This window comes from Plantibacter flavus (assembly GCF_900177615.1).
In the GTDB taxonomy this organism is placed as follows: Bacteria; Actinomycetota; Actinomycetes; order Actinomycetales; family Microbacteriaceae; genus Plantibacter; species Plantibacter flavus.
Genome location: NZ_FXAP01000002.1, coordinates 503,109 through 559,999, shown reverse-complemented (window position 1 = coordinate 559,999; position 56,891 = coordinate 503,109). Strand labels below are relative to the sequence as shown.

The following is a 56,891-nucleotide window of genomic DNA, read 5'->3' as shown; positions in this document are numbered from 1 at the left end:
TCCGCGCGCGGCTGTCCTCGGTCCCGGAGCTGGAGTACTTCGCCGTCACGACGGGCGAGCACGACGCGATGATGCTGATCCGGGCCCCCGACGTGGCGGCGATCCACGAACTGGTCGCCACCCGACTCGCACAGTGGCCGTCCATCAAGGCGACGACGACCGTCTTCCTCATGGACGAGGAGCGGTCGAACGTGTCGCTCCGCATGACGAGGTCCGAACGCACGAGCGTCGAGGACTCCGGCGAGCGCTTCGGCATGACGCGGTTCGTCCGCACGAGCGACGAGCGCGCCCAGCGGGTGCCGGAGCGACGCGGACGCTGACCCGGCGACGGTGGCGCGCCGGCCCTGAACGACTCAGGCGGCGGCGATCTCCCGACAGACGCTGACGTGGGCCTGTCCGTCCGGGCCGACGAAGTCCTCGGTGAGGATGAACGAGCCGTCCTCGGCGCGGGAGATGATCGAGCTCGCTTCGCCGCGCGTCGTCAGGTCGCCGGCACGGTTGCGGTGCACGAACGAGATGTCGATGCGTTCGCCGGTGCGCACCCCGCAGAACCGTCCGACGGAGACGGTGTCACCGACGTATTCGCCCCACAGCACGCCGTGCGTCTCGTGGTAGACGAATCGCGTGGGCGCGTCGGCGTCGACGACGCTCGCGGACGACGACACCATGTCGAACACCTTCGCATCGAGGTTGAAGTCGAGCGTGGCGCTGGTGCCGGTGTCGGCGGTTCCTGTCATGCCGTCATTCTGCGGAGGCGTCCGAACAGGTGTCAACCTGCCGACGATCCGTCCATCCCCTCCGCCGTGAGTGCCGGTCGTACAGGACGAAACGACGGTTCAGACCACATCGACGAGATGTTCCGCTGACTCCGGGCCTCGCAGCTTGACGGCGTCCACAGCGGGTGGCTTACTGATCTCCATGTGTCCAGACAGCCTGCAGTTCCGCGACCCCCGCACCCAGCCACTCCCCCGGGACGGCGCCTTCCGCGAGTACCTCGCGACGGGCTGGGGTGCGGTGGACCGCTCCGTCGACCTCGCCGAGGGTGCCGGCGCAGCCGCCGGGCGTCACCGCGACGTCATCAGCGCGCAGTTCCCCGGCCACTGGCTCGTGGTCACCGCGGGACGCGCCGTGACGCGCGCGAACGACACCGAGTTCCCGTTCCGACCCGACAGCGACTTCGTGTGGCTCACCTCCTGTCAGGCGGAGGGCGCGGTCCTCGTCATGCGGCCGACCGCTGGTGGCCACGACGCGACGCTGTACCTCGCCGAACCCGTCGGTCCTGGTGAGGAGGCGTTCTACGCCGACGCCATGCGCGGCGAGCTCTGGATCGGCCCATCCGCCGGACTCCCCCAGTGGGCGGAGGCGCTCGGCATCGAGGTCCGCTCCCTCGAGGTGCTGGACGAGTCCCTCGCCATCGTGCCCGCCGACGCGCTCCGCGCAGGCGCCCCGGAGCCCCGGGTCGACGGTCGATTCGCGGCGTCGCGAGCGCTCCTCATCGCCCTGTCCGCCGCGAAGCTCGTCAAGGACGACTGGGAGATCGCGCAGCTCCGCGCCGCCGTGGACGCCACGGTCGGCGGGTTCCGCTCGGTCGTGCGCGAACTGCCCGCCGCCATCGAGTTCGGCGGAGAACGCTGGTTGCAGTCGACCTTCGAGCGCCACGCCCGCACGTTCGGCAACGGTGTCGGGTACTCGACGATCATCGGCAGCGGGCCGCACGCTCCCACGCTGCACTGGACGCGCTGCGACGGTCCGGTCCTCCCCGAGCACCTCATCCTCATGGACGCCGGCGTCGAAGCCCGCTCCTTGTACACCGCCGACGTCACGAGGACCTTCCCCGCGAGCGGGTCGTACACCGCGGCCCAGCGCGAGGTCCACGACCACGTCGAGCGGGCCCATCGTGCCGCGATGTCGCAGGTCGGCCCCGGCCGGTCGTTCATCGACATGCGGAACACGGCCTACGAGCAGATCGCAACGAGCCTCCGCGACCTCGGCATCCTGCAGGTGTCGGTCGACGAGGCGATGTCGCCGAACGGCCAGCAGCACCGCCGCTACCTGCCGAGCGGCACCGGCCACCATCTCGGACTCGACGTGCACGACTGCGCCCGCATCGGCGACGAGCGGTACCTCGACGAGCCGTTGCAGCCGGGAGCCGTCCTGACGGTCGAACCCGGCCTCTACTTCCACGCGAACGACCTCACCGTGCCGCCGGAGCTGCGCGGTATCGGCGTCCGCATCGAGGACGACCTGCTCGTGACCGCCACCGGCCACGACGTCCTCTCAGCAGCACTCCCCATCAGCGCAGACGGTCTCGAGGCCTGGTTGCGCGGCTGACCCGCTCGGTCCACAACTCAGGACCAGCGAAGCGTGTCGCGGCGCGCCCTGCGGCGCCGGCCGCGACACGCCGGGTGCGTCCTGCGTTGCGAACGAGCCTAGGCTTGCACGGTGAGTCAGCCCGACGCCCCCATGCGCACCGCCGTCCGCCCGAGCCCCGGCGTCATCGCGACCCTCCGGAACCCCAGGGCCTTCAGTGTCGAGATCCTCGCCGGGATCGTGACGACGCTGGCGCTCATCCCCGAGGTCATCTCCTTCTCGATCATCGCCGGCGTCGACCCGAAGGTCAGCCTCATCGCCTCCGTCGTGCTCGCCATCTCGATGTCGATCCTCGGCGGGCGGCCAGCGATGATCACGGCCGCCGCGGGAGCCGTCGCCCTCGTCGTCGCGCCGCTCGTCAAGGAACACGGCGTGGAGTACCTGCTCCCCGCCGTCATCCTCGCGGGCCTCATCCAGATCGTGTTCGGCGTGACCGGTCTCTCCCGGCTCATGCGGTTCATCCCCCGCTCGGTGATGATCGGCTTCGTCAACGCGCTCGGCATCCTCATCTTCGTCGCCCAGGTCCCCCACCTGCTCGGCGTCCCGTGGCTCGTCTACCCGCTGTTCGTCATCACGGTGCTGATCGTCCTGCTGCTCCCCAAGCTCACGACCGCGGTGCCGGCACCACTCGTCGCGATCGTCGTCGTCACCGCGATCACGATGATCGCGCACGCCGCCGTGCCGACCGTCGGCGACCAGGGGGACGTCTCAGGCGGCCTCCCCGGCCTGACCGCCCTGCTCGTGCCGCTCAACCTCGAGACGCTCGGCATCATCTGGCCGACCGCGCTGAGCGTCGCGTTCGTGGGGCTCATGGAGACCCTCCTCACGGCGAAACTCGTCGACGACATCACCGACACGACGTCGTCGAAGGGGCGCGAGTCGTGGGCCCTCGGCGTCGCCAACATCCTGGCAGGTTGGTACGGAGGGATCGCCGGTTGCGCGATGATCGGTCAGACGGTCGTGAACGTCAAACTGGGGCGCGCTCGGACGAGGATCTCCACGTTCGTCGCCGGCGTCTTCCTCCTGCTGCTCGTGACCGCGCTCAGCCCGGTGATGGCGCAGATCCCGATGGTCGCGCTGGCCGCCGTGATGATGATCGTCGCCATCAAGACCGTCGACTGGCACAGCGTGCGCCCGGCGACCCTGCGACGGATGCCGATCCCCGAGACGGTCGTGATGGTGGTGACCGTCGCGGTGGTCGTCATCACCCACAACCTCGCGATCGGCGTCGCTGCAGGAGCGGTCCTCGCCATGGTGCTCTTCGCACGGCGCGTGGCCCACGTGATCCGCGTCCGTCGGGTCCTCGCGGACGACGCCGCCTCCGTCCGGTACAGCGTCATCGGCCCACTGTTCTTCGGCAGCAGCAACGACCTGGTCGAGCAGTTCGATTACGCGGCCGACCCTGCGGACGTCGTCGTCGACTTCACCGCCTCGCAGATCTGGGACGCCTCGAGCGTCGCCGTCCTCGACGCCGTGCAGGAGAAGTACGCCGCGCACGGCAAGCAGGTCGTGTTCACCGGACTCGACGAACGCAGCTCGGCCTTCCATGGGAAGCTCACCGGCCACCTCTGAGTCGATCGACCCGGCACCGTCTCAGAGGTGCAGCACTCGACGGAGACCCGCGTCCAGATCCAGTAACAGGGTGGCGGGCACCCTGCCGGCGGCCGGACCGAGGTCGCCCTCGTCGAGGGTAAGTAGCTGCGTGGTGTTCACGACCGAGTCCTTCGGCAGGCCGGAAGCCGTAGCAGGGAGGAACACGTTGCCCGGGAGCTCGGCGAGCGCCGTGTTCGACGTGACGACCGCGATGATCACGGTCCGGAGTGCGCTCCGCGTGTAGGCGTCGTGTTGGACGACCACGACCGGGCGCCGACCGGCGGGCGCACTCCCCCGTTCGCGAGGGCCGAGATCGACCCAGCGGATGTCACCGCGTCGGATCACCAATCGTCTCCCGTCGTGAGTTCGGCCAGGCGGTCGCGTCCGGCCGCGGCGACGGCCCGTGCTTCCTCCGTCGAAGCGACTCCCGCATGCCGCAGCGCGGTGTCCAGTGCGGCAGTGAGACCGGCGGCATCGGTCTCGTCGAGGTACCGACTCGCCGCCGCCGCGAAGAACTCGGAGCGGTTGACACCGAGCTCGGCGGAGCGAGCTTCGACGCGGGTGAACAGTTCGTCGGGTAATGAGATGGCGGTCTTCACAGGTGAGAGTATAACCGGGTATAACTTCGGTTACGACCCTGGGCTGAAGATGTCGGCGGCGTGGCTGGGCATGCGACCACGGTACGCAGCCCAGGTCAGTCAAGGCCTAGCCGGCGCAACAGCGGTGGAGAGGAGCCCCGCAGGCCGAGCTGTGGAGGAGTGGAGTCGCGGATTCGCAGGCCACCAGAGGATGATGGAGCCATGGCAGAAACCGGAACGCCCAGAGTCGCGGTCTACATCGACTTCGACAACATCGTCATCTCGCGCTACAACCAGCTCTACGGGAAGGCGGCGTTCAGCCGGGATCGCGCGCGGTCCCACGTGCCCTCGGCCGCCCCGGAGGGCGACGAGATCTCCGAGCGCCTGCAGGCCGCTCGCGTCGACGTGGGCGCCATCCTCGACTACACCTCGTCGTTCGGCAACATCGTCATCAGCCGGTCCTACGCCGACTGGTCCGAGCCGGTCAACTCCGCGTACCAGAAGGACCTCGTGGACCGCGCGGTCGACCTGACGCAAATGTTCCCCACGACGAAGGCGATGAAGAACGGTGCCGACATCCGCCTGGCCGTCGACGTCGTCGAGGACCTCTTCCGCCTTCCCGACCTCACCCACATCGTGATCGTCGCCGGCGACTCGGACTACATCTCCCTTGCGCAGCGCTGCCGACGCCTCGGTCGCCACGTGATCGGGATCGGCGTCGCCGGCGCGACGAGTCGTGCGCTCATGGCGGCGTGTGACGAGTTCTCCGACTACGACGACATCCCCGGGATCGTCCGCCCGGTCGTCACGCGCACGCCTCGGACCCCTGCCGCCGTCGAGAGTGCGGCGGAGACCTCCTCTGAGGAGACACCGAAGTCCGCGCCCAAGTCCGGCGGACGTCGTCGCGCCTCGTCCGGGTCCTCGCCGACGGCCGAAGCACCGGTCGCCCAGACACCCCCGCGGATCGGGGGCCTCTTCACCGAGCCGGTCTTCAGCCACCGTGACGCCGACGACCTGGACGACACCGACGACGAGACCGCGGACCCCTCCGGCCCCGACGCACAGCGCGCGGCGACGGAGTTGCTCGTGCGGGCGCTCCGCCTCGTGCACGCCAAGAACGACGACGAGGACTGGCTCCTGAACGCCGAGGTGAAGAACCAGATGATCCGCATGGACCCGGCGTTCAAGGAGAAGCCGCTCGGCTACCGCTCATTCAGCGACTTCATCAACTCGCGCTCCGACCTCGTCGAGGTGAACCCGGACGCGAGCCCCGACGGACGTCGTCTGCGGCTGCGCGAACTGGGCTGAGCCCAGCCCGGCAGCAGGAGATCAGCGCCGCAGCAGGACCGTCCGCCTCACGGTGTCCTGCTCCCGCGCGGATCGCCTGCTGCGGCGTTGCTCAAGCGCCCCGGAAGAACGCCTGGACCGCTGCACTCAGAGCGGTCGGATCGTCGATGTGGCACAGCTCGCGGGCGGAGTGCATCGACAGCAGCGGCGTCCCGACGTCCACCGTCCGGATGCCGAGTCGCGTCGCGGTGAGGGGGCCGATGGTCGAGCCGCACGGCACCGTGTTGTTCGACACGAAGTCCTGCGAGGGCACACCTGCTGCGGCGCAGCTCCGAGCCCACAGTGCGGCTCCGAGGGCGTCGGTGGCGTAGCGCTGGTTCGCGTTGATCTTGAGCAGTGGCCCGCCACCGGCGATCGGCCGGTTGGCCGGGTCGTGGCGTTCCGGGTAGTTCGGGTGGATCGCGTGGCCGGCGTCCGCTGACAAGCACCAGGAGGCCGCATAGGCCTGGAGCCGTTCGGACGTCGTCGCGCCCAGCGACGCGCCGATGCGGGTGAGGACGTCGTCGAGGAACGGGCCGCTGGCACCGGAGGTCGAGGCCGAACCGAGTTCCTCGTGGTCGAAGGCGGCGAAGACTGTGATGTGTCCTGCGTCGTCCGTCGCTCCCCCGTCGCTCGCGGCCAGCAACGCCGCGAGTCCCGCGTGGACCGAGGTCAGGTTGTCCATGCGTCCGGCGGCGAACAGCTGACCGTCGAGACCGAACCGTCGGGGCTCCTGGGTGTCGGCGACGAGCACGTCGTACCCGGCGATCGCGGTGGGGTCGATGCCGGCGATCGCCGCCAGGTGCGCGAGCACGTCGGCGTGGGCGAGGTCGCCGACCCCGTACACCGGCTGCAGGTGACGCTGGCGATCGAGGACGAGGCCGTCGTTGGCACCTCGATCGAGGTGGACTGCGAGCTGCGGGATGCGCAGGAACGGGCCGGTCCGGACGAGGTGCACGGTCCCGTCGAGCGTCACCAGACGTCCGGCGAGTTCGAGCTCGCGGTCGAGCCAGGAGTTGAGGAGCGGTCCGCCGTAGACCTCGACGCCGGCCTGCAGCCAGCCGTGAGCACCGGTCGTCGCCTTCGGCTTGAGCTTGAAGCTCGGCGAGTCCGTGTGTGAGCCGAGGATGCGGAACGGCGTCGTGGCGTGGGCCTGCTCGGGCTGCACCCAGGCGATCACCGCGCCCTCGCGTTCGACGAAGAACCGGCCGCCGCCACCGTCCCAGGACTCGGTCTCGAGCCGCCGGGTGAAGCCGGCCGCCGTGAGGCGCCGAGCGCTCTCCGCCACCGCGTGATACGAGGTGGGCGAGGCGACGATGAAGTCGGCGAGGTCGGTGATGTGGGCGACGGAGTCCATCCCACCATCCTCCCACCACCCACGCACCCGGCACGTGGATGCACCAGGCCCTACCCTGGACGGGTGACGAAGACCCGCAGCGACCTCATCGGGCCCGCAAGCGGCCTGTCCGAGGATCGTCGCGGACGGATCGCACGCATCGTCGACGGTTGGTTCTTCGCCTTCGGCACGGCTGCGGCCGCCTTCCTGGCGTACGTGCTGCTCACCGAGGCGTTCGCCCGCGGGTGGGCCCAAGCCTGGTTCATCCTCGTCATCTACCTCGTCATCGCGTACCTGATCCTCCCCCGCCTGCACACCGTGCTGTCGCGCGTCTACCTGCCCGACTACTTCATCGGACGCACTCGCACGCGCGAGGGCATCCTCGGCGATCCCGTGAACCTCGGCCTCCGAGGTCGGGAGGAGCAGATCCACACGGCGATGCTCTCGGCGGGCTGGACGCTCGCGGACGACCTCGGCCTGCGTGCGAACCTGCGGATCGTGACCTCGACGCTGACCAGGCGCAGCTACCCTGAGGCACCCGTCTCGTCGCTCTACCTGTTCGGTCGTCCTCAGGCGTTCTGCTACCAGCAGGAGGTCGACGGCAGTCCGGGGAAGCGGCACCACGTCCGGTTCTGGCCCACCCCCGAGGGCTGGCTGCTCCCGGGCGGATACCAGGCGGATTGGCTGGCCGCCGGGACGTACGACCGGTCGGTCGGCATCAGCGTCTTCACCCTGCAGGTGACCCATCGGATCGCCGACGACGTCGACGACGAACGCGATCACATCGTCGCGTCGATCGAGGCTGCGGACCTCGGGGCGTCGACGTCCGTGATCGACAACTTCTCCACCGGGTACCACTCGCGGAACGGCGGAGGCGACGCGATCGTCACCGACGGCGACCTGCCGATCATCGATCTCAGCGCCGTCGCGGTGCCCGCTGTCGGCACGCTCCCGCCGGCCGGCGCCCCGCCGACCCGATCCCTGGTCCGCGCGGGTGACCCGCGTCCACTCGACATCATCGCCGGGGTCGTCCTCCTCACCGTCGCCGCACTGTCGTCCGTGCTGTCCGGCGTGATCGTCGTCACCGACTGGTCGCGGTTCAGTGCCGAGGTGAGCGCACCGGCGGCGACGGCGGACGACCTCGCCTTCGTCCCCTGGGTCATCGGCGCCATCCTGGCCCTGTTCGCGCTGCTGACGCTCAGCTACCTCGTCCTCGCCTGGCGGGTCCATCGGGGCGGCAATCTCGCCCGCCTGGTGGCCATGACCCTCAGCTCGGCGTCCATCGCGACGCTCGCCGCTACGTATCTCGGTGGAGCCGGGGGATTGACCCTGCAGACCAATCTGATCGGCTTCGCGGTCGACTGTTCCATCATCCTCGCCCTCTCCGGAACCGAGGCCCGCGACTGGGCCCGTGGGCGACAACGACGCACCCGGAGGACGACACCATGACCGACGCACCCGACCAGACGGATGACGAGCCACGCCCCGCCACCTCGCTCAAGCGCGCGCTGCTCCTCGGCGCAGCCATCATCACGATCGTCGCCGGGCTGACGGTGCACTGGTCGGTGGCGGCAGCCTGGGCGAACCCCGTGACCAACGCGCTGTACACGGTCCTCGTCGCGCTCCTACTCGCCTTCGCCGCGCCGCGGCGTCCGCTGTGGCAGATCGCCCTCGGCGCGTTCGGCTTCTCGGCGGCGATCGAGTGCTTCCAGGCCACGGGGGTGCCGGCCGCACTCGCGGACCAGTGGCCGCCCACGGCACTCGTGCTCGGCACGACGTTCATCCCGACGGACTTCATCTCCTACGCCCTGGGCGCTGCGGCGTTCCTGTTCCTGTCACTCGCCGTGGCGCTGGTGATCCGCTGGGTTCGCAACGACATCCTCGAGCGGCGCGCACGGGCTGACCGGGCGACGCGGCGCCGATCGGGCTCAGGGCCCGCCTGACCGGTGCCCTAGCCGCGAGTCGTCTCCCCGTACTGGACGTGTTCGAGGTCGAAGACCGCCTCCGCCAACGCCGACCTCGCCGCTTCGAACTCGACGTCGTCGGGGTGGCCCACCACCCGTGCATGCTCGAGGTGCCAGGTGGCACTGCGCAGGAGTTCGACGGTCGTCGGAGCGGGGGAGGGCGCTCGCGTCGAGGCCGCGGGTGACGCGTCGGCGTTCGCCGCTCCGCCGGGGACGAACTCGATCGTGTTCGACCCCTCCGGAGCGTCGTCCTGAGCGTATGCCTTCTTCTTCATATGTCCTTCATCGAGATCGTGGTCTGTTGTGGGTGGCTTGGTGATGCACCCTGTTGACGGCGGGGATGACTGTCGTGAGACGGAAGTGGAATATGCCGAAACAGGAATGTGTGGATCCGCGCGCTGTTCTGGCCGAGCCATGGCCAGGAGCGTCGGGACACGCCCCCGGTCGTCCGGCGCATCTGAGGCCCCGAGGACCTGGAACCGTTCGAGTCCCCAACGGGACCAGGCGGATGCCGTCCACGCGCAGATGGCCGCGTCGATGAGGTCCTCGCGGTGCTTGTGCGCCGATTCCTTCAGCGGCGACGGTTCCGCACTGAGTAGCGCCGTCACCGGGTGGGTGTCGAGGTCGAGTGGCGGAGTCGCCGAGCTCAGGGCCTGCAGGCGCGAGACGAGGTCGTCGCAGACCTCCGCGCGGCGTCGCCGTCGCTCGGTGACGGGGAGACCGGGATCGAGGCGTTTGTAGCGGGGCCGCGCATCCGGGTACCCGAACTCCTCCGCACCCACCAACGTGGTGTGGGGATAGGCCTCGAAGAACACGACGGCGTCGGCAGCCGGCGTGCTCAGTCCGTCGAAGTACTGGAACCCAGCCGCCTCCAGCGCCGTGAAGAGCGCGACACCGCCGAGCGCGGGCAGACCGAGGTTCGACGGGTAGGCCGACACCTGCCAGCGGCCGTACCGCTGCCCGACCTCACGTTCACAGAGACGCATGCCGGTCTCGTTCTGGACGAGCAGCGGGGCGTCGACCGCGATCACGGAGCCCGGTGAGGCGGTGGTGACGATCCAGGCGACGACGGCGTCGATCCCCACGGCCCACCCGGCCTCGATGACCGTCCCCGTCTCGTCGATGCACACCAGTCCCGACTCGTTCGCCGCGCGGGAGCCGGTCCCCTCGCCCCAGGCGAGGTCGACTCCGAGGAAGCGGGTCACGGGCGGTTCCTTCCGGTGGACGCGGCGAGGCACCGCCTCCCGAGCCTACTGGGCAGACGTCGACGACTCCTCGGATCCGGCGGCGGGCCGGAGGTGAGGAGTCGTCGAGCGTCCCGAGCGTGCGATCAGGCGACCGGGCCCTCGATCAGGGTCACGTCCGCGGTCTGGGAGGTCCCACTCGCCGTGGTCCAGGTGACGGAGACCGTCTGGCCGGGATCGAGCGTGGCCATGGTCGCCGTCAGGGTCTGAGCGGAGTCCATGGCGACACCGTTCAGGCCGGTGATGACATCGCCGGCTGCGAGACCGATCGACGCCGCCGGCGTGTTCTCGATCACCGAACCGACCACGGCACCCGGCACGGTCTGGGCTGCGCCGGACGCGGCCAGACCGATCCCGATGAAGGCCGGGTAGCCGATCGAGACGGTGTCGGTCTCGACGCCGGTGCGGATCTGGTCGACGATGGACAACGCGTCGTCGATCGGGATGGCGAATCCGTCGATGTCGGTCCCGCCGGAGGATGCAGCGGTGTCGACGCCGACGACCTCGCCCTCCGAGTCGTAGAGCGGCCCGCCGGAGTCGCCCGACTGGATGTCAGCGTCCGTCTGGATCAAACCGGTCAGCTGCTTGCCCGACCCGGTCGACTCATCCTGGACCGTGATGTCCTGGTCGAGGGCGGTGACGGACCCGTCCGCGGCGCTGGGCGTCCCACCCGTGCCTCCCGCGTTCCCGACCCCGGTGACGGCGTCGCCGACGGCTGCGCCGCCGTCATCGTCGATGGCCACGGTGTCCAACCCTGAGGCGCCGTCGAGCTGCAGGAGCGCGACGTCGTTCGTGGCGTCCGTCCCGACGACGCGTGCGTCGTACTTCTCCCCGGTCGTCACGACGGTGACGACGATGCTCGTGGCTCCAGCGACGACGTGGTTGTTGGTGAGGATCTGGCCGTCCGCGGTGAGGATCATGCCGGTTCCCGCGGCTGCGGCCCCCTGGTAGGCCAGCTCCGTGTCGATGTCGACGACGCCGACGGACTCCGCAGCGGTGGCACTCCGGGTGTTCGCCGTCGCGGCGTCCGGCGTCGCCTGCTGCGCGCCGGGCTGACCGCCGGGAGCGCGGAAGCTCTGACCGCCCTCGTCCGGCACCGTCTCCGTCACCTGAGAGGAGGCGGCGACGCTCTGGAACGCTCCGGCCGCCAGCGAGGCGAGGCCGAGGCCGCCGGTCACGAGCGACACGACCGTGGCGGCCGTCGCGGCGGCGATGATCCAACCGATGGGTTGCTTCTTCGCCGGGGTGCCTGTGCTCGACGGCGGCTGGGGGATCGTCTGCTGGCCGTACGGCTGGGACTGCCAGGCGCTGGGCTGCGTGTCAGGGTGTCGGCTGTCGCCGAACCGACCATATGGGCCTCGAGGGTCCTGGGGGTGACCGGACGGCTGCTGGCCGTACATCGTGTGGGGAGCCGTGGCGTATCCGAAGGGCGTGGTGGTGTCGGGTCTCGGACCACCGCCGGTCGTATTGCCGGGGTAGCCGGCCGGGGGAGTGACGTCCAGCCCGGCCTGGGGCTGATATGAGCCGGTGGGCGGCTGGTAGGGGTCGGGGGCGGGTGCGGATGACGGCTGGGACGCTTGCGTACCGTCCGCCGGACGCGGCTCAGGGCGTTCGGGGTCCGGGGTGGTGTTCACGGGGTTCCTCTCGGCGGGGGTGCTGAGATCATCTGACTCCCGGAATCCGAGTGAGACGTCTGATTCGACCATGAACGGCCTCTGAGCTTCCCGACCGTTTCCCCGATGAAGGTCGTGTGGATGCTCCATGCAGGACACCTCGTCAGCGTTGCGTGAGCAACGCCTCCAGCGCGGGTCGGGCCTCCGCCTCGGAGATGTGTCCGGCGACGACGAGCTCTGCGAGCCCGTGGACCGCGGCCCAGACCGCCGTGGTCAGGGCGGCGATGACCCGGGGTTCACCACCAGGTGACAAGGACGCGGTCGTTTCGGCGAGGATTGCTTCGACGCCTCCGATGAGTGGTGCCATGGCCTCACTGGGCGAGCCGGGGACACACACCTCGGGGTCGTAGATCAGGCGGAACCGCTCCGGGTACTGCGCCGCGTAGTGCACATACGTCGAACCGATCCGGACGGCCGCCTCCTGTGGGTCTCGACCCGCCGTCGCCTCCCGCTCCTCCCGCATGGCGCCCAGGAGTTCGGCCATGCCGCGTTCACTCAGCCGCTTCAGGAGCGCGGTCCGGTCGCCGAAGTGGTGGTATGGCGCATTGTGACTGACTCCCGCGCGCCGCGCGACCTCTCGCAGGCTCAGCGTGGCGTGGCCCTGCGTCCGCATGAGTTCGAGCGCAGCGTCCTCGAGCGCCGGCCCCAGGTTGCCGTGGTGGTACGCCGTCGTCGATCTTGACACAAGCAACATTGTAGCCGTACAGTCGGTTCCGGCCAGAAGTGGACAGTGTCCAGATTCTTGGCACTGTCCAGACCTCTCACTGTTGGAGAACTCATGCCCGCCCTCGTCATCGACGGACACCCGAACCCCGGGTCCCTGTGCGCCGCACTCGCCACGAGCTACGCGGAGGCGCACGGCGACGCGACCGTCCTCGCCGTTCGCGACCTCGCGTTCGACCCGAACCTCCGCCTCGGTTACACCCGCCGTCAAGACCTGGAGCCCGACCTCGAACGGGCGTGGGAGCAGATCCTCGCCGCGGACCACATCGTGATCGTCGCTCCGGTCTGGTGGGGGTCGGTGCCGGCGTTGCTCAAGGGGTTCTTCGATCGCCTGCTGCTGCCCCGCCGCGCCTACCGGACGAAGTCCAACGGCCTCCCTGAGGGACTGCTCGCCGGCCGCTCCGGACGGGTGATCGTCACGTCGGACTCACCCTCGTGGTACCTGCCGCTCGTCGGCGACACGACGGTGAAGCAGCTCCGCACCACCACCCTCCGGTTCTGCGGGATCAAGCCCGTCGCCGTGGACCGGTTCGGTCGGGTGAAGGATTCGACCGTGGAGCAGCGTCAGCGGTGGCTCGCGAAGGCGGCGCAGAACGGGCGTATCGATGCGGCGCGACGGCCTCCTCGCCCCACCACTGCCTCGGCTGAGCTGGTCAGTGGCCGTCGACCAACCGGATGAACGCGCTGAGCTCGGCGACACCCTCCGGCGTGATCGGCAGGTACTCCGTGAGTGCGGGGGAGTGCACGAGGTACGCCGCCCACTGGGCGCGGGAGATCCCGACGTTCAGTCGGTTCTTCATCAACAGGAACGACATGCCCCGCGGGACGTCGGCGGGGGAGGACGCGGCCAGCGACACGATCGCGATGACGGCCTCCTGACCCTGGAACTTGTCGACGGTCCCGACGCGCACCGCGTCGAACCCGGCAGCGTCGAGCGTCGCACGGACGACGGCGACGTGGGCGTTGTAGGGACAGACGACGATGATGTCGGCCTCGCTCACCGGGTCGTCGATGCGGCCGGCATCCGGATCGGTCCAGGGGAGCCCGATGCTCGACCGGACGAGCTCGGCGACGCGGTCGGCCTCCTCCTGCGAACTCGTCGCGTTCCCGACGTGATGGACCGGGACGACGTGCAGCCCCGGTGCCCGACCCTCGAGCCGCCGCTTCGTCGTGGCCGCTGCTGAGCGCAGCTCGCCGCCGTACGACAACCGCGAGACCGGCTCGGTGACCGCGGCGTCCATCCGCCAGGTCTCGTGGAGGAAGTAGCCGAGTTCCGGAGGGAGGACGTCGCGACCGTCGGCCACGAATCCGAGGGCGGAGGTGTCGATCGGTTCGGGATGCGTCCCCTGGCTCACCTGCGGCAACTGCTGCGGGTCGCCCAGGAGCAGGAGGTTCCGCGCGGCGACGCTCGCCGCGATCGTGTAGGCGAGCGAGAACTGACCGGCTTCGTCGACGACGAGCAGGTCGAGCGACCTCCGGTCGAACCGGTTGGGGTTGCTGAAGTCCCAGGCCGTCCCGCCGATGACGAAGCCGCCGGTCTGCTCGGCCATGAACGCGCCATGACCATTGGCCGGAAGGACCGTGTAGCCGCGCTCCGCATCCGGGTCGGCACCGGATCGCAAGGTCTTCGCCACGAGCGCGGGGGAGAGCCCCGCCTTCACGACGCGATCGAGGAGGTTCTCGACGACGTCGTGCGACTGCGCCACGACCCCGATCCGCCAGCCGTGTTGCTGCACGAGGGCCGTGATGACGTGCGAGGCGACGTAGGTCTTGCCGGTTCCGGGCGGCCCCTGGACGGCGAGCGCCGAGTCGTCGAGGTCGAGCAACGCGGCGGTCACGTCCTCGATCGTCCGCCCGTCTCCGCGGTGGGGGAGCGACTCGCCCGAGCTCGTTCGGGGCGGTCGTCGCCGCAGGATGTCGACGACGCCGTCGTCCGGCCACCCGGGAGAGGCGTCGAGGACCGCTTGCCCCCACTCGGCGATCGCGTCGACCTGTGTTCCCGGCCGTGGTGGAGGAGATGGCGTGAGCGCGACCGGCAGCTCCGTGTAGGGCTCACGATCCGTCTTGAGCGTCTCCTGGATGAGCAGGGAGTCGTCGTCGACCTCGAGGACCGTGATCTGCCCGGCCGGTCGCGAGCCGGGCTCGGCGCGGGGGAGCGTGTACGGTCCGGGGTGGTCGTAGACCGCGAACGGGTCGGCGCCGACCTTCACGCTGCTGCCGGGAGCCCATCGGCCACGGAGTCGGACGTGACGGCGGTCGCTGCGCTGCCGTCCCTCGCGGAACCAGTCGCGCTCGACGACCCCCGAGGTGACGGTGAAGACGTTCCGGGTGTCCTCCCATTCGTCGCGCGCGGCGATGAGTCGGGAGAAGTGCTCCTGCCAGAACGACTTGTGCTCGCGACGGTGGTAGTCGATGGCGGCCGCCGCGAGCGCATACGCGGTGGCGTCGTCGGTGCGTTCCGGGTCGAGGGGGTCTCCGGCCAACGCCGTCAGCGCGTCGTGGAGCGGCGTCGGTTCATCCACGAGGGGCTCGGGTGCGTCGGTGACGAAGGTGCCAGGCAGCACGCCCCGTTCCGCGCCGAGGTCGAGCAACCAGTTCCGCAGTCGACGGGTCGACTCGCAGTCGTACGCGTTGTACTCGGCGATCTCGGCGAGCTTCCGTTCGCCTTCGGCGACGAGCTCCGGGTCGTCGCTCCGGCTCAGCTCGCGCGCCTCCGCGTAGGCGGTGATGGATGCTGCGGCGTCGGTGACGTCGCTGTCGCGGTGCTCCTCACCCATGTAGAGCGGCTCGAGCTTCTTGATCGAGTACGACCGTGATCCGACGCGCACCGTCTTCCGGACGAACGGGTAGAGGTCGAAGAGGACGGCCTCGCGGAGGAGGTCGTCGATCGTGTCCTCCCCGACCCCGTGTCGGGCGGCCAGCGAGAGCAGATGAGTCCGCTCGTAGGCGGCGTAGTGGTACACGTGCATGCCCGGGAACTCGGCACGGCGGGCGGTGAGATAGGCGAGGAAGTCGATCAGGGCCGTCCGCTCCTCATGGAAGTCGTGCGCCCACCAGGATCGGAACCGGCCGTCGGTGTCGACGAGCCCGAACAGGTAGTCGATGCCCCACCTCGTGCGGTCGCCCCGGCGGGCGTCGCCCGGCTCGCCCTCGGTGTACAGCGGGTCGCCCTCGAAGTCGAAGAAGACGTCGCCGGGATCGGGTTGCGGCAGGAGCCCGAGCGCCGTGGCGTCGTGCACGCGGAACGCCGGTACACCAGCGGCGGGTGACGGCTCCAACTGCAGGTGCGCCTGCTCGCGCAGCGCGGCGAGCGTACTCTCGGCGATGCCGTCGACCGTCCCGCCGGCGCCGCCCGGCAGCCCGTGCGGCCCCGGTTGCTCGGTCGACCCGGTGAGCGTGAGCGACGCCAGATCGTCGATCGTGGCGACGCCGGCCGCCAGGAGGCGGTCGCGCTGCGTCAACCGGAGGCCGGCCACCAGCAGGACGTCGCGTGAGGCCGTGATCTCGGCGTCGCACCAGGCGCATCGTCCGCAGACGCTGTAGCGCTGGTCGCCCCAGGCGACCGGGGCGTCGGCCTCGAGCCGTTCGGCGACGATCCGCAGCAGGCGCGCACGACGGCGACGGTACACCGGCAGGATGTCGGCCACCGCGTGGGTGCTGACGGTGCCGTCTCCCAGAATGAGGTCGACGTCGTCGTCGACCGGGATCCCGGCCGTCTCCAGCTGCTCCACGTACGCGGCGAGCTGGAGGAGGGCGGTGACCTTCGGTGAGCGCGCGAGTTTGGTGTCCTGCACGCGATACCGGCCGTCGGGCCGGCGCACGATGAAGTCGGCGAAGCCGATGAACGAGCCGTCGAAGAACGCGGCCTGGAAGACGACCGGGGCTCCGTCGCGGAACGCCGTGATCGTCGACTCGACGGCTGCAGCGAGCGCCACCGCGTCCCGGACGTCGGGGCGGTCGAGCTCGACGACGCCGGTGCCGAACTCGGCGCGGTACGACTCGAGGACGCGCAGCTCGTGCTGGTCGCCGAGCTTGGAGGTGCGCATGAGCATCTCGTCCTCGGGCTCGACGATCGGTTCGATCCGACCGAGCTTCGCGTCGACCGTGCGCAGGAAGGCGAACTCGCAGTAGGAGGCGTTGGAGAGGTCGCTGGCGCTCGTGATGGCGGAACCGTCGAGGAGGAACATCGGTGCGGTGGGTGCCTTTCGAGACGACTGCTGCGGGGGCTGGTCCACCTCCGATCGCTGTCAGTCTGGCACGCACCACCGACCACAGCGCCGTCGCGGGACGCAGGCTGACGTCAGCCGAAGGGGAGCAGCCTGTGGAGCGGCGTCGGGGTTCCTCGACACCACGTCCCCTAGCCTGGACACCGACCACGACGCCACGGGACGGGACGGGACGCATCATGACCACCACGATCCAGGTCGTCGCGGGTGTCGCCTCACAGGGCGACACCGTACTCGCGTGTCGACGGGCACCCGGGCGGGCGTCCGGTGGACTGTGGGAGTTCCCCGGCGGCAAGGTCGAGCCCGGCGAGCGGCCGCAGGACGCGCTGACTCGCGAGCTGTACGAGGAGCTCGACGCCGACGTCTCCGTGGGAGCACTCCTCGACCGCTCCACCGTCCCGGTCGGGGATCTCGTCATCGACCTCGCCTGCTACGAGGTGACCTTCCGCGGCACGGTCCCGACCCACAGCACGGACCACGACGAACTGCGATGGGTCACGCGCCAGCAGCTCGGCGAACTCGACTGGGCGACGCCCGACCTCCCGATGGTCAGGCGACTCACCACCAGCTGACCCTGGAGTCGCCGAGCGTCAGTCGGCCGCGTCGAGCGGGATGCGCGCCAGCGTGCGTCCGCTGAGCACGAGATCGTCGTTGGTCGACGTGATCGCCAGTTCGGTGACCGTCCACTCGAACAGGGTGACGTCGCGCCAACGCTCGAGGAATGCCGCGAGCGCCGCGGTCTCGGCGGCGTCGAGCTCATCGCGGAAGTGGTGTAGGCCGACCCCGATGAGCGGTGCGGGACGCCCGCCGACGGCACGCTGGATGGGCGCGAAGGCGTCCGCGATGGCGGGGAGGTAACAGCGTCCGCGGTTGAAGCCGCCGATGACGGGGCCCGCCAGCCTGACCCGGAAGGGCGTGAACGCGCCGACGCTCGTCCGCAGGCCGTCGAGGAAGCCGGAGTCCGCGTCGATGGAGGAGAGCGTCGCGTGCAAGCGGTGGGCGCGTCGGAGCTCGATGCCCCGGGCGAGTTTGGGGGCGAAGGGTGCCGAGGCGAGATCGGCCTCGTAGCTCAGGAAGATCGGATCGACGAACAGCCGTTCGACCGGGACGGGGACGACGACCGCCAGGCGTGCCTCGGCGTACCGCCCGTCACGGTAGACGCCATCGGGGCTTGCGGCGAGCGCGAGCGGGTGGTCGGCGTCGATCAGGGGGAGCTGGGCGTACCGGTAGCGCTCGTCGAAGGTCAGCGCCTCACCTGGGCGGAAGGTGGAGCGGACCACGTCCCAGCTGCGGAGGGCGTCGTGCGGATGCGACGACGTGTCCGCAGCGCTCCTCGCCGTTTGGAACACATCGGCTTCGGACGCCCGGTCGGGGGATCCGCCGGTCACCGTCCGGATCAGACCCGTCGCGATGCCGGTCGGCAGCGCACCGATCGTGTTTCCGGACGTACCGGCGGGAGAGGGCATGTCGTGAGGTTAGTGGAGCCGTCGACCCAGCGCGTCGGGGACACCCCGAATTCGGGTGATCGACCCAATTCGCTGCACGGTCGACGCGAACGCCGACACCGTCGGCTGATCAGTGCGCCTTTCCGGCCTTCCAGTAGCCGCAGAACATGACGCGCTCCTTCGGCATGCCGCCACGGACCCAGAGCCGACGCACGTTCGCCGCCAGGGACTGCTCTCCGACGACCCACCCGTAGCACGGGGCGGACGGCACCCCGAGGGCCGTCGCGGCGGCCAGCGCCGCTCGGCCGGGGACGTCGTGCGGATCCTCCCGGACCACCCATCGCAGCTCGACCCCGTCCGGGACCCGCACGTCCTGCGCGTCGGCCGCGGAGGGGATCTCGACGATCGCCATCCCGACGGTCGACGCCGGAAGCGCGCTCAGGATGCCTGCGACGGCGGGGAGTCCGGTCTCGTCGGCGACCAGGAGCACCCGGTCGACGTCGGCCGGGAGGTTGAACATGCGCCCCTCGTCCAGCAGTGCCACCGCATCGCCCACCTCGCATGACTGGGCCCAGCTCGCCGCAGGCCCCGCAGTCCCCTCGGCGGCCGACCCGTGGATGACGAAGTCGATGTCCAGCTCCGGCCCGTCGGGCCCGTCGGGCCGGAAATCCCGCACCGTGTAGTTCCGGAGCACCGGTCGCACGGACTTGGAGATCGCGAGGTACTTGGCGTAGGCCAGCATGTCGAGCTTGGTCGGCAGCCGCTCGAGCCCGCCTTCGGAGACCGGGATGAAGAACCGGAACCACTGGTCGTAACCGAGGAAGGTGAAGTCGGCGATGTCACCGCCACCGAGGGTGACCCTGGCGATGTTCGGCGAGATACGCGAGCGGCGGACGACCCGCAGCGTGAGGAGGGTCGCCACCTCGGGTTTGATGCGCGCCGTCTCGGCATTCGTGCGAGCCACTCGAGCCTCTTCCTCCGGCGGCTCCGGCGGCCGCGACCGAGGCTACCCTAACTCAGGTCACCCTTACTTGGTGGAATCGGGTGCGACGGCGGCGACCTTCCGCGAACGGGCGTCGAGCAGCGCGAAGACGAGCGCCACGACCACGAAGCCGATCGTGACGAGGGTGCTGTTGCGGTACGCGTCGTGATAGACGTCGAGCGAGGCGCCCGACGCATCGCCACCGTTCTCCGAGTACACGGTCGCGTAGAAGGTGGCCGTCGCGGCGGCGAGTCCGACCGCGGTGCCGATGCGCTGGCCGAGCTGACCGATCGATCCGGCGACACCACCGGAGGCCACGGGGATGTCCGCGAGCATCAGTGTCTGGTTCGGAGAGATGACCGCGCCACCGCCGATGCCGGCGAGCAGCATCGCGGCACCCATCGCGTACGGCGTGATCTCCGGCGGCGTGATGAAGGCGAGGACCGAGTTGAGACTGAACCCCACCACGACCAGCACGAGCCCACCGACGACCAGGGGTCGTCCGAGTCGGTCGACGACCCGACCGCTCAACCACGAGCTGACGGCCGAGGCGAGGGCGAAGGGGATCGTGATCATGCCAGCGAAGACCGGCTCGAGCCCCAGCCCCTGCTGTACGAACAGCGTGAGCGTCAGGAAGGTGGCCGGCATCGCCGCGAAGTACGTCGTCGAGATCAGGACGCCGTTGCGGTAGCTGCCGAGCTTGAAGAGGGAGAAGTCGACGACGGGTGTCTTCCCGGCGCGTTGGTAGCGACCCTCCCACCAGGCGAAGAGGCCGGCGAAGACGGCGAACGCGACCAGCAACCACCAGCGCGCCGGGTCGTCGCCCGGGGAACCGGTCGTCAGGACGAACGGCAGCATGAGCGACAGCACGGCGAGACCGAGGAACACGATGCCCACCGGGTCGAGCGATCCGGCGCCCGCCTCGTGCGGCTGCTGCTTGGGCAGCAGTCGGGCGGCGATCGGCAACAGGATGATCGCGAGCGGGACGTTCATCCAGAAGAGCAGGCGCCAGCCGTCCTCCGGGCCGCCGATGGCGATGAGCAGGCCGCCGAGCGTCGGTCCGAACGCCGTCGAGAGGCCGATGATGGCTCCGAAGAGCCCGAAGGCGCGGCCGCGCTCCTTCCCCACGAACAACTGCTGGATGAGCCCGATGACCTGCGGCATCAGCAGACCCGCGGCGATGCCCTGGAGGATCCGCCCGCCGATGAGGACACCGACGCTCGGTGCGACGGCGCAGGCGAGACTGGCCGCCCCGAACACACTCAGGCCGATCATGAACATGCGACGCCGCGAGTGCAGGTCGCCGTAGCGCCCGGCGGGCACGAGGATCAGACCGAAGGCCAGGGCGTACCCGGCGACGATCAGCTGCAGGGCGGTCGGGCCGGCGTCGAGCGCCTCCTCGATCGACGGCAGTCCGACGTTGACCTTGGAGAGGTCGAGGATCGTGAGGGCGGCGACCGACACGCAGATGGCGAACGCGCGCCACTTCGTCCGGTCGTCGGGGGCGGTTCGCTCGTCAGTCATCCTGGCCAGCCTAGGCCCGCGTCAACCCGGTCCGCCCCGGCTTGACGGGCACGGATCCACCGTCCTGTGCAGCATCTTCAGCCTCAGAACCGGCTCAGACGATGACGGGGCAGCCGTCACGGGCTACGCTCGGAAGATGCATATGGATGCCCCTCGCGGGCTGCAAGACCCCGACGAACTGGCCGAACGACACCGCATGCTGGCCGAGTCGCCGGCACTCGCGCCGCTGCGCGACTGGTCGGACGCGATGATGACCCGCCGCGGACGGCGGCAGGCGGACCTCGTCCTCCCGCTCGTCGACCCGGCCGATGCGGCCGTCAACGCGAAGACACTGATCCTCCTCGACGCCCCGGGGACGCTCGCTCCCGACAGCCTCGACGCCCCGGGATCCGGCTTCGCCTCGGTCGACAACGACGACCCGATCGCCGAGAGCCTCTGGAATCTGCGGAACGACATCGGCTTCGACGACGTCATGGTGTGGAACATCGTCCCGTGGTACCTGAGCGCCGGACGGAAGAAGCCGAACGCGCCCGAGGTCGCTCAGGGAGCGATGGAACTGCGTGCCCTCCTGCCTCTCCTCAAGAACCTGCGCGTCGTCGTCCTCTGCGGACCCCACGCCCAGGACGGTTGGTGGAAGCACGTCGAGCCCCTGCTCGGCAACACCTACAGCGCCTTCAACGCTCCGCACCCCTCGCCGTTGTCGCTGAAGCAGCCGGGTCGTCGCGAGGAGATCGAGAAGGTCTTCGCCCGCGCCAAACAGGTCGCCGGCTGATCACACACCCCTTCCGCAACCCCCTCGCCCGTCGGGTGAGGGGGTTGCGTGCATCTGAGGCCTCGTTAGGGTCGATGGACGAGGAGAGGAGCATCACATGGACATCGGCACCATCGTCATCCTCGCCGCGCTCGTCCTCCTGACGATCGCGGCCGTCTGGTACGTGTCACGGCGCGACCGCGCCGCGCGCTCTGCCGACGAACACCACTCGCACGACAACGACGCGGAGGTCGAGCGCGAACGCGCGAGAGGCCTCGCGGAGGGCACCGGCGGCGTTCCGCGCCGCGGTGGTGGCCCGATGGGCGTCTGAGCCCGCGAGAGCGCAGAAACGGTCGCCATCCGCGAAGGATGGCGACCGTTTCTGCGCTCTCGGCGGAGGGCTCTAGACGAGCGGCGGGAGGCCCGCTGCGACGCGAGCGCCCAGCGTCTCGTCGACGGCGGTCCAGTAGGCGATGACCCGCGCACGGAGCTCGGGGCGCGTCACCTTCGAGACGTGGCCGATGATGTTGCCGACGAGACGGTCGCGGGCGGCGTCGTCGAGCACCTCGCGCACGAGGGTCCCGGCCTGGCCGAAGTCGTCGTCCTCGGCGTGCAGCGTCGCCGCTGCCCGCACGAGCTCGCCGTCGGACTGCCAGCCGTTGGACTCAGCGGCACGCGCTGGGTCGGCGTGGGCGCCACCGACCGAGTTGGGTGCGTAGACCGGCGCGTCCGCGTCGTTGAAGGTGTAGCGCATGGCGCCTTCCTTCGAGTAGGTGTGCACCGGCGCGTGCGGCGCGTTGACCGGCAGCTGCGCGTGGTTGGTGCCGACGCGGTAGCGGTGTGCGTCCGCGTAGCTGAAGATGCGGGCGAGGAGCATCTTGTCGGGGCTCGCAGCGATCCCGGGGACGAAGTTCGACGGCGCGAAGGTCGCCTGCTCGATCTGCGCGAAGTAGTTCTCGGGGTTGCGGTCGAGGGTCATCTTGCCGACCTCGATGAGCGGGTAGTCGCTGTGCGGCCAGACCTTGGTGAGGTCGAACGGGTTGAAGCGGTAGCCCGCGGCGTCGGCGTAGGGCATGACCTGCACGGACAGCGTCCAGCTCGGGTGCTCGCCTCGCGTGATGGCATCCGAGAGGTCGCGGATGTGGAAGTCCGCGTCCTCGCCGGCGATCTGATCGGCCTGGTCCTGCGTGAGGATCTCGATGCCCTGGTCGGTCTTGAAGTGGTACTTCACCCAGAAGCGCTCACCGGCGGCGTTGACCCACTGGTAGGTGTGCGAGCCGAACCCGTCCATGTGCCGCCAGGAGCCCGGCAGGCCTCGATCGCCCATGAGCCAGGTGACCTGGTGCGCGCTCTCGGGGGAGAGCGTCCAGAAGTCCCACTGCATGTCGTGGTCGCGCAGATGCGAGCCCGGGAGACGCTTCTGCGAGCGGATGAAGTCGGGGAACTTGATGCCGTCGCGGATGAAGAACACCGGCGTGTTGTTGCCGACGAGGTCGTAGTTGCCCTCGCTCGTGTAGAACTTCAGCGCGAAACCACGGGGGTCGCGCCAGGTGTCGGGGCTGCCCTGCTCACCGGCGACGGTGGAGAAGCGTGCGAGCATCTCGGTCTCGACGCCCGGCTGGAACAACGCGGCGCGCGTGAACCGGGAGACGTCGCCGGTCGTGACGAACCGTCCGAACGCACCGCCGCCCTTGGCGTGGACGACGCGCTCCGGCACCCGTTCGCGGTTGAACTGCGCGAGCTTCTCGACCAGGTAGTGGTCGTGGAGCGCGATCGCTCCGTCTGCGCCGACGCTCTGGGAGTGCTCGTCGCTCGCGACGGGTGCTCCGCTGTTGGTGGTGGTGTAGCTGGTCTCGGACATGTCTCTCCTCGAGGGTGGGGCTGGTCGGACGGTCGGATGGATTCAGCACTGCCACCTTGGCGGTGACAGCTGACGATCGGCATGGAGGTGCGGTCGAGTGGTCTGTGGAACGGCGTCAGGCGGCAGCCGCCTGGCACGCGGGGCACACTCCCCAGAACGTGATCTCTGCCGCGTCGATGACGTACCCCGCCGTGTCGTCGGGGAGCATGCATGGCGCCTCACCCTGCGTGCAGTCGACGTCGACGACGGCTCCGCACGAGCTGCACACCAGGTGATGGTGGTTGTCGTCGACGCGCAGCTCGTACCGGCCGGGATGGCCGTCCGGTTCGATCCTGCGCACGAGACCGACTGCGACGAAGGCGTTGAGCACGCTGTACACGGCCTGTGGGGAGGTCTGCGGGGCTCGCGGCTTCAAGGAGGCGACCACCTGCTCCACATCGGCGTGCGGTGTCCGGGCGAGGATGTCGAGGACGGCGAGGCGTCCCGTGGTCACGCGTAGCCCGGCTGCGCGGATCTTCGTGTTGAAGTCGTCCGTCGTCGACTCCACCTCCGATCCGTTCATGCAGCCACCGTACCGAGTAGTTTTGAATAAATCAAAATAAGGACTTCCCCTCCGTGTCTGCCCCGCAGCCACCCCAACTCTAATATCAGATATGAGTTGATGACCGGTTCGTGACGAAGGGTGTGGAGAACTCCTGGTGCCGGCAGGCTGGCGGCGGACTACAGCTCGACGGTCAGCAACGGCCGCAGCGAGCGCCGGGTCTCCTCGGCCATGTCCACCGAGTCACGGTCGAGCAGCCACTGCAGCTGGAGACCGTCCATCATCGCGATGAGCATGCGCGCTGCACTCGCGGGTTCGACGCCGGCCACCAACTGACCCTCGCGCGCCATCACCTCGAACGAGACGGTCATCCCGTCGATCAACCAGCTGTACCGCCGGACGAAGTGCTCGTGCGCCGGGTGGTCAGGTGAGGTCGCCTCGGCGGACAGGACGCAGTGGAGCTCGACGAGACCGGGGACGCGCATATTGTGCTCGACGAGACGGAGGAGCCCGCGGATGCCTTCGATGCCGCTCCCGATCTCGATGCCGGACTCCTCGCGATCCCGGTCGTCGCGGAAATCGAGGATCGCGGCGAGCAGGTCGTTCTTGGTCGGGAAGTGGTGGAGGAGGCCGGCCTGGCTCATCCCCACGCGCTCCGCGACCTCACGGAGCGATCCGCTGCGGAACCCCTGCTCGGCGAAGACGTCCATCCCCGCCTCGAGGATCTCCCGACGTCTCGCCGCCGTCTTGGCGTAGCTGCCGCGAGAGCGGCCCGTCTGCGTCACCGTCATCCTGCGATCGTATCGGGCGTGCGGTCCGACGACGAAGGGGTTCCCGAGTCGCCTCCAACCCGTACTTCCACAGGTGTCCAGCCCGGTACTTCCTCAGGTCGCTGTCGTACGGTGTCGCCATGAGACGCCCCATCGAGCCCGTGTACGACACCGCTGTCGGTGTCGGTCGCTCCCTCTTCGGCTTCTGGCGCCTGCGCCGTCACACCACCGGCGTCGAGCACCTGCCCGACGAGGGAGGCGCCGTGATCGCGATGACCCACTTCGGGTACCTGGAGTTCGCACTCGTCGAGTGGGCGACCGTCCTCCACAACCGCCGCCGCATCCGATTCATGGCCAAGCAAGGTGCCTTCGACCAGCCCGTCGTGGGCCGGCTCCTCAGGAGCATGCGGCACATCGCGGTCGACATGCGCGCCGGCGCGGCCGCCTACGCCGACGCCGTCGCAGCGCTCCGCAGCGGCGAGCTCGTCGGCGTGTTCCCCGAGGCCGGTGTCAGCGCCTCGTTCACCGTCCGCGACCTCAAGTCGGGCGCAGTCCGCCTCGCGCAGGAAGCCGGCGTGCCGATCATCCCCGTCGCGGTCTGGGGCGGTCATCGCCTCCTGACGAAGAACCACCGGGTCGGCTTCCGCGAGCGGTTCGGGGTCCCCGTGCACTTCTCGTTCGGCGAGCCGATCATCGTCGCGCCCGGCGACGACGTCGGCACGAGCACCGAGCAGCTCCGCGACCGCCTGCAGGGCATGATCGACGAGCTGCAACGCGACTATCCCGTCGACGGGACCGGGGCGTGGTGGCAACCTCGCGCCCTGGGCGGAACGGCTCCGACGCCTGCCGAGGCTGCAGCCGCCGACCTCGAACGCGAGCGCCGACGCGAGGCGCGTCGGCAGACGGCGAGCTGAGCGCACGTCCGCCGCGGTCTATCCTGTGGAGGTGCCACCTCTGACCTCGTCGACCCATCCCGCAGGGCATCGTCGCTCTGCCAGCCCGCGCCCCGAGCGGAGCGTGGCACCGTGAGTCGCGGGTGGAACGGCTTCGTCGCGAAGTCGACGTGGCTTCCGAAGGCCTGGCGCGAACGCGCTGAACGTGCGCTCTCGGAGGACCCCCCGACGCCGGCCACGCCGGCCACGAACGACGCCGAGTCCTCCGTGGACCGATCGCCACGGCGCATGCCGGATCCCGCGCCGCGGACGACACCGACGCCCCCTGCGCAGCAGCGCACCGGCTCGGAGCCGCTGGGCGATCGCGAGGGGCACGCAGCCCGGACGTACGTCGACGACGTGGCACCAGCAGAGGAGCACACCGCGACCCGCCTGGTGGATCCGGTCGCCCTCCCGGTCACCGCGTCGGCTCCGGTCGTCCCCCTGAGCGTCGCGATCACCGATTTCGAGCTCGCCGACGACTCCGTCATCGGCCCGGCGTCGGTCCTCGACAACCTCGAGCTCACGAAGGCCGCCGTGACCCGCGTCGCGTCGGCGATCCTCACGACCGAGGGCCCGATCGCCGTCCCTCGCCTCGTGACCATCGTCGCCCGGCGCTTCGGCGTCGACCGACCGTCCGAGGAGTCGCGCACCGAGCTGTCAGCCCTGGTGACGGAGGCGTTCGTCGTCCAGAACGGCTTCGCGTGGCCCACCGGACTCGACGTCGTCACGTGGCGAGGCGTCCGCAGGGTCGTGCATCGCGACCACCGCGCGGTCACCGACATCAGTCCCGCGGAGATCTGCAACGCCATGGAGCTCGTGATCACCGCGAGCCCCGAGCACGAGGTCGACCGCGAGCAGCTGCCGATGCAAGCGGCTTCGGTGCTCGGCTACGGTCGCCTCGGTGAGACCGCTCGACGCTGGCTCGATCTGACGCTCGCCCAGGCTGTGCTCCACGGTCGTCTCGTCGAGGACGGCGAACGCATCCGCCTGCCCTGACGGCGATCGTTCAGCGGACGGGCGGACCCTGCTGTCCGAACGGCAGGCTCGTGTCGGTGACGCCGTCGATGAAGGCGTCCATGCGCTGGAGGTTGAACCGGCCCTGGTCGTTGAGCAGGAACTGGTACTCGTGCTCGAGCCCTGGCCGGAAGTCCGGGTTGAAGATCATCGATTGCACGTCCACACCGAGACCCTGGAGCTTCGCCTTGAACTCGACGGACTGCGGGTAGAGGGGATCCCAGTTGCCGACCGTGATGTACGTCGGTGGATACTTCGCCGTCAGATAGTCGACGACGGAAGCGGACGCCACCTCCGGTCGGGTCTTGTAGTCGCGCGCTCCGAAGTACGACCAGAGCACCGTGTCGAGGAACCACCCGAAGCTGCCCTCGGCGTTGACCAGGCTGAGGTCGTAGGCCCCGCACGCGAGGACGACGCCGGCGAGCTGCTCCGGTTCGATCGGCGATTCGACCTTGATGGAGCTGGCGTACTCGGAGCTCGTGACCACGTTCGCGACCTGGGCGGCGATCTGGGCACCGGCGGAGTCGCCGGCGAGGATGAGCTTGGACGAATCCACGTTGAGCGCGCGAGCGTTGGCGTCGAGGTAGCCGAGCGAGTCGGCGACCTGCTCGATGGGCAACGGGTACTGGCCCTCCGGCGCGATCGTGTACTCGACCGCGACCGCCGTGTACCCCTCGCCGGCCAACACGCGCATGTAGTTCGAGATGAGTTCCTTGCTGCCGGAGATCCAGGCTCCGCCGTGCACCCACACGATCGTCGGGAGGGCGGCGCCACTGCCGCGCACCCCGTCGGGCGTGTAGACGTCGAGCAGCGCGTCCGCGTCGCCGGAGCGGTACGGGATGTCCTGTCGGACGTCGACACCGTCGGGGACGTACTTCACGAGGTCGGATTGCACGACCTTCGCCCGCTCGTCGAACGCCATGCGGATGACCATCGAGCCCGGCCACGGGGTCAGCTGCAACCAGACGAAGATCACCAGTGCGATGGCGAGGATCACGCCGATGATCCAGAACATGGTGTTGCGGACGACACGCAGGAAGCGCGCGAAGCCCGAGCGAGGGGGTGCTGTCCTCAAGCGATTCACCTCCTGGCGGGTCTGGACGGCGGCGCTGCCTGGCGGAACACGAACCTCCAGTCTCGCATTCGATCGGACACCCCCGGCGTCCCGGAAGTTTTTCGACGGATTTCGTGACGAATGCCCGCCGAGCTGCGTCTTACCCGATGACCGGACATCATCACCGGTTTCCAACGCAGACGAAGGAGAACGCCATGAGTGCATCGGACAAGATCCAGAACGCCGCTGAGGACCTCGCGGGCAAGGCGAAGGAAGCCCTGGGCAAGGTCACCGGCGACGACAGCAAGGTCGCAGAGGGCAAGGCCGACCAGACGAAGGCCGACGCCAAGAAGGCCGGCGAGAATGTCAAGGACGCGTTCAAGCACTAGTCCTCGCGATACAGTGGCTGCCCCCGCCCACCGGCGGGGGCGGTAACACGGTCGACCGGCACCCCGTTCGATCCAGCAATCACATTTGGAGACATCATGAGTTTTCTCGGCTTCCTGCTGCTCGGCCTCATCGCCGGCGCCATCGCCAAGGCGATCCTTCCGGGCCGTCAGGGCGGCGGTTGGTTGATCACGCTGCTGCTCGGCGTCGTCGGCGCACTGCTCGGCGGTTGGCTCGGCGGCATCCTCTTCGGCGCGAACCTCCAGGAGTTCTTCTCGCTGCAGACGTGGCTCCTCGCCATCGGCGGATCCATCGTCGTGCTCCTCATCTACGGCGCACTGACCCGCAACAAGAAGGCGTAAGCGCCTCCACACAGCATTCGGACGCCCGGCCCCTCCAAGGGGCCGGGCGTTCGTGCATGCGGCGACTGCGGCGTCGTGTCCGCTTTTCTGCGGACTGTACGATCTCACACTTCCTGTCAGGATGAAGAATGTCCAATGTAACCATCTGATATGAAAGGGAAGTGCTCATGGATTGTCTTCGAGAGCTGCTCGCGCTGCTGAGCCTGATCTGCGGTCGCGCCTGACCCACGCAAGACGGACGCCCGGCCCCTCACGCAGGGCCGGGCGTCCGGGCGTTTCATCGTGAGTCAGGCGTGCTGGCCCTCGTGCTCACCTTCGCCGATCTCCTCGACGAGCTTCGCGTTGAAGGCGGGCAGGTCGTCGGGCGTCCGGCTCGACACGAGTCCCTGATCGACGACGACCTCCTCGTCCACCCAGGACGCACCCGCGTTCCGCAGATCCGTCTTGAGGCTCGGGTAGCTCGTGAGCTCACGACCGCGGACGACGTCCGCCTCGATGAGGATCCACGCGCCGTGGCAGATCACCCCGACCGGCTTGCCCTGCTCGAAGAACGCCTTCGCGAAGGCGACCGAGGTCTCGTCCACGCGGAGGTCGTCCGCGTTGACCACGCCGCCCGGTAGCACGAGAGCGTGGTAGTCGTCGGAGGAGGCCTCGGCGACCGCGACGTCGACGGGCTGGACGTGTCCGTTCTTCCCGGTCACGTCCTGGGTGGCGGGCGACACCAGCCGGGCGGTCGCTCCGGCTCCGGTGACCGCCTCCCAGGGGCCCGTCAGTTCGCTGTCCTCGTAGCCGTCCGTGAGCAGGAAGGCCACCTGCTTGCCGTTGAGTGCTGCGCTCATACGTCGCTCCAATCCGTCCGCGTCGAGGAGCCGTCCGGCGCCTCGCCAGCGACGATACGCTCGGCTCCACGTCTCGGACCCGAGCTTCCGCCGAACGCGAACGGGGTTGCTCAGGCGTCGCAGGCGATACCGTCGCCGTCCCGATCGAGGTCGTAGACGTCGCTCCCGACGACGTACACCGGGCCAGGCGTGTACGCCGGTCCGTTACCGCTTCCGCCGGCGCAGTCGACGTCGCTGGCGATCGGAACGCACTGCCCCTCGTAGTTCGGGTCGCACCCTCCGCCTGCCGGATCGGCTACGGGAGCGGGAGGCGGCGGAGCGGGTTGCCGCGTCCCGACGGACGTCACCTGCGCGACCGGTTGGACCGACACGAGCTGCGCGACGAGTTCTCGAGTGATCTCGACCCCGGCTCGCGTGGTGACGCGGTAGGTGTTCGTCTGCTGCCCGGGGACGCCCGTCGTCGTCACGACGACCTGACCGACGTCGATGTTCGGGTCCTGCACCTCGCTCACCGTGAACGGGATCTCCACCACCTCGGTCACCTCGGTGACGACGTCGGTCGGGGTGGGGGACGGCGTTGCACTCGGCTTGGCGACGGACGTCCCCTCCGGAGCCGACAGCAGCGCCGCCGGCCGGGGCCCGACCGGGTGGATGGCCGCGTTGGCGCTTCCGCTCACGACGACCAGGCACAGGGCGGCACCGATCACGGCGGCCGCGATACCGCGGTTGCGGATCCCGAGGGAGGACACGCCACCACGGACGAGCGCGACCACGCCGATCACCACGGCCACCAGGGCGACGAGTGCGAGCATCGCCCAGAACGCGCCACCGACGGCGCTGACGAGCAACAGTGCTCCGACCAGGCTGAGCAGGACGATGTGGAGCGGACCGAGGCGGCGCGTACGCGTGGCCCCGGTAACAGCAGCAGCAGGGACGGCGACCGGGGGAGCGGGCACGGCCGCCGGCATGCGTTGCCCACCCCAACCGACTCCGGTCCACCATCGTTGCTGGCCGGGCTGCTCGGGATCGGGATACCAGCCTGCGGGAGAAGTCATGCCCTGATGCTGGGGCCCGGAGCACGACGGCACAAGGTCCCCGAGTGGGGCGGGAGGGGATTTCCTCCCGTGCCGTGTCACGGCGCGCGTCAGAGTCCGACGAAGCGGATGGTCTGCTGCAGGCGCGTGCGGATGTCGAACAGCTGGTTGCCGCCCATGCGGTCGACGCCCGGGAGACCGGTGCGGAGGAGGTCGGCCAGGCGGGAGCGCTCGACGAGGGCCGTGACCGGATGCTTGCGACCGATGAACTCCACCGACTCCGGGGTGGCGCCGTCCGGCACGACGATGACGGAAGCCGTGAACTTCACCCGGGCCGCCTTCGCGACGGTCCGCGCCGAGCGCACGATCGACCGCACGGGCTCCTCGCGAGGATCGAGCGTCTCCCCGACGACCTCTCCGCGGTGCACCCGGACCGGCCCACCCCAGTCCTCCGACTTGACCGCGAAGAGGCCGGTCGGGCCGAGGACGACGTGGTCGAGCTTCGCCTCGCCCGGGGCCAGGACATCGTGCCAGACCGTGTATCCGATGCCGAGCGTGGCCACGGTGCGCGCCGTCTGCTCCTCGGCGAGCGCGTTGGCCAACTGGTGCCGGATCTCGCGCGGAGCCGAGCGGACGAGCTTCGGGTCGTAGGGGTCGTCGAGTGGGACACCACGGCCGACCCACTCCCGGATGAGCCCGAGGTAGGCCTCCCGCGAGTCTCCGCCGGGGTGTCCGTAGGCACGAGCGCGAGGGCGTGAGTCGGCGCGCTGCGTACCCGACCGACCAGTGGTCGACGCCGACCAGGTCGGAGCGTCGTCGTCGCCCGCGTCGGAGGACGGCACGTTGCGCCCCCGGTCGTAGGCGGCCCGGTCCTGCTCGGTTCCGACGCGCTCCCAGGCGAGCTGGACGGCGTTGAACTGCCGCGCGCTTCCGCCGAGGTCGGGGTGGGTCTCGCGCATGAGCCGTCGGTAGGCCCTCCGGAGCTCGTCCTGCGTCGCCGTCGTGCTCACGCCGAGCACCTCGTACGGGCTGGCTGAGAGTGGGCTCTCCGGCATGGAGGGTGGTCGCTTTCGTCGGCGGCGTCGGTCGGTCCGACACGGCAGACTATCGCCATCACCTGGAAGACCGCCCGAACCGGCACCCTGTCGGGGCTGTGGACAACTCCAGCGAGCACCGCCTCACGGACGACGGCGTCCTCATCGCCCAGGCACGGTTCCACGACGAGTAGGGCCAGCGTGCCTGAACACTCAGGAGCTCGGCAGGAGGATCCCGTCGTCCAGCAGTGCGCGGACCCGGGGGAGGAGTTCGACGCGGAGTTCCGCCGCATCGACCTCGACGAGCTGGGCGATCGCGTCGATGATGGCTCCCAGGGTCAACTCGCCGTCGCAGGCCCCGACAAGCCCCGCCAGGCCTGTGTCGATGCCCACCGAGCGGGCCAAGCCGCCACCCTGCCGCAGGGTCATCGCCGTCGGGTCCTCGTCCCCGGGCCAGTAGTGGCGCTCCTCGGTGACGTCGCCCGCGAGGATGACGCGTTCGCGGAGCAGTCGTTCGTCGTCGAGCGCCACCTGCCAGTCGTGAGCGAGGAGACACACGGCGAGGTGCGCACCCAGCCCGCCGGAGTTCGAGCCCGCCTGCCCGTGCAGCCGCTCGAAGCGGCGCAGCGGAGTGGACGGGTCCGATCGACGGAGCAGCACATACCCGAACCCGACGCCGGTCACGGCCCGAGCCGCGAAGTCGTCGAGCCACGCCCCCGCGAGGCGCTCGAACTCCGGCGTCCCGAGCCGTGTGCCACCGTCCCGGATCCAAGTCTCCGCGTACTCGGCCGGATCCTGCACCTCGCGCTCGATGACCCAGGCGTCGACCGGTTCCGGACTGCGCTCCACCCACCCGGCCACGCGCTCGAGCCCGTCGGCACCGTCGCGGTACTCCCAGTTCCCGAGGAACTGCGCGACGCCGCCGGGCGTCAGATGCCGGGCGACCTCGAGGAACACGGACTCGACGAGCGCATCGCCGACGAGACCGCCGTCGCGGTACTCGTAGCTCGGCACGCCCTCGGCACGCGGGGTGATGACGAACGGCGGGTTGGAGACGATGCGGTCGAACCGCTCTCCGGCGACGGGTTCGAACATGCTGCCGTGGCGGAATTCGATCGAGTCGATGCCGTTCAGGCGCGCATTGAGTGCGGCGAGCTCGAGGGCTCGCTCGGAGATGTCCGTCGCGACCACGTGATCCGCGATCCGCGACAGGTGGAGGGCCTGGATGCCGCAACCCGTCCCGAGGTCGAGTGCGGTTCCGACCCGCTCGGGCAAGATGATGCCGCTCAGGGTCATCGACGCGCCGCCGACCCCGAGGACGTGCTCCTCGCCGAGCTCGTGACCCAGCGCGAGCTCGCCGAGGTCGGAGGCGATCCACCAGGCACCGCTCCCGTTGGCGTCGACCCAGGCGTACGGACGCAGATCGATGGCCGGGGCGACCGATCCGTCGTCGCTCAGACCGACGAGACCGAGCGCCACCGCGCCGTCGAGACCGAGCGACGGCAATGCACGCGTCGCGTCATCGGCCGCCACGGCGACGCCGAGCACGAAGAGCGTCGCCAGTGTCGCGATCGGTTCCGCCCCCACGGTCCGGCGGCGTTCGTCGAGCGAGCGGATCGCCACGACCCGGTTGGAGCGGTGCAGGGCGGCCTCGGCCGTCTCACCCCAGAGGCCGCGCACCCGTTCCACCGTGTACCCGGCCGCGTCGAGGTCGGAACGGAGGAGGTCGATCAGTCGCTGGTCCACGCCCACCAGTGTGCCAGCTGCAGGGTGGGCCGAGCCGCCCACCCCGCAGCCGCCGTCAACGATCCGTGGTGAGCATGGCGTCGACGTCCTCATCGGTCTGCTCGTCGTGCTCCTCGACCTCGCGCTGCGCGGCCTTCGCCTCGCGCTTCCGCTCGCGCTTCGCCAGACGGCGCTCGGTCCGTCGCTCCAACAGCAGGTACAGCACCGGCACGAGGATGAGCGTCAGGAGCGTCGACGACACCAGACCACCGATCACGACGATCGCGAGCGACTGCGAGATGAACACCCCGCCGCCCGTGAGACCGAGCGACATCGGCACGAGCGCGAAGATGGTCGCGCAGGCAGTCATGATGATCGGCCGCAGACGGAGTCGGGCTCCGTGCAAGACCGCGTCGTCGATGCCGTCGCCCCGAGCCCGGTACGAGTTGACCAGGTCGATGAGGACGATCGCGTTCGTGACGACGATTCCGATGAGCATCAGGAGGCCGATCATCGAGGGGATGCCGAGCGGTGTCCCCGTGATGAGCAGGGCCGCGATCGCGCCGGTCGCCGCGAAGGGCACGGATACCAGCAGGATGAGCGGCTGCAAGAGACTCCGGAACGTCGCCACCATGACGATGAAGACGAGCACGATCGCGATGAGCATCGCGAGGCCGAGCTGCGCGAACGACTCCTCCTGGTCCTGGGCGACACCACCGACCGAGGCCGTGACCCCGCTCGGCAGGTCCAGGCCGGCGAGGCCCTCCCGGACGGCGAGCGTCGTCGCACTGAGGTCGTCACCCGTCGGCGTCGCCGACACGGTCACGGTCCGGACGCCGTCGATGCGCGTGATCGCCGCTGCGGCACGTTCCTCGCCCACCTGCGCGACGGCGCTGACCGGGATCGGGACGGCGCTGACGTTGGCGAGGTCCTTCTGCGCCTGGGTGAGGCGGTCCGCCTCCACCTGCTGCTCGGCGGCCTCGCTCTCAGCGTCCCGCATCGCGGTCAGCTGCTCGTCGATGGTCGTGATCGAGCCCTGGAGCTGGGAGATGGCGTCGCTCAGCCCGGCGAGTTGAGCGGCACGGGCCTCGTAGGCCTGTCGTGCCGCCTCCTCCTCCGGTGTCGTGGGCGTGACCGGCGGCACCTCGACGGGAGCCGCTTGCAGCGCGCTCAGCTGAGCCCGCAGGGCGTCGAGCTGCGATGCCGCGGTCGAGCGTGCCTCCTGGAGTTCCGAGCGCTGGGTCGCGGCCTGGGATGCCGCCTCATCCTTCGCGCGCTGGGTGGCCTCGTCCTGCTCGGCCGTGAGGGCGTCGGTCGCAGCCTTCTGAGCCGCGGCCTGCTGCAAGGCACTGACCGGAAGGGGGAGGGCGGCGATCTCGGCCGGCGTCGTGCCGACCCGCTGCGAGCGCACGATGATGTCGCGAGACGCTCCCTCGAGGATGACCGAACCCATCGGTGTGCCGCGGAGTGCACTGGCGATGGCCTGGCCGACCTGTTCCTGCGTGAAGCCGTACCGGGCGGCGGCGGCGCGGTCGACGTTCACCTTGAGCAGGCCCTGCTCGTCGGCGAGGTCGCTCGTCGCATCGCGGAGGCCGTCCGTGCCGCCGAGCATGTCCTGTACCGCGGCAGCCGCTGTGGCGAGCGCCACGGGGTCCTCGCCCTGCAGTGTGACCTCCATGCCGCCTCCGCCACCGGTGAATCCGCCGGCAGCGTCGCCGACGGTGACCTCGCCGACGTCGTCGAGCTTCGCCACGGCGTCCCGGATGGTGTCGGCGACGCCCTCGCGTGAGCTCTCCTCACCGACGGTCACGCTGATCTGTGCCGTGTTGCTCGAGCCGTTCCCACCGACGGTGGTCAAGTATCCGGAGACGCCCGCGGTCTTCGCGAGGACCGCTTCGACGGCCGCGGCCGCGTCGCTGGTCACATCCAGGCTCGTCCCCTCGGGGAGTTCCTGCGTGACCGTGACGGTGTTCTCGCCCCCGATGTCGCCGAGGTAGTCGGTCTTCAGGAACCCGGCCGAGACGATCGTCCCGGCGAACACGACCGCCGCCACGAGCAGGGTCACGACCGGACGCTTCAGGGCGGTGCGCAGGACCGGCAGGTAGGCCCGCTGCAGCTTCGAGTACGCCTCGGACTCGTCTTCGACTGCGGACGCCTCTCCGGTGGCCGCTTCGTCGGTGGCCGTGCCCACACCCGGGGCGGAGGAGCCTCGCATGAACCAGTACGCGAGCACCGGCACGATCGTGAGCGACACCACGAGGGAGGCGATGAGCGCGACCGACACGGTGACGGCGAACGGCCGGAACAGCTCGCCGACCGTCCCGCCGACGAAGGCGACCGGGAGGAACACGGCCACCGTCGTGATCGTCGACGCGGTCACGGCCCCGGCGACCTCACGGACAGCGTCGACGACACTCGCGGTCGTCATCGCGCGCCCGGTGTGCCGTCGTTTGATGTTCTCGATCACCACGATGGAGTCGTCGACCACTCGCCCGACGGCGACGGTCAGCGCCGCGAGCGTGAAGATGTTGAGTGAGTAGTCGCCGATCCACAGCCCGATCATGGCGATGAGGAGGGAGAGCGGGATCGACACGGCCGTGATGATCGTGGACCGGATCGACAGGAGGAAGACCAGGATGACGATGATCGCGAACAACAGTCCGAGCCCGCCCTCGATGGAGAGGTCGTGGATCGACTGCTCGACCATCGGCGACTGATCGAAGACGACGGTGAACGCCGCACCCGAGCCGAGCTCCTGCTCAAGCCCGGGGAGGGCGTCACGGATGGTGTGGGCCAGTTGGACGGCGTTGGCCGACGGGTCCTTGAGGATCGTGAGCGACAGCGACGGGAGACCGTCCGCCCGGGCGATGGAGGTCTCGGCTGCGGGCACGAGCTCCACGTCCGCGACGGCGGAGAGCGCGAAGGGCCCGTCCTCGTGCTGGATGGGGAGGGCCTGCACCTCGGCGAGGGAGCTGACGGGCGAGCCGACCTCGATCGAGAGTTCCTTGCCGGCGTCGACGCTCGTCCCGGCAGCCGTGATGACACCACTCGCTTGGACGGCCGCCATGACCTCCTCGGCGGTCACCTTCTTGGCCGCGAGGTCGGCCGGACGCATCGTGATGACGAGCTGTGTGGCGTTCTCGCCCGCGAGATCGACCTGGCGCACACCGGCGATCCCACGGAGCGCGGGGAGCACGGTGGTCTCGACCCTGCCCGCGAACTCACCGGACTCGTCCTCAGAGGCGACCGCGAGCTGCAGCACGGGGATGTCGTCGCTCCCGCCGGCGTAGACCTCGGTGGTGGTGTCGTTCGGAAGCGTGCTCTTCAAGCCGGCGAGGGCGCTGCGGATGTCGCCGACGATCTTCTCGTCGTCCTGGCCGAAGTCCCAGCTCACCTGCACGGAGGTGGAACCGCTGACGGACGTCGAGGTGACGCCGGTGACGCCCTTGACCCCCTGCACCGCCTGCTCGACGGGCTTCGTGACCTCGCGCTCCACCGACGACGGCGAGGCGCCGGGGTACGTCGCGGCCACGACGGCACCCGGCTGCTGCACGGAGGGCAGCAGTTCCTGCTTCAGGGAACCGACCGCGAAGAGTCCGAAGGCGACGATCGCCGCGGTGATGAGGCCGACGATCAGTCGATTGGCGAGGCTGAGCCTCGTGAGGAATGACATGGAAGGACGGGCCTCTCGGTCGCGGAGTGGGCGCGATCCGCCCCACTCCACGCTATGGAGCGCCGCCACCGACCACATCCGCACGAGGATGGACCTGACGCGACCGTGGCATCCGCCGATCGGACGACATCGGTGGTCCTGCGGTACCAGCCTCGGCCGCGAGGGAGCTGCACCTTGACGGCACGGTCCACCGATACCGGGCGTACCCTTGATACCCGAGTGCGCGCCGCGGGGTGCGCCGGAGCGAGGAGGGTACGTGGATCTGCAGGCCGTCGACCTCCCCAGGTTGCGCCGCGACGCACAGCTCGAGCGCGAGGTGATCATCGAGCACCGCGCCCGCGACGGCGAGGACCCCTGGGACTTCCTGCCCTCGATGCCGACGGTCGACGAGCTCGTCGTCGCCGTCCTCCGGGACGACGCGCTGCACGCTCGGGGTCTGGCCGCCCAACACGCGATGGCGCGGCTGGCCGGGTACTCGTCGCTCGACGACGCCCAGGATCACCGCGACAACGCGGACCACCTGGAGTACGAGGTGCTCCGTGAGATCGCCCGCGTGCACCCCGAGTTGACCCGAGCGGTGTGGCGGATGTCCGGCAAGGTCGCCCGGCCGCCGTGGGAGGGCGACGACGCCGAGTGATCGCGCGTGACAAGACGATCCACCAGGCGCATAATCAGAATATGCAGCCAGCTGATCGTTTCCGCGCATGACGGAATCCACGCCCTCCGCGAAGCCTGAGCGACCGGTGTCGGACCGTCGCAAGTGGTTCGGCCTCGTCGTCATCAGCATCGCCGTCGCCCTCATCATCGTCGACTCGACGATCGTCAACGTGGCGATCCCGTCGATCGTCGACGACCTGGGGATCTCCTCGACCCAGGTGCAGTGGGTCCAGGAGTCCTACACGCTCGTCTTCGCCGCGCTGCTCATCGTCTTCGGCACGCTCGCCGACCGCTTCGGCCGTCGTCGGATGCTGCTCGTCGGCGTCGTCGTCTTCGGCGGAGCCTCCGTGTTCGCCGCCCTCGCGCCGACGGGCGACCTCCTGATCCTGTCCCGGGTGATCCAGGGCGTCGGCGGCGCGATGATCCTGCCGACGACCCTCTCGATCATCAACGCGACCTTCCGAGGCCGCGACCGCGCGATCGCCTTCGCGGTGTGGGGCTCCACGATCGGGGGCATGGTGGCGGTCGGTCCGCTCCTCGGCGGCTGGCTCACCACCGACTTCTCCTGGCGCTGGGCGTTCGGGATCAACGTGCCCCTCGGCGTCCTCATCATCGTCGGACTCCTCCTGTTCGTGGGGGAGTCGCGGGAACCCGCGACCGACCGCATCGACGTCGTCGGCGCAGTCCTGTCGATCCTGACGAGCGCGTCCCTCGTCTACGGACTCATCGAGGGCCGGAGTCTCGGATGGTGGCTCACGGACGATCCACTCGTCATCGGGGACTGGACTTGGCCGTTCACCCTTTCCCCGGTACCTGTGGCCCTCATGGTCGCGGTCGTCGCAGGTGTCGCGTTCGTCCTCTGGGGACGCCATCGGATGCGCCAGGGGCGCAGCACGATCATCGCGTTCTCCCTGTTCTCGCTGCCGTCGTTCCGGAACGGCAACATCGCCGCCCTCATCGTCTCGCTGGGGGAGTTCGGCATCATCCTCTCGCTGCCGATCTGGCTCCAGTTCGTCCTCGGCTACAGCGCACTGCAGACCGGTCTGATCCTCCTGGCCCTCGCGATCGGTTCCTTCGTCGCGAGCGGGTTCGCCGGCGCGTTCGGCAACCGGGTCGCGCCCGTCCTGATCGTCCGCGTCGGCCTCGTCGCGGAGATCATCGGTGTCGCGGGCATCGGGCTGGTCGTCGGGCCGGCGACCGAATGGTTCGCGATCGTGCCGTTCCTGTTCGTCTACGGCTTCGGCGTCGGTCTCGCCACCGCACAGCTGACGGGCGTCGTCCTGAAGGACGTGCCCGTCGAGCAGAGCGGCCAGGGCTCCGGGACGCAGAGCACGGCGAGGCAGATCGGCTCGGCACTCGGTATCGCCGTCCTCGGGACCATCCTCTTCGTGAGTACGGCGTCGGTCCTCGACGGACGACTCGAGGACGCCGGTGTGCCGAGCGCGCAGCGCGACGCCCTCGTGACGAGTTTCGTCGACAGCTCAGGTGCCGCCATCGCCGGTCTCGACGCGAACCCCGCGACCGCGACGGTCGCCGAGGACGCCAGGATCGCCCTGTCCGACGGCACCCGCTCAGCGGCGTTCGCGGCCGCAGGATTCCTGGCGGTCGGCTTCCTCGCCACCCTGTCGCTCGGCGCCGGGCGCCGGGAGGAACGACCGGGCGAAGCCGGAGCACGAGTGGACGGGAAGGACCCGTCCGAGTCGTCCGCCCCCGCCCCGCGGGCGTAGGGCTCGAGGCCGCCTCACACCCCGGCGACCTCCGCACCGGCGCCGCCCGGGGCGCAAGCATCCAGGTTCGACTGGGAGGCCCCCGTACAATCGTCACCGGATGGCTCCGCCCGAGCGGATCGTCCCCACCGCCCATGACACATCACCGCCACCGCCCACGCCTCCTCAGCGCCCTCGCAGCAGCCGCGCTGTCGTTCGCCGTGGTGTCCGCCGGCGGTTGGTCCACGGGTTCCAGCGCGATCGCCTCGCCGGAGACGAGCGCGAACACGGCATCGACTCCCGACGGTCTCGTTTCCGTCGAGGTGAGCCCGAGCAACGGGGGAGCGGTCGAACCCTCGTCCCTCACCTCGTTCGGCATCACGCTCACGAACGGCACCGACGCCGACCTCCCCGCCGGCTCCGTGTCCGTGGCGGTCACCACGGCGCGGATCACCGGCACGGAGGCGCTCGACGCCTGGCTCGACACGACCGGGGCGGACGCGGCCGCGACGCCCGCCGGCACCACCGTGGTGCGGACGATCGACATCCCCGAGCTCATCGCCGGACAGCAGTACGTCGTCAGCGGGCTCGACTTCACTCCTCCGGCGCTGGGGTTCGATGACGCCGACGCCTGGGGTTCCTACGGCGTCTCAGCCGGCTATGTCGCCGGCGACACGGCGGCCGGAGGTCGGACGGCGCTCGTCTGGAGGGCGCAAGGCCAACCCACGACCGCCTCCGTCGCGCTCGTCGCCCCGCTCACCGTGCCCCTCAGCTACGGCGGACTCCTCGATGCGGACGAACTCGCCGAGCTCACGGCCGACGACGGTGCGCTCGCGACGCAGCTCGACGCACTCTTCGGCGAGCAGATCGCGCTCGGGATCGACCCACGCATCATCGTGTCCATCCGTGCGCTCGGCACGCGCGCACCGGAGAGCGCCGTCGCCTGGCTCGCCCGCCTCGAGGCCGCCCCGAACGAGACCTTCGCGCTCCAGTACGGCGACGCCGAACCCGCCGTCCAGGCCGAAGCCGGCCTCGACCGACTGCTGAGCCCGAGCTCGTTCTCCTTCGCCCTGAACATCGCCGACTTCCCCGTCGTGCAGCCGACCGAGACGCCCACCCCGACCACGTCGCCGACCACCGGCCCCGACGACGGCCAGCCGACTCCACAGGCCGGCTCCTCACCGGCCGCGTCCTCCGACTCATCGGCGGCAGCCACTCCGTCGGACGAGCCGGCACCCACACCGAGCCCCTCCGAGACCCCTGGCCAGGCCGTGCCGACCGTTCCGACCATGGACGAGCTCCTCAGCTGGAGTTACTCGCTCCCCAGCATCGTGTGGGCGGGAGGCGCGGTGACCGATGCGGATCTCGCCGTCTTCGCAGCATCTGGTGGAACGGTCACGATGCTCGACTCCGCGAACACGACCGACACCGGACAGTCCGTGCGCGCCTCGGCGACGGTCGGCACGGCGCAGACGCTGCTGGCCGACCACGGCCTCGCCGAGTCGCTGGGCGAGGCCGCCGCGGCCACGACGGACGCCGCCTTCGAGAGCGCCATCGCCGACGTGAACGCGCGGGCGGCCGCCATCGGCACGGAGGGTTCGACCGGCGGAACGGTCGTCGCCGTGCTGCCTCGCGGAGTCGACGCGACGCTCCCAGCCCTCGGCGACACCGTCAACGCACTCCGCTCCCTGCCGGCCACCGCGCAGACCTCCCTCGCGGCGACGCTCGCCGAGCCTCCGGCCGCGGCGACGCTCGGGGCGATGGCGCCCGACAGCGAACGTGTGTCCGACGTTCAGGTCCTCCTCGACGAGGAACAGGACGTCACCGCGTTCTCCTCGGTGCTCGACGAACCCGAGCTGCTGACCGGACGGGAACGCGCCACCCTGCTCTCCAGCCTCGCAGCCGGCTGGCTGCGTGCAGAGGGCGACTGGGGGTCGGCAGTCACCGCGCAGCAGGAACGTACGGACACGGTCCTCGCATCGGTGCGCGTCACCGACAGCAGTCGCATCAACATGGTCGGCGGCGAGGTGTCCCTGCCGTTCGCTGTGCGCAACGACCTGCCCTATCCCGTCACCGTGGTCATGGAGGCCTCACCGAGCAACGGTCGGTTGAGCATCTCCGGTTCCGTGACGCAGGAGATCGCCGCGGACTCGCGCGCCACCGTGCTCGTCCCCGTGCAGTCGCAGATCGGCAACGGCGACGTCACCCTCCGGCTGCAACTCTTCAGCACCAGCGGGCAGGCGATCGGTGAACAGTCGTTCGTGGGCGTGAACGTCCGCGCCGACTGGGAGGGCATCGGTGCCGTCGTCCTCGCCCTGCTCGTCGCCCTGCTGTTCGTCAGCGGTGTGGTCCGCATGGTGCTGAGCCGACGAGCCAAGCGACGCGGATCGGGTGCCCCGTCCGTCGCCTCCGCAGGTGCTCCGGACAGCGGTCAGCCCCCAGGCGATGAGCCCCAGGTAGAGTCGTCACCCGGACGACAGGAGACGAATGGCTGACGGCATCGGCAGGGCGAGCGCGCTCCTCGCCTCGGGAACCCTCGTCTCCCGACTGCTCGGCTTCGTCAAGGCGATCCTCGTGGCTCAGGCCATCGGCGTCCTGGTCATCGGCGACACCTTCGCGATCGCCAACCAGCTCCCGAACACGATCTACGTCATCATCGGTGGTGGCGTGCTCAGCGCCGTGCTCGTGCCGCAGATCGTCCGTGCGGGGATCCACGCCGACGGTGGCAACGCGTACATCAACAAGCTCATCACCATCACCCTCGTCTTCATCGGCGGGGCCACCGCGCTCATCACCCTGCTCGCACCCGTGTTCGTGTTCATCGTCGCCGCGACGCTGTCGCCTGATCAATTCGCGCTCGCGACGGCGTTCGCCTACTGGTGTCTCCCGCAGATCCTGTTCTACGCGCTCTACACCGTCCTCGGCGAGGTCCTGAACGCACGCAAGATGTTCGGGCCGTTCACCTGGGCACCAGTGCTCAACAACGTCATCGCGATCGCCGGGCTGATCGCCTTCATCACCCTGTACGGCAGCGGCGACCTCGCGGTCAGCGAGTGGACCGACGGTCGAACGGTGCTCCTCGCAGGCTCCGCCACCCTCGGCGTCGTCGTCCAGGCCGCGTTCCTCATGCTGTTCTGGCGTCGAGCCGGACTACGTTTCCGACCGGACTTCCACTGGCGAGGCGTCGGCCTCCGCGCCACCGGGCGGATCGCCAGCTGGACCTTCGGCATGCTGCTCCTGACGACCGGTGCGGGGATCGTCGAGACCCAGATCGTCGCTTCCGTGAGCAAGCAGGGACCCTCGGTCGCGATCCTCAACTACGCCTGGCTGATCTTCATGCTCCCGCACTCGATCATCACCGTCTCGATCGCGACGGCCTATTTCACGCGGATGAGCGAGCACGCGCAGGGCACGCGCGAGCGCGGGCGAGACGTCCGGCGACTCCAGGTCGACATCTCCGGGGCCATCCGCGTCGTGAGCGTCCTCATCGTGCTCGCGGCGGCCGTCATCATGGTGGTCGCCGTGCCGTTCGGCAGTGTCTTCGCCGAGACGTTCGAACAGGCACAGGCGATGGGCGGCATCATCATCGCCTTCATGATCGGGCTCGTCCCCTTCTGCATCCTCTTCGTCCTGCAGCGCGCGTTCTACGCCCTCGGAGACACGAAGACGCCCTTCTTCTTCACCCTGTTCCAGACCCTTCTCTTCGTCCTCCTGGCGCTGATCGTGCTGCTGGTCCTCCCGCCGCATCTGGTGGCTGCCGGCGTCGCGCTCGCCATCACGATCGCATGCGTCGCGCAGACCGTGGTCGCCGCGCTGTTGCTCCGTCGTCGGCTCGGGGGTCTCGACGGCCGACGCATCGTCCTGAGCCTGGTCCGGTTCATCACCGCCGCCGTGCCTGCGGCTGTGGTCGGAGTCGTCGTGCTGCTGCTGCTCGGTGGTGTCAGCGAGGAGGGGTTCCCGACCGCCACGATCCCCGGCGCCATCGTCACCATGGCCGTCGTCGGGGCGGCGATGGCCGCCGTGTACCTCGCGGTGCTCGCCCTCCTGCGCACTCCCGAGCTCAAGGCGGCCTTGGCGCCCGTCCTCGCCAGGTTCGGGCGCTGACACCCGCGCGTCGACACCACCTCGATCACACCGGCTGAGAGCTGCCCGAGGCCCCGAGGGGAGCGGAATAGCGGCCGGTTAGGATGTGTTACACCACTCGGAACCCCGGAACCCACCTGGTCCGGGAGCCCACGAACCACTGAGGAGCATCGTGCGTCAGGTCATCATCATCGGATCAGGACCCGCCGGCTACACGGCGGCGATCTACGCTGCCCGCGCCTCGCTGCAGCCGCTGCTCGTCGCGTCATCGGTCGAGGCCGGCGGCGAGCTCATGAACACCACCGAGATCGAGAACTTCCCCGGCTTCCCCGAGGGCATCCAGGGCCCCGAGCTCATGATGAAGCTCCAGGAGCAGGCCGAGCGGTTCGGCACCGAGGTCCTCTACGACGACGTCACCGAGCTCAAGCTCGACGGCGACGTCAAGACGGTCACCCTCGGCAACGGACAGGTGCACGAGGCCCACACCGTGATCTTCGCCACCGGCTCCGCCTACCGCAAGCTCGGCCTCCACGACGAAGAGCGACTCTCCGGCCACGGTGTGTCCTGGTGCGCCACCTGCGACGGCTTCTTCTTCAAGGAGAAGACGATCGCGGTCATCGGCGGCGGCGACAGCGCCATGGAGGAGGCCACCTTCCTCACGCGGTTCGCGTCGAAGGTGTACGTCATCCACCGCAAGGACACCCTCCGCGCGTCGAAGATCATGCAGGACCGCGCGTTCGCGAACGAGAAGATCGAGTTCATCTGGAACAGTGAAGTCGCCGGCATCACCGGTGCCGACGCCGTCGACGGCGTGACGCTGCGCTCGACCACCGATGGCACGGAGACCCACCTGCCACTCGGAGGCCTGTTCATCGCGATCGGCAACGACCCGCGCACGCACCTCATCCACGGCCAGCTGGAGCTCGCCCCCGAGGGCACGATCGCCGTCAAGGGCCGCTCGTCGAAGACCAACCTCCCCGGCGTCTTCGCCGCAGGCGACGTCATCGACCCCACGTACCGACAGGCCATCACCGCGGCCGGCAGCGGCACCATCGCCGCCCTCGACGCGGAGCACTACCTCGCAGACCTCGAGCAGGCTACTGGGGAGGCGTCGGCCATCGGCGAAGCACAGACGGCCGGTCGTCCGCAGCCGGCCGACCCCGTGCTCACCACCACCGTTTGATCGACGGCCAGGCTGTCGGCCTGGCCACCACGAAGGAGAACACTCATGTCAGATGCAGTCACCGAGGCCACGTTCGACGAACTGGTCATCAACAGCGACAAGCCCGTCCTCGTCGACTTCTGGGCCGCCTGGTGCGGTCCGTGTCGCGCGGTCGGCCCGATCCTCGACACGATCGGCTCCGAGAACAGCGACAAGATCACCGTTCTCAAGCTGAACGTCGACGAGAACCCGAACCTGGCCATGAAGTACCAGATCACCTCCATCCCCGCGATGAAGGTCTTCAAGGGCGGCGAGGTCGTGCAGACCGTCATCGGTGCCAAGCCGAAGGCAGCACTCGAGAAGGATCTCGCAGCTTTCCTCGCCTGATCAGGTTTTTCTGAATCACGGAACCGCCCGGCTCTCATGAGTCGGGCGGTTCTTCGTTGTCAGGCCGTTTCACGTGAAACGTTGTGAATTGCCGTTTGGCCAGGGATTTTCAAATCGGATGATGTATTTATGGCACTTCGACAGGCTCAGTGACCGGGGTGGAGTGATCCGCCGGCCGGCCCCTGCGCCCGCCATCCCGGTTTCTGTGGCCCCCATCCCGGTTCCTGTACCCGCCATTTCGGTCCCCGAGCTTGTCGAAGGGCATGAGCAACCTCGCGGCCGAACGGTCCATGTTTCACGTGAAACAGGGTCAGGAAGACTGGCCGAATCCGGACTCGCCAAGCTCGCTCAGAATGCGGTTCAGGTCGGCGATGGTCGCGAACTCCACGACCATCTGTCCCTTCTTCGCGCCGAGCGTCACTTTCACGCGGGTGTTCAGACGGTCGCCGAGTCGGTCTGCGATCTCATCGAGTTGCCCGCGTCGCGACCCGGCGATCGGACGCGGCTTCTTCGCCTGGACGCCCTGAGCCGCAGCAGCCTCGGCCGCGCGAACGGACAGGTCCTCGTTCACGATCTTGTCGGCCAGTCGCTGCTGTGCCTCAGGATCGGTCAGCGACAGGATGGCGCGAGCATGTCCGGCGCTCAGTACACCGGCAGCGACGCGCTGCTGCACAGCCGCCGGCAGCTTGAGCAGGCGGATGGTGTTGCTGATCTGGGGGCGGGACCGACCGATGCGGTTGGCAAGCTCGTCCTGGGTGATTCCGAAGTCGGCCAGGAGCTGCTGGTATGCGGAAGCCTCCTCGAGCGGATTCAGCTCCGAGCGGTGCAGGTTCTCGAGTAGCGCATCGCGCAGCATGTCCTCGTCGGCGGTGTCCTTGATGATCGCGGGTATGCGGTCGAGGCCCACCTCCTTCGAGGCACGGAGACGCCGCTCGCCCATGATGAGTTCGTATCGTTCGTCGTCGCCAGGAATCGGTCGGACAACGATCGGCTGCAGCACGCCGACCTCACGGATGCTCGTGACGAGTTCGGCGAGGTGGTCCTCGTCGAAGACCGTGCGCGGCTGGTTGGCGTTCGGCACGATCAGTTCGGGGGAGAGGTACGCCAGACGGGCACCGGGAACGGCCACGAGCTGCGGGCCATCTGTCGTCTCAGCAGCGGCGTCCGGTGCAGTCGGAGCGTCGACCGCCGCCGCCTCGGCTGCGGCCGCATCCGCGGCGGCCGTCGCAGCGTCCTTCGCCGCCTTGCGAGCAGTGCCCTGATTGTCCGGGAAGAAGACGTCGACGGGACGGTTCGCCTGCGAGTCTGAACTCGTCGTCGGAATGAGTGCACCGATCCCGCGACCGAGTCCAGTTCGTTTCGTTGCCATCAGTGACTGACTCCCTCAGGGTGGTTCGTATCGGGTGTATCGGAGGAGCCTGCGGCCCATCGGTTGGCGATCTCCGCCGCTGCTTCGAGATAGGACACCGCGCCGAGCGACGTGGGGTCGTAGCTGATCACGCTCTGCCCGAAGCTTGGCGCCTCGGAGATGCGCACCGCTCGTGGGATGACGGACTCGAGGACCTGTCCGCTGAAGTGGTCTCGGACGTCCTGGGCCACCTGCTGCGCGAGGTTGGTGCGACCGTCGTACATCGTCAGGAGGATGGTGCTGACGGCGAGCCCTGGGTTGAGGTGCCGCTGGATCAGCTGGATGCTGCTGAGGAGCTGGCTCAACCCCTCGAGCGCGTAGTACTCGCACTGGATCGGGATGAGCACCTCTTTGGCCGCGACGAAGGCATTGATCGTCAGGAGGCCGAGGGACGGCGGGCAATCGATCAGGACGTAGTGGAACGGCTCTTCGGCGTCCTGAATGAACTGTTCGAGCGCCGTGCGGAGTCGGTGCTCACGCGCGACCTGCGACACGAGTTCGATCTCCGCACCGGCAAGATGGATCGTCGAGGGAGCGCAGAACAGCGTGGGGAACTCCGGGCTCTGCTGGACGACATCGGCCAGGGGGAAGTCGTCGATCAGGACGTCGTACACGCTCGGGACATCAGAGTGGTGCTCGACGCCGAGCGCAGTCGATGCGTTCCCCTGGGGATCCAGATCAATCACGAGGACACGTGCACCCGAACGGGCGAGGGCGGCGCCGATGTTGACGGTGGTCGTCGTCTTGCCGACCCCACCCTTCTGGTTGGAGACCGTGAAGACCCGAGTGTGATCGGGCGTCGGCAGGGTTGCGTGAGCCAAGGCTTTACGCCTCTCAGTCAGATGATGGAGCTCGCGAGCCAACGGCGTGGACGCGTCGAAGGCGCTACCAACGGAGTCGCGCTCGGGAGCCGCGGAATGCGTTGGTTCGGGTTGTTTCACGTGAAACCTTCTCGCTCGAAACGTGTACATCAACCGTACCAGCGTGGGCTGACGCCAGGGGAGCGATCTCCGACAGTGATCGGGGGAGTGCGCCCGGGCCTTGGCTCTCGAGCGCCATTTCGCGACACCCGAAGATCGTCGAACGCCCCACGTGTCGTCCAGAAGAGACGCCTCGCCCTTCTTCTTCCACAGGGTTATCCACAGGCCTCCGATATGCGCGATCCCGCGCAACCGCGTGCCCCCAGCGCGTGCAGATCGATGCTGGACACACCAACCCAAGACGAGCCCGGCGGACGTGTGTTGACAACCGTGGGGGCAAGTTCCTCTACCATCAGGCAGAGATCCGCGTCTTTCCGCGGAAGTTCGCACCCGAACGGCTCCCCTCCGAGTCTGGCACGTCCGGGTTGTCGGCCCAGTGTGGCGTGAACACAGGACGGAGACGCGCGGGATGTGGCTCGCTTCTGAGCGCAGGGTCGCCACTTCCTGCCGTTCCTCACGAGAACTGTCCACAGACTTATCCACAGACGCCAGCTCCACACACTCGTGTGCTGCAGGGCTGTTCCACTGCCGCAAGTCCGCGCCAGTGTTTCACGTGAAACCAGGACTCTGTGCACCACGAGCCCGCCCGAGGTTCACCTCAGACGTCGCCCCGTCAGCCTCCGCCCGCAGTCCACCGATCACCTCACTGGTGTGTTCCAACACTGGGGGAGTGTTGACGACGAAGCATCACGCCGCAAGTCTGATTCTCACTCGGACCGCCGTATTCGGCCGATGTTTCACGTGGAACACGCTCCACAGGGCTTACGCGACGGATAGGTGTGATCTCGAATACACATCAGCCTGTCACCGCACAATGCGCCCATCAGAATCAACTCGTGTCCGCGAGTACATCGTGGCCAGGTCGGAGCCGTCCGCCCGCCATGTTTCACGTGAAACACCGTCCCTGTTCAGCACCATCCATGGCGGTCGGCACCTCCTGCGAGCATCCGCTGCATGAGTTCGGTCCCGATTCCATGTCAACGTGGTCACTCCCGAGACGGACCCACTGGGGTGACAGGCAACCTCCAAGGTTCCACGTGAAACCTCGCCCGACCTCAGTCGTCCGCTGACATGCTCCTCTCCTCCGGCACTGTCTGATCCATGGTCTCTAGTGGGTATGCCTGCCTGGTACAGACAGACAGGAGTAACGGACAGGACCTGCGCAACTTCGACGCATCTCGACACGTGGTCAGGTGAAGGCCCACCGTGCACTGCAGCTCGTCGCCTGCGCATCAGGCAGTGAGTAAAAGCTGGGAGAATTGCGCTCCGATGTGACCGCTCCGCGCCGAAGAGCCTCCGCGAGCAGGGCGCCTTCGATGCAACGGCAGCGGCGAGGGGGACTGTTCTCACCTCCGTCCGCCGGCAACTCGCCCCCCACCTCAGCCAACACCCACGCCGACACCCACACACCTACCGTTCATCCGACGGGTGTCGGACTACAAACCGCCATCATGCGCAGACACAAGAGGTCCACGACGAGCCGCACCACCGCGAGTCAGCTGAACGGGTGAGACGGGCGACGCATCCTAGCCGGCCCTGCAACCGAGCATCATCTGTGTGACCTACCCAGCACGGCTTCGGACGACGACGAGGGGTCCCTGACAAGCCCGGCCGGATCACCGCGACCCGCGAGGTACACCGTGGCGCCACCGCACTCGTACGCCATCTCCGAAGGGACAGCTTGATGGCCGGCCGCCGCGTGGCGCCTCGACGTCTGGGTGCGCCGATCACCGGAGCGCGGAGCATCGTCGCCCGTCTCTGGCGATACCGGCGCCGCATCGCGAGTCTGGCTACGTGCCAGGAGGTTAAGATATATGAGATACCAGGAGGAACACCGCTGGCAAGTGTCCGACAACACTCGAATCAGACCGCCGAGCGGGCCAGATTCGTGTACGAATGGAGCGGAGAATCGATCCTGACGCACTCAGCGCCCCTGAACTGGCCCATTTTTCTCGGCCGGTTCGTCAGGAGCCATTCTCCCGAGAGCTCGCGGACCGCCAGATATCGCCTGCGGTGCCCCTCGCAGAGATACCAAGAGCTCCCGTCCGCGTTCAGCCGCGAACGGTTCCCACGATGACTCGGGTCGGCTCCGCGAGAACACCCTCACCAAGTGTTCGAACCTGGACGCCGGAGACCCGGTGTTTGCGAAGCTCCTTGGTCGACGCGTCGACCTCCGCCTGTGCGCCGGCGCCCTTCATGAGGACCAGCTCTCCGCCGTCCCGAAGCAGGGGAGCGGTGAGGGGGAGCAACTTGCGGAGCGCACTGACCGCCCGCGCAGTCACCTGGTCGAGGGGCTCATCGAGGCGAACCTCCTCAGCGCGCGCTCGCACGACGGTGACGTTCTCGAGCCCGAGGACGCCGACCTGATCGTTGAGCCAGGCGACCCGACGTTCCATCGGTTCGATGAGCACGAACTCGACGTCCGGCCGAGCGATCGCAAGGACCAGTCCAGGCAGCCCAGCTCCAGTGCCGACGTCGCCGACTCGGCCGGGACGAAGGAGCGGCGCCACGATCGCGCTGTTGAGGATGTGCCGCGTCCAGAGACGCGGAAGCTCCAGCGGCCCGATCAAGCCGAGTGGCTCACCGAACTCCGCAAGGTTCGCGGCAAAGGCACGACCGACATCGATCCGGTCGCCGAACAATTCGGCTGCTTCCGCCGGTTCCGGCTCGAGTCCTGCAGGCACGTCAGTCATCGCAGTTTCACGTGAAACGATCAGGCCGCGTCAGCCGCGGGTGATGACGGTGTGACGGTCGCGGCCTTCGCCGTGCGACTCGGACACGAAACCGCGAGCCGACACGATGTCGTGGACGAGCTTGCGCTCGTAGCTCGACATCGGGGGGAGTGCCGCCTCGGTGGAACCGGCCTCGATGCGCTCGACCGCTCGCTCCACGAGGGCGCCGAGCTCCTGCTGACGCGCTTCGCGGGATCCGCCGATGTCGAGGATCAGCCGGGAGAAGCCACCAGTACGGTTCTGCACAGCCAGGCGGGTCAACTCCTGCAGCGCGTTGACCGTGTCGGGACGCGACAGGAGACGCAGGTTGCTCTCCGTGGGGGAGTCGATCGACACGTACGCACGACCATTGCGGGCATCGATGTCGATGTCGCCATCGATGTCGCAGATGTCGAGGAACTCCTCGATGTAGTCCGCTGCGACGTCGCCCTCTTCTTCGAGCTGCGTGATGGTGGGTGCTTCGTCCTGGGCCGGGGCCAGTTCCTGGTCAGTCACCGATACTCCTACTTGTCTCGTCCGTCGGTCTGCTGCTTCTTCGCACGCGCCTTGCCCATGGGCTGCTGGCGCTGCGTCGGGGTCTTCTTCTCGGGTACCGGCGCCTCGGAGATCGAGATGACGTCGCCGTTCGGCGTCATGAGCTTGCCCTTCCGCGCGAGACGCTCCTCACGAGCCTTCGCGGCGTCGGAACCAGGCGTCGGCATGTTCCGGATGACGAGGAACTGCTGCACCATCGTCCACGCGTTGGACGTCAGCCAGTAGAACATGACGCCGAGCGGGAAGGCGAAGCCGGAGAAGAGGAACACGAACGGCAGGATGTAGAGGAGGATCCGCTGCTGCTTGAACTGCGGGCTCGCCTTCGTCTCGGCCGACATGTTCTTCGAGACGATCTGCAGCTGCGTGATGAACTGCGAAGCGCACATCAGGATGACCATGACGGCGGCGATGATGACGACCGCCCAGTTGACCGGGTTGCCGGCGAGTGCCGCCTGCATGCTCGTGTGCAGCGGTGCGATCCCGAACAGGTTCGCGTCGCCGAACTGCACGGCAAGGGTCTCGTTCAGGGGGCCGACGCCGGCCTTGCTCTTCTGGGCGTCGTTGAGCACGGAGAACAGGGCGAAGAAGATCGGCATCTGGACCAGAAGCGGCAGACATCCGCTGACGGGCGAGGTGCCGTGCTTCTTGTACAGCTCCATCGTCTCGCGGGACATCGCCTCGCGGCTTGCCTGGTCGCGCTTGCCCTTGTACTTCTCCTGCACCTTCTTCATCTGCGGCGCGATCTCGAGCATCTTGCGCTGGCTCTTGATCTGCTTGATGAACAGGGGGATGAGCGCGGCACGGACGACGAGGACGAGCCCGACGATCGAGAGGACCCAGGTCAGACCGGCCGCGGGGTCGAGTCCGATGGCCGTCCACAGCAGGTGCCAGCCCACGAGGAGCAGCTCGACCGCCCACTTGAGCGGCCAGAGAATTGTGCCGATGATGTCCATAGGTGCGGGTCAGCCCTTTCCGTGGCTCGGTTGCACGACAAATCCGTGAGAAGTGACGCTGTACCGGAAGTTCTTCTTGGGCGGTACCTCGTCGAAACGAGGTGCTGCCCAGGGGTGGCATCTCGCGATGCGGGCCGCTGCCATCGCCGAACCGACGACGACACCGTGTTGCTGCACCGCTCCCAGAGCGTACGCGGAACAGCTGGGGTAATACCGGCAGACGTCGCCGTACAGCGGGGAGATCGCAGCGCGATACCCACGAAGCGCCAACACCGCAGCATTGCGGGGCGCCAGGCAGGTGGCAGCGAGGACGCCGTTCATCGGTGCGCTTCCGCAGCCTCGGCGGTGACGCCGCGTTTGGCGAAGGCGCGGTCGACCTCGGCATGGAGCGAGGCGAACGGAGCCGTCGCTGCAGACGGCAGGGCACGGATGACCACGTCAGCGCCGCGGGCAGCGTGAACGACGCTGTCGTGGCAGATGGCCTTCAAGCGCCGTCTGACGAGATTGCGGGTCACTGCGTTTCCGACCGTTTTCGCAACGATGAACCCGAAGCGCGGCTGTCCACCCTTCGGGTTCATGCGTACGTACGTGACCGTGTGCTCGCCGACGAACCGGGACCCGCGACGAACTACCCCTCGGTAGTCGTCGCCGGACGTGATCCGGCTCGCACGCTCGAGCACGACGGCTCTACGCGGAGAGTTCGGTGCGGCCCTTGGCGCGACGAGCCGACAGGATGCCGCGGCCGGCACGCGTGCGCATGCGCAGACGGAAGCCGTGCTTCTTGGCGCGACGACGGTTGTTCGGCTGGAAGGTTCTCTTGCTCATAATTACGATCTCCGGATCATGACCCACCACTGCACAGGTGGCAGCAGGGTACGGAAGGGTGCCCGTGGGCAGAAGTCAACTGATTAAACCTACGGTCTACTCGCGCGAAGGTCAAACCAGCGGCGCCCAAACGAATGATTATCCACAGGATTCTCAGAAATTGTAGCAGTGACACGCAGGGCGGCCGTACAGTGATTTGGGACTGGGGCGACGTGTTGTTAGCGTAAGCCCTCGGGTTATGCACAGCGTGTGGATAGCACCGCGCTCAGCCCCGAATACTCAGGGGAGAGCCTGTGGATGAACCTGTGAGTATGTGTGGGGAGAACTATGTCGGACGCCGACGATGCGATCGCTGAGACCTGGCAATCGGTGCTCGAGATCCTCTCCGTCGACGACCGCATCACCCCGCCGCTCCGCGGGTTCCTCAACCTCATCGTCCCCAAGGGCATCATGGGCGGCACCTTCTACCTCGAGGTGCCCAACGAGTTCACGATGGGCATGCTCAACCAGCGCATGCGGGCACCGATCCTCGCCGCACTCGCGTCCATCGTCGACGGCGGCCCCGTCGGCAACTACGCGATCGTCGTCAACCCCGACATCGTCGAGGAACGGTACGAGCAGACCGGCTTCCAGCACATCGACCCGGCACCGCTCGAGTCACCGCAGCCGCAGCTGACCCCGACGCCCACCTTGCCGGCGCGCGAGAACGACACCCGACTCAACCCGAAGTACAGCTTCGACAACTTCGTCATCGGCCAGTCCAACCGGTTCGCGCACGCGGCCGCGGTCGCGGTGGCCGAAGCGCCGGCCAAGGCCTACAACCCGCTGTTCGTGTACGGCGACTCCGGACTCGGCAAGACCCACCTCCTCCACGCCATCGGCCACTACGCGATGAACCTCTACGCAGGGATCCGCGTCCGGTACGTGTCCAGCGAGGAGTTCACGAACGACTTCATCAACTCGATCGCGAACAACCGCGGCTCGTTCTTCCAGTCGCGGTACCGCGACATCGACATCCTGCTGATCGACGACATCCAGTTCCTCCAGGGCAAGGCGGAGACGCAGGAGGCGTTCTTCCACACCTTCAACACCCTGCACGATCACAACAAGCAGGTGGTCATCACCAGCGACCTGCCGCCGAAGGCACTCACCGGCTTCGAAGAGCGGATGCGTTCGCGCTTCGAGTGGGGACTCATCACCGACGTCCAGGCTCCCGACCTCGAGACCCGCATCGCGATCCTGCGCAAGAAGGCGCAGAACGAGAAGCTGCACATCCCGGACGAGGTCCTCGAGTTCATCGCCACCAAGGTGTCGAGCAACATCCGTGAGCTGGAAGGCACGCTCATCCGGGTCGTCGCGTTCGCGAGCCTGAACCGGACGGCCGTCGACATGACGCTCGCCCAGACGGTGCTGAAGGACGTCATCAGCCTCGACGACGACAATGTCATCTCGCCGATCGACATCATCAACACGACGGCCGACTACTTCAAGCTCTCGGTCGACGACCTGTACGGCTCGAGCAGGTCGCAGGCCGTGGCGACGGCGAGGCAGATCGCGATGTACCTCTGTCGCGAGCTCACGAACCTCTCGCTCCCGAAGATCGGTCAGCTGTTCGGCAACCGGGACCACACGACGGTCATGTACGCCAACCGGAAGATCACCGACCTCATGCAGGAGAAGCGCTCGATCTACAACCAGGTGACCGAGCTCACGAGCCGCATCAAGCAGAACCTCCGCTACGGCGCCTGACCCCTGACCGGTCACTGAGCCTGTCGAAGTGCCGCCCCTCGACAGGCTCGGGGACCGGGGAACCGCTACGGCGCCTGACGCGTCCTGGTGAACGTTTCCGGCCCCTCGACGCACTCGGTGCGCCCGAGGGGCCGTTTTCGTTCATCAGGCGACGACGAGCGCTCATTCGACGACATGATCCGGGCCCGATCTCTCCACATTCCGGCCTCGCAGCCCTGTGGATAACCTGTGGAGAGATGTGGAAGCTCCGGGCGGGCTTGTGAGTGAACATCGTTCACCGGCCTCCGCGCCCCACACCCTCGTGTCGTTCTCTCCACAGGCCACCACCAAGTTACACACATGTAGTTCCCTGTGTTCGAGCGGGTTCGGCGGACTTATCCACAGTTTCCACACCGGTTAAGACTGTTAACCGTTAATTCAATGATCTCTCCGCCAAACAACCTTTCCCCAGGCTCGCTTCTCCACAGCACCTCGTCCCACTCGACCGCGGAAGCAGACCCACTAGCATTGGTGACGTCATCGAGAGCCAGAGACAGGGGACTTGTCGTGCGATTCAGCGTCAACCGGGATGTATTCAGCGAAGCCGTCTCGTTCGCAGTGAAGCTGCTCCCGCAGCGCCCGACGCTGCCGATCCTCAACGGCATCCTCATCGAAGCCGGTGACGACGGTCTCATCCTGTCCTCCTTCGACTACGAGGTCTCCAGCCAGACCGGCATCGCGGCCGAGGTCGAGGAGGCCGGTACGGCACTCGTCAACGGCCGGCTGCTCTCGGAGATCGCCAGCAGACTCCCGAACGCGCCCGTCCGGTTCAGCAAGGTGGAGAACCGCATCGAGGTCACCTGTGGTTCGGCCCGGTTCACCCTCGGATCGATGCCCGTCGAGGAGTACCCGACGATCCCGCAGGTCGACGCCGACTTCGGCCTCGTGCCGGCCGACGAGTTCGCAACCGCTGTGAGCCAGGTCGCCGTCGCCGCAAGCCGCGACGACGTGACCCCGGTCATCACCGGCGTGCAGCTCGAGGTCTCCAAGACGAGCCTCAGCCTCGTCGCGACCGACCGTTACCGGGTCGCGGTCCGCGAGATCGACTGGGACTCGGGCCAGGGCGACGGTTCCAGCGAGACGATCACGGCTCTCGTGCCGGCTCGCACCCTCCAGGAGGTCGGCAAGACCTTCGGCCACAGCGGCAACATCAACGTCGCGATCACGAATCGCGACGACCGCGAGCTCATCGCGTTCCGGGCCGACCGCAAGACGGTCACCTCGCTGCTGATCAAGGGCAACTTCCCGCCGGTCAAGCGGCTCTTCCCCGAGACGACCGACAACTACGCGATCATCAACACCGCGGAACTCATCGAGGCGACCAGGCGCATGTCGCTCGTCCTCGAGCGCGAAGCGGCCCTCCGCTTCACCTTCACCATCGACGGCCTCACGCTCGAGGCCGTCGGATCCGAGCAGGCGCAGGCATCCGAGGGCATCGACGCCCTCCTCACCGGCGACGACATCGTGCTCTCCCTCAAGCCGCAGTTCCTGATCGACGGTCTGACCGCGGTCCGGAGCGAGTACGTGCGGTTCTCGTTCACGAAGACGGAGAACACGAACAAGCCGGGACCCATGCTCATCACGAGCCAATCCTCCAAGGACCAGCCGGGTGCCGACAGCTACAAGTACCTGCTGCAGCCGAACCTGCTGCTGCGCTGACACGCAAAGGATCCACCATGCACATCGGTCTCGTCGGTCTCGGCAAGATGGGCAACAACATGCGCACGCGTCTGCGTGCGAACGGCATCGAGGTCACCGGTTTCGACCGGAACCCCGATGTCACCGACGTCGCGACGATCAGCGACCTCGTCGCTGCGCTCCCGGCACCTCGCACGGTCTGGGTCATGGTCCCCGCCGGGGCCATCACCGACTCCGTCGTCGAGGAGCTGAACGGCCTACTCGAGGCCGGCGACCTGATCATCGACGGCGGCAACAGCCGCTTCACGGACGACTTCAAGCACGCTGAACTCCTGTCGGCGAAGGGCATCGACTACATCGATGCCGGCGTCTCCGGCGGTGTCTGGGGTGTCGACAACGGATACGGCCTCATGGTCGGCGGTTCCAAGGAGCAGGTGGAGCGGGTCATGCCCGTCTTCGACGCCCTGCGTCCTGAAGGCCCGCGCGATGAGGGCTTCGTCCACGTCGGAGAGGTCGGCGCCGGCCACTACGCGAAGATGGTGCACAACGGCATCGAGTACGCGCTCATGCAGGCGTACGCCGAGGGCTTCGAGCTCCTCGACAAGCGCGAGGACATCATCAAGGACGTCCCCGGCACCTTCAAGGCCTGGCAGCGCGGTACCGTCGTGCGGTCCTGGTTGCTCGAGCTCCTCGTCCGCGCCCTCGAGGAGGACCCGGACTTCGAGCAGATCGAGGGCTACGTCGAGGACTCGGGTGAGGGCCGCTGGACGATCGAGGAGGCCATCGCGAACGCGGTGCCCGTCCCGACCATCTCGGCATCGATCTTCGCCCGCTTCGTCTCGCGCCAGGAGGACTCGCCGGCCATGAAGGCGGTCGCCGCACTCCGCAACCAGTTCGGCGGACACGCGGTCAAGAAGGCCGACGACTGACGACACGACGTCTCCTGACGAACGAAACCGACCCTCCCGGAGCATTCTGCTTCGCCGGAGGGTCGATTTCGTTCACCCTGCGTCGTCGTGACGGGCGCGCTCGGACGTCCGACGGCGCCCCGACCCGTTCGGCGTCAGGGCGAGG

Annotated in this window: 51 protein-coding genes (1 of these 51 only partly in view); 23 read left to right on the top strand and 28 right to left on the bottom strand. The window is 68.5% G+C overall.

Features of this window, described 5'->3' with window-relative positions; genetic code table 11:
• Positions 1-320, top strand: partial view of an Lrp/AsnC family transcriptional regulator gene (locus tag B9Y95_RS09025; protein ID WP_079003723.1) — the 3' portion only. 241 nt of this gene lie to the left of the window's left edge; the window shows 320 of its 561 coding nt (coding positions 242-561); the start codon falls outside the window, past its left edge; the stop codon is at positions 318-320.
• A 33-nt stretch (positions 321-353) separates the two neighbouring features.
• Here the strand turns inward: B9Y95_RS09025 and B9Y95_RS09020 are convergent, their stop codons facing one another.
• Entirely contained in the window at positions 354-737 is a 384-nt protein-coding gene (locus B9Y95_RS09020) for an avidin-fold protein (protein WP_200811377.1), read from the bottom strand.
• 181 nt (positions 738-918) lie between these two features.
• Here B9Y95_RS09020 and B9Y95_RS09015 point away from each other — a divergent pair, with 181 nt between their 5' ends.
• A complete protein-coding gene (locus B9Y95_RS09015) occupies positions 919-2,331 on the top strand; it encodes an aminopeptidase P family protein (protein ID WP_085511534.1) in 1,413 nt (470 codons plus the stop codon).
• 132 nt (positions 2,332-2,463) lie between these two features.
• Positions 2,464-3,942 carry a SulP family inorganic anion transporter gene (locus B9Y95_RS09010; RefSeq protein ID WP_079704285.1) on the top strand — a complete coding sequence of 493 codons (1,479 nt, stop codon included), beginning with the start codon at positions 2,464-2,466 and terminating at the stop codon, positions 3,940-3,942.
• Positions 3,943-3,963: 21 nt separating this feature from the next.
• On the opposite strand, the gene B9Y95_RS09005 is transcribed toward B9Y95_RS09010, so the two are convergent.
• Together B9Y95_RS09005 and B9Y95_RS09000 are read right to left on the bottom strand one after the other, a co-directional pair.
• Complete coding sequence (locus tag B9Y95_RS09005; protein WP_280525948.1) at positions 3,964-4,308, bottom strand: type II toxin-antitoxin system PemK/MazF family toxin; 345 nt, start codon at positions 4,306-4,308, stop codon at positions 3,964-3,966.
• A complete protein-coding gene (locus B9Y95_RS09000; protein WP_085511532.1) occupies positions 4,305-4,562 on the bottom strand; it encodes a ribbon-helix-helix protein, CopG family in 258 nt (85 codons plus the stop codon). Before B9Y95_RS09000 ends, B9Y95_RS09005 begins: the two co-directional genes overlap by 4 nt.
• Before the next feature lie 201 nt (positions 4,563-4,763).
• On the opposite strand from B9Y95_RS09000, the gene B9Y95_RS08995 reads away from it, so the two are divergent.
• The gene (locus B9Y95_RS08995; RefSeq protein ID WP_085511531.1) at positions 4,764-5,849 is read left to right on the top strand and encodes an NYN domain-containing protein; all 1,086 of its coding nucleotides are present in this window, start codon (positions 4,764-4,766) and stop codon (positions 5,847-5,849) included.
• Positions 5,850-5,940: 91 nt separating this feature from the next.
• Here B9Y95_RS08995 and B9Y95_RS08990 read toward each other — a convergent pair whose 3' ends face one another.
• Positions 5,941-7,224, bottom strand: coding sequence for a M18 family aminopeptidase (locus tag B9Y95_RS08990; RefSeq protein ID WP_085511530.1), 1,284 nt, complete (start codon positions 7,222-7,224; stop codon positions 5,941-5,943).
• Positions 7,225-7,287: 63 nt separating this feature from the next.
• Between B9Y95_RS08990 and B9Y95_RS08985 the strand changes: the two genes are divergently transcribed.
• On the top strand, positions 7,288-8,652 hold the full coding sequence (locus tag B9Y95_RS08985; protein ID WP_234994034.1) for an LssY C-terminal domain-containing protein: 1,365 nt from the start codon (positions 7,288-7,290) through the stop codon (positions 8,650-8,652).
• Entirely contained in the window at positions 8,649-9,146 is a 498-nt protein-coding gene (locus B9Y95_RS08980) for a ribosomal maturation YjgA family protein (RefSeq protein WP_085511529.1), read from the top strand. The genes B9Y95_RS08985 and B9Y95_RS08980 overlap by 4 nt, the downstream gene beginning before the upstream one ends.
• An 8-nt stretch (positions 9,147-9,154) precedes the next feature.
• On the opposite strand, the gene B9Y95_RS08975 is transcribed toward B9Y95_RS08980, so the two are convergent.
• From B9Y95_RS08975 to B9Y95_RS08965, 3 genes are all read right to left on the bottom strand, one after another.
• Positions 9,155-10,372, bottom strand: coding sequence for a DUF429 domain-containing protein (locus B9Y95_RS08975; RefSeq protein ID WP_085511528.1), 1,218 nt, complete (start codon positions 10,370-10,372; stop codon positions 9,155-9,157).
• 125 nt (positions 10,373-10,497) lie between these two features.
• The gene (locus B9Y95_RS08970) at positions 10,498-12,045 is read right to left on the bottom strand and encodes a S1C family serine protease (protein WP_234994033.1); all 1,548 of its coding nucleotides are present in this window, start codon (positions 12,043-12,045) and stop codon (positions 10,498-10,500) included.
• A gap of 142 nt (positions 12,046-12,187) precedes the next feature.
• Positions 12,188-12,769: a TetR/AcrR family transcriptional regulator gene (locus tag B9Y95_RS08965; protein WP_085511526.1), complete on the bottom strand. Its 582-nt coding sequence runs from the start codon at positions 12,767-12,769 to the stop codon at positions 12,188-12,190.
• 93 nt (positions 12,770-12,862) lie between these two features.
• On the opposite strand from B9Y95_RS08965, the gene B9Y95_RS08960 reads away from it, so the two are divergent.
• Positions 12,863-13,486, top strand: a complete 624-nt coding sequence (locus B9Y95_RS08960) for an NAD(P)H-dependent oxidoreductase (RefSeq protein WP_085511525.1) — start codon at positions 12,863-12,865, stop codon at positions 13,484-13,486.
• Here B9Y95_RS08960 and B9Y95_RS08955 read toward each other — a convergent pair.
• A complete protein-coding gene (locus B9Y95_RS08955) occupies positions 13,461-17,042 on the bottom strand; it encodes a TM0106 family RecB-like putative nuclease (protein ID WP_327083093.1) in 3,582 nt (1,193 codons plus the stop codon). The genes B9Y95_RS08960 and B9Y95_RS08955 overlap by 26 nt on opposite strands.
• A 170-nt stretch (positions 17,043-17,212) precedes the next feature.
• Here B9Y95_RS08955 and B9Y95_RS08950 point away from each other — a divergent pair, with 170 nt between their 5' ends.
• Positions 17,213-17,605: a (deoxy)nucleoside triphosphate pyrophosphohydrolase gene (locus B9Y95_RS08950; RefSeq protein ID WP_085511523.1), complete on the top strand. Its 393-nt coding sequence runs from the start codon at positions 17,213-17,215 to the stop codon at positions 17,603-17,605.
• Between the two features lie 18 nt (positions 17,606-17,623).
• On the opposite strand, the gene B9Y95_RS08945 is transcribed toward B9Y95_RS08950, so the two are convergent.
• The 3 genes from B9Y95_RS08945 to B9Y95_RS08935 all read right to left on the bottom strand — a co-directional run bounded on the left by B9Y95_RS08945 (position 17,624) and on the right by B9Y95_RS08935 (position 20,984).
• Positions 17,624-18,499, bottom strand: a complete 876-nt coding sequence (locus B9Y95_RS08945) for a hypothetical protein (protein WP_085511522.1) — start codon at positions 18,497-18,499, stop codon at positions 17,624-17,626.
• Positions 18,500-18,608: 109 nt separating this feature from the next.
• Entirely contained in the window at positions 18,609-19,442 is an 834-nt protein-coding gene (locus tag B9Y95_RS08940; RefSeq protein WP_085511521.1) for a siderophore-interacting protein, read from the bottom strand.
• A 63-nt stretch (positions 19,443-19,505) separates the two neighbouring features.
• Entirely contained in the window at positions 19,506-20,984 is a 1,479-nt protein-coding gene (locus B9Y95_RS08935; RefSeq protein WP_085511520.1) for an MFS transporter, read from the bottom strand.
• A 136-nt stretch (positions 20,985-21,120) separates the two neighbouring features.
• On the opposite strand from B9Y95_RS08935, the gene B9Y95_RS08930 reads away from it, so the two are divergent.
• Together B9Y95_RS08930 and B9Y95_RS08925 are read left to right on the top strand one after the other, a co-directional pair.
• Entirely contained in the window at positions 21,121-21,756 is a 636-nt protein-coding gene (locus B9Y95_RS08930) for a uracil-DNA glycosylase (RefSeq protein WP_158596626.1), read from the top strand.
• A 97-nt stretch (positions 21,757-21,853) separates the two neighbouring features.
• Positions 21,854-22,066, top strand: a complete 213-nt coding sequence (locus B9Y95_RS08925) for a hypothetical protein (protein ID WP_085511518.1) — start codon at positions 21,854-21,856, stop codon at positions 22,064-22,066.
• Positions 22,067-22,138: 72 nt separating this feature from the next.
• Here the strand turns inward: B9Y95_RS08925 and B9Y95_RS08920 are convergent, their stop codons facing one another.
• From B9Y95_RS08920 to B9Y95_RS08910, 3 genes are all read right to left on the bottom strand, one after another.
• The gene (locus B9Y95_RS08920) at positions 22,139-23,596 is read right to left on the bottom strand and encodes a catalase (protein ID WP_085511517.1); all 1,458 of its coding nucleotides are present in this window, start codon (positions 23,594-23,596) and stop codon (positions 22,139-22,141) included.
• 115 nt (positions 23,597-23,711) lie between these two features.
• Positions 23,712-24,158 (bottom strand): Fur family transcriptional regulator, encoded by a 447-nt coding sequence (locus B9Y95_RS08915; RefSeq protein WP_085511516.1) that lies wholly within the window; start codon positions 24,156-24,158, stop codon positions 23,712-23,714.
• A gap of 158 nt (positions 24,159-24,316) precedes the next feature.
• Positions 24,317-24,928: a TetR/AcrR family transcriptional regulator gene (locus B9Y95_RS08910; protein WP_085511515.1), complete on the bottom strand. Its 612-nt coding sequence runs from the start codon at positions 24,926-24,928 to the stop codon at positions 24,317-24,319.
• Positions 24,929-25,047: 119 nt separating this feature from the next.
• Here B9Y95_RS08910 and B9Y95_RS08905 point away from each other — a divergent pair, with 119 nt between their 5' ends.
• Both B9Y95_RS08905 and B9Y95_RS08900 read left to right on the top strand, forming a co-directional pair.
• On the top strand, positions 25,048-25,821 hold the full coding sequence (locus B9Y95_RS08905; protein WP_085511514.1) for a lysophospholipid acyltransferase family protein: 774 nt from the start codon (positions 25,048-25,050) through the stop codon (positions 25,819-25,821).
• Between the two features lie 111 nt (positions 25,822-25,932).
• A complete protein-coding gene (locus tag B9Y95_RS08900; RefSeq protein WP_085511513.1) occupies positions 25,933-26,838 on the top strand; it encodes a hypothetical protein in 906 nt (301 codons plus the stop codon).
• Positions 26,839-26,848: 10 nt separating this feature from the next.
• On the opposite strand, the gene B9Y95_RS08895 is transcribed toward B9Y95_RS08900, so the two are convergent.
• On the bottom strand, positions 26,849-27,931 hold the full coding sequence (locus B9Y95_RS08895) for an alpha/beta hydrolase (protein ID WP_159453360.1): 1,083 nt from the start codon (positions 27,929-27,931) through the stop codon (positions 26,849-26,851).
• Positions 27,932-28,125: 194 nt separating this feature from the next.
• Between B9Y95_RS08895 and B9Y95_RS08890 the strand changes: the two genes are divergently transcribed.
• Both B9Y95_RS08890 and B9Y95_RS08885 read left to right on the top strand, forming a co-directional pair.
• A complete protein-coding gene (locus tag B9Y95_RS08890; protein WP_064294062.1) occupies positions 28,126-28,299 on the top strand; it encodes a CsbD family protein in 174 nt (57 codons plus the stop codon).
• A 96-nt stretch (positions 28,300-28,395) separates the two neighbouring features.
• Positions 28,396-28,659, top strand: a complete 264-nt coding sequence (locus tag B9Y95_RS08885) for a GlsB/YeaQ/YmgE family stress response membrane protein (protein WP_079003747.1) — start codon at positions 28,396-28,398, stop codon at positions 28,657-28,659.
• 287 nt (positions 28,660-28,946) lie between these two features.
• Here the strand turns inward: B9Y95_RS08885 and B9Y95_RS08880 are convergent, their stop codons facing one another.
• From B9Y95_RS08880 to B9Y95_RS21005, 5 genes are all read right to left on the bottom strand, one after another.
• Positions 28,947-29,498, bottom strand: coding sequence for a type 1 glutamine amidotransferase domain-containing protein (locus tag B9Y95_RS08880; protein WP_085511511.1), 552 nt, complete (start codon positions 29,496-29,498; stop codon positions 28,947-28,949).
• Positions 29,499-29,608: 110 nt separating this feature from the next.
• Positions 29,609-30,553, bottom strand: coding sequence for a G5 domain-containing protein (locus B9Y95_RS08875; protein ID WP_085511510.1), 945 nt, complete (start codon positions 30,551-30,553; stop codon positions 29,609-29,611).
• A gap of 89 nt (positions 30,554-30,642) precedes the next feature.
• Positions 30,643-31,587 carry a J domain-containing protein gene (locus tag B9Y95_RS08870; protein WP_085511509.1) on the bottom strand — a complete coding sequence of 315 codons (945 nt, stop codon included), beginning with the start codon at positions 31,585-31,587 and terminating at the stop codon, positions 30,643-30,645.
• 192 nt (positions 31,588-31,779) lie between these two features.
• Positions 31,780-33,405, bottom strand: coding sequence for a DUF7059 domain-containing protein (locus B9Y95_RS08865; protein ID WP_085511508.1), 1,626 nt, complete (start codon positions 33,403-33,405; stop codon positions 31,780-31,782).
• The gene (locus B9Y95_RS21005) at positions 33,368-36,964 is read right to left on the bottom strand and encodes an efflux RND transporter permease subunit (protein ID WP_234994031.1); all 3,597 of its coding nucleotides are present in this window, start codon (positions 36,962-36,964) and stop codon (positions 33,368-33,370) included. The genes B9Y95_RS08865 and B9Y95_RS21005 overlap by 38 nt, the downstream gene beginning before the upstream one ends.
• 256 nt (positions 36,965-37,220) lie before the next feature.
• Here B9Y95_RS21005 and B9Y95_RS08855 point away from each other — a divergent pair, with 256 nt between their 5' ends.
• From B9Y95_RS08855 to trxA, 6 genes are all read left to right on the top strand, one after another.
• Positions 37,221-37,601, top strand: coding sequence for a hypothetical protein (locus tag B9Y95_RS08855; RefSeq protein WP_064294055.1), 381 nt, complete (start codon positions 37,221-37,223; stop codon positions 37,599-37,601).
• A gap of 67 nt (positions 37,602-37,668) precedes the next feature.
• On the top strand, positions 37,669-39,348 hold the full coding sequence (locus B9Y95_RS08850) for an MFS transporter (protein ID WP_200811376.1): 1,680 nt from the start codon (positions 37,669-37,671) through the stop codon (positions 39,346-39,348).
• Positions 39,349-39,482: 134 nt separating this feature from the next.
• Complete coding sequence (locus B9Y95_RS08840; protein ID WP_123539774.1) at positions 39,483-41,822, top strand: DUF6049 family protein; 2,340 nt, start codon at positions 39,483-39,485, stop codon at positions 41,820-41,822.
• Positions 41,815-43,431 (top strand): murein biosynthesis integral membrane protein MurJ, encoded by a 1,617-nt coding sequence (gene murJ / locus B9Y95_RS08835; protein ID WP_085511504.1) that lies wholly within the window; start codon positions 41,815-41,817, stop codon positions 43,429-43,431. Before B9Y95_RS08840 ends, murJ begins: the two co-directional genes overlap by 8 nt.
• Before the next feature lie 151 nt (positions 43,432-43,582).
• Complete coding sequence (gene trxB, locus B9Y95_RS08830) at positions 43,583-44,593, top strand: thioredoxin-disulfide reductase (protein ID WP_085511503.1); 1,011 nt, start codon at positions 43,583-43,585, stop codon at positions 44,591-44,593.
• A gap of 45 nt (positions 44,594-44,638) precedes the next feature.
• Positions 44,639-44,959, top strand: coding sequence for a thioredoxin (gene trxA, locus B9Y95_RS08825; RefSeq protein WP_064294045.1), 321 nt, complete (start codon positions 44,639-44,641; stop codon positions 44,957-44,959).
• A 310-nt stretch (positions 44,960-45,269) separates the two neighbouring features.
• On the opposite strand, the gene B9Y95_RS08820 is transcribed toward trxA, so the two are convergent.
• The 8 genes from B9Y95_RS08820 to rpmH all read right to left on the bottom strand — a co-directional run bounded on the left by B9Y95_RS08820 (position 45,270) and on the right by rpmH (position 52,391).
• Positions 45,270-46,328, bottom strand: coding sequence for a ParB/RepB/Spo0J family partition protein (locus B9Y95_RS08820; protein WP_085511502.1), 1,059 nt, complete (start codon positions 46,326-46,328; stop codon positions 45,270-45,272).
• Positions 46,328-47,338 (bottom strand): ParA family protein, encoded by a 1,011-nt coding sequence (locus tag B9Y95_RS08815; protein ID WP_085511501.1) that lies wholly within the window; start codon positions 47,336-47,338, stop codon positions 46,328-46,330. The genes B9Y95_RS08820 and B9Y95_RS08815 overlap by 1 nt, the downstream gene beginning before the upstream one ends.
• Positions 47,339-49,398: 2,060 nt before the next feature.
• Entirely contained in the window at positions 49,399-50,040 is a 642-nt protein-coding gene (gene rsmG / locus B9Y95_RS08810; RefSeq protein ID WP_085511500.1) for a 16S rRNA (guanine(527)-N(7))-methyltransferase RsmG, read from the bottom strand.
• 30 nt (positions 50,041-50,070) lie between these two features.
• The gene (locus B9Y95_RS08805; protein ID WP_064294041.1) at positions 50,071-50,574 is read right to left on the bottom strand and encodes a Jag family protein; all 504 of its coding nucleotides are present in this window, start codon (positions 50,572-50,574) and stop codon (positions 50,071-50,073) included.
• 8 nt (positions 50,575-50,582) lie between these two features.
• A complete protein-coding gene (gene yidC, locus B9Y95_RS08800) occupies positions 50,583-51,566 on the bottom strand; it encodes a membrane protein insertase YidC (RefSeq protein ID WP_064294040.1) in 984 nt (327 codons plus the stop codon).
• A 9-nt stretch (positions 51,567-51,575) separates the two neighbouring features.
• Positions 51,576-51,887 carry a membrane protein insertion efficiency factor YidD gene (gene yidD / locus B9Y95_RS08795; protein ID WP_079003764.1) on the bottom strand — a complete coding sequence of 104 codons (312 nt, stop codon included), beginning with the start codon at positions 51,885-51,887 and terminating at the stop codon, positions 51,576-51,578.
• Entirely contained in the window at positions 51,884-52,246 is a 363-nt protein-coding gene (rnpA, locus tag B9Y95_RS08790) for a ribonuclease P protein component (protein ID WP_085511499.1), read from the bottom strand. The genes yidD and rnpA overlap by 4 nt, the downstream gene beginning before the upstream one ends.
• Positions 52,247-52,253: 7 nt before the next feature.
• Positions 52,254-52,391 (bottom strand): 50S ribosomal protein L34, encoded by a 138-nt coding sequence (gene rpmH, locus B9Y95_RS08785; protein ID WP_056010217.1) that lies wholly within the window; start codon positions 52,389-52,391, stop codon positions 52,254-52,256.
• A 327-nt stretch (positions 52,392-52,718) separates the two neighbouring features.
• On the opposite strand from rpmH, the gene dnaA reads away from it, so the two are divergent.
• From dnaA to gnd, 3 genes are all read left to right on the top strand, one after another.
• Positions 52,719-54,140: a chromosomal replication initiator protein DnaA gene (dnaA, locus tag B9Y95_RS08780; RefSeq protein WP_064294038.1), complete on the top strand. Its 1,422-nt coding sequence runs from the start codon at positions 52,719-52,721 to the stop codon at positions 54,138-54,140.
• 546 nt (positions 54,141-54,686) lie between these two features.
• Positions 54,687-55,838, top strand: coding sequence for a DNA polymerase III subunit beta (gene dnaN / locus B9Y95_RS08775; protein WP_064294037.1), 1,152 nt, complete (start codon positions 54,687-54,689; stop codon positions 55,836-55,838).
• Positions 55,839-55,855: 17 nt separating this feature from the next.
• Positions 55,856-56,746, top strand: a complete 891-nt coding sequence (gene gnd, locus B9Y95_RS08770) for a phosphogluconate dehydrogenase (NAD(+)-dependent, decarboxylating) (protein WP_064294036.1) — start codon at positions 55,856-55,858, stop codon at positions 56,744-56,746.
• Positions 56,747-56,891: the final 145 nt, after the last annotated feature.

Coding starts and splice junctions, on each gene's coding strand:
- B9Y95_RS08950 (WP_085511523.1), top strand. CDS start 17,213: ATGACCACCACGATCCAGGTCGTCGCGGGTGTCGCCTCACAGGGCGAC.
- B9Y95_RS08820 (WP_085511502.1), bottom strand. CDS start 46,328: ATGGCAACGAAACGAACTGGACTCGGTCGCGGGATCGGTGCACTCATT.
- B9Y95_RS08875 (WP_085511510.1), bottom strand. CDS start 30,553: ATGACTTCTCCCGCAGGCTGGTATCCCGATCCCGAGCAGCCCGGCCAG.
- B9Y95_RS08930 (WP_158596626.1), top strand. CDS start 21,121: ATGCATATGGATGCCCCTCGCGGGCTGCAAGACCCCGACGAACTGGCC.
- murJ (WP_085511504.1), top strand. CDS start 41,815: ATGGCTGACGGCATCGGCAGGGCGAGCGCGCTCCTCGCCTCGGGAACC.
- trxA (WP_064294045.1), top strand. CDS start 44,639: ATGTCAGATGCAGTCACCGAGGCCACGTTCGACGAACTGGTCATCAAC.
- B9Y95_RS09010 (WP_079704285.1), top strand. CDS start 2,464: ATGCGCACCGCCGTCCGCCCGAGCCCCGGCGTCATCGCGACCCTCCGG.
- B9Y95_RS08905 (WP_085511514.1), top strand. CDS start 25,048: ATGAGACGCCCCATCGAGCCCGTGTACGACACCGCTGTCGGTGTCGGT.
- yidD (WP_079003764.1), bottom strand. CDS start 51,887: ATGAACGGCGTCCTCGCTGCCACCTGCCTGGCGCCCCGCAATGCTGCG.
- B9Y95_RS08995 (WP_085511531.1), top strand. CDS start 4,764: ATGGCAGAAACCGGAACGCCCAGAGTCGCGGTCTACATCGACTTCGAC.
- B9Y95_RS08840 (WP_123539774.1), top strand. CDS start 39,483: ATGACACATCACCGCCACCGCCCACGCCTCCTCAGCGCCCTCGCAGCA.
- B9Y95_RS08980 (WP_085511529.1), top strand. CDS start 8,649: ATGACCGACGCACCCGACCAGACGGATGACGAGCCACGCCCCGCCACC.
- B9Y95_RS08915 (WP_085511516.1), bottom strand. CDS start 24,158: ATGAACGGATCGGAGGTGGAGTCGACGACGGACGACTTCAACACGAAG.
- B9Y95_RS08990 (WP_085511530.1), bottom strand. CDS start 7,224: ATGGACTCCGTCGCCCACATCACCGACCTCGCCGACTTCATCGTCGCC.
- gnd (WP_064294036.1), top strand. CDS start 55,856: ATGCACATCGGTCTCGTCGGTCTCGGCAAGATGGGCAACAACATGCGC.
- B9Y95_RS08890 (WP_064294062.1), top strand. CDS start 28,126: ATGAGTGCATCGGACAAGATCCAGAACGCCGCTGAGGACCTCGCGGGC.
- B9Y95_RS08850 (WP_200811376.1), top strand. CDS start 37,669: ATGACGGAATCCACGCCCTCCGCGAAGCCTGAGCGACCGGTGTCGGAC.
- dnaA (WP_064294038.1), top strand. CDS start 52,719: ATGTCGGACGCCGACGATGCGATCGCTGAGACCTGGCAATCGGTGCTC.
- B9Y95_RS08925 (WP_085511518.1), top strand. CDS start 21,854: ATGGACATCGGCACCATCGTCATCCTCGCCGCGCTCGTCCTCCTGACG.
- yidC (WP_064294040.1), bottom strand. CDS start 51,566: ATGGACATCATCGGCACAATTCTCTGGCCGCTCAAGTGGGCGGTCGAG.
- B9Y95_RS08910 (WP_085511515.1), bottom strand. CDS start 24,928: ATGACGGTGACGCAGACGGGCCGCTCTCGCGGCAGCTACGCCAAGACG.
- B9Y95_RS08815 (WP_085511501.1), bottom strand. CDS start 47,338: ATGTACACGTTTCGAGCGAGAAGGTTTCACGTGAAACAACCCGAACCA.
- rsmG (WP_085511500.1), bottom strand. CDS start 50,040: ATGACTGACGTGCCTGCAGGACTCGAGCCGGAACCGGCGGAAGCAGCC.
- B9Y95_RS08945 (WP_085511522.1), bottom strand. CDS start 18,499: ATGCCCTCTCCCGCCGGTACGTCCGGAAACACGATCGGTGCGCTGCCG.
- B9Y95_RS09020 (WP_200811377.1), bottom strand. CDS start 737: ATGACAGGAACCGCCGACACCGGCACCAGCGCCACGCTCGACTTCAAC.
- B9Y95_RS08880 (WP_085511511.1), bottom strand. CDS start 29,498: ATGAGCGCAGCACTCAACGGCAAGCAGGTGGCCTTCCTGCTCACGGAC.
- rpmH (WP_056010217.1), bottom strand. CDS start 52,391: ATGAGCAAGAGAACCTTCCAGCCGAACAACCGTCGTCGCGCCAAGAAG.
- B9Y95_RS08865 (WP_085511508.1), bottom strand. CDS start 33,405: ATGAGGACGTCGACGCCATGCTCACCACGGATCGTTGACGGCGGCTGC.
- B9Y95_RS09015 (WP_085511534.1), top strand. CDS start 919: ATGTGTCCAGACAGCCTGCAGTTCCGCGACCCCCGCACCCAGCCACTC.
- B9Y95_RS08935 (WP_085511520.1), bottom strand. CDS start 20,984: ATGACTGACGAGCGAACCGCCCCCGACGACCGGACGAAGTGGCGCGCG.
- B9Y95_RS08920 (WP_085511517.1), bottom strand. CDS start 23,596: ATGTCCGAGACCAGCTACACCACCACCAACAGCGGAGCACCCGTCGCG.
- B9Y95_RS08885 (WP_079003747.1), top strand. CDS start 28,396: ATGAGTTTTCTCGGCTTCCTGCTGCTCGGCCTCATCGCCGGCGCCATC.
- B9Y95_RS21005 (WP_234994031.1), bottom strand. CDS start 36,964: ATGTCATTCCTCACGAGGCTCAGCCTCGCCAATCGACTGATCGTCGGC.
- B9Y95_RS08960 (WP_085511525.1), top strand. CDS start 12,863: ATGCCCGCCCTCGTCATCGACGGACACCCGAACCCCGGGTCCCTGTGC.
- B9Y95_RS08870 (WP_085511509.1), bottom strand. CDS start 31,587: ATGCCGGAGAGCCCACTCTCAGCCAGCCCGTACGAGGTGCTCGGCGTG.